Annotated in this window: 36 protein-coding genes (2 of these 36 cut by a window edge); 6 read left to right on the top strand and 30 right to left on the bottom strand. The window is 44.5% G+C overall.

Annotation, left to right across the window (positions count from 1 at the left end; genetic code table 11):
- Positions 1–900 carry the 3' end of a UbiD family decarboxylase gene (locus tag AC58P7_RS00450; protein ID WP_497339408.1) on the top strand. The gene continues 936 nt to the left of window position 1, outside the view, so only the last 900 of its 1,836 coding nucleotides appear in the window; the start codon falls outside the window, past its left edge; its stop codon occupies positions 898–900.
- Between the two features lie 310 nt (positions 901–1,210).
- On the opposite strand, the gene AC58P7_RS00445 is transcribed toward AC58P7_RS00450, so the two are convergent.
- The 6 genes from AC58P7_RS00445 to AC58P7_RS00420 form a co-directional block, all read right to left on the bottom strand.
- Positions 1,211–2,596, bottom strand: a complete 1,386-nt coding sequence (locus tag AC58P7_RS00445; RefSeq protein WP_497339407.1) for an ammonium transporter — start codon at positions 2,594–2,596, stop codon at positions 1,211–1,213.
- Positions 2,597–2,876: 280 nt separating this feature from the next.
- Entirely contained in the window at positions 2,877–3,374 is a 498-nt protein-coding gene (locus tag AC58P7_RS00440; RefSeq protein ID WP_497339406.1) for a DinB family protein, read from the bottom strand.
- Positions 3,375–3,517: 143 nt separating this feature from the next.
- On the bottom strand, positions 3,518–4,378 hold the full coding sequence (locus tag AC58P7_RS00435) for a carbohydrate ABC transporter permease (protein WP_497339405.1): 861 nt from the start codon (positions 4,376–4,378) through the stop codon (positions 3,518–3,520).
- Positions 4,375–5,265, bottom strand: a complete 891-nt coding sequence (locus AC58P7_RS00430; RefSeq protein WP_497339404.1) for a carbohydrate ABC transporter permease — start codon at positions 5,263–5,265, stop codon at positions 4,375–4,377. Before AC58P7_RS00430 ends, AC58P7_RS00435 begins: the two co-directional genes overlap by 4 nt.
- 97 nt (positions 5,266–5,362) lie before the next feature.
- The gene (locus tag AC58P7_RS00425) at positions 5,363–6,676 is read right to left on the bottom strand and encodes an ABC transporter substrate-binding protein (protein ID WP_497339403.1); all 1,314 of its coding nucleotides are present in this window, start codon (positions 6,674–6,676) and stop codon (positions 5,363–5,365) included.
- Between the two features lie 109 nt (positions 6,677–6,785).
- The gene (locus AC58P7_RS00420; protein WP_497339402.1) at positions 6,786–8,351 is read right to left on the bottom strand and encodes a response regulator transcription factor; all 1,566 of its coding nucleotides are present in this window, start codon (positions 8,349–8,351) and stop codon (positions 6,786–6,788) included.
- Positions 8,352–8,432: 81 nt separating this feature from the next.
- On the opposite strand from AC58P7_RS00420, the gene AC58P7_RS00415 reads away from it, so the two are divergent.
- The 3 genes from AC58P7_RS00415 to AC58P7_RS00405 all read left to right on the top strand — a co-directional run bounded on the left by AC58P7_RS00415 (position 8,433) and on the right by AC58P7_RS00405 (position 12,863).
- On the top strand, positions 8,433–10,322 hold the full coding sequence (locus AC58P7_RS00415; protein WP_497339401.1) for a sensor histidine kinase: 1,890 nt from the start codon (positions 8,433–8,435) through the stop codon (positions 10,320–10,322).
- A 255-nt stretch (positions 10,323–10,577) separates the two neighbouring features.
- Complete coding sequence (locus AC58P7_RS00410; protein ID WP_497339400.1) at positions 10,578–11,462, top strand: helix-turn-helix domain-containing protein; 885 nt, start codon at positions 10,578–10,580, stop codon at positions 11,460–11,462.
- A gap of 72 nt (positions 11,463–11,534) precedes the next feature.
- Positions 11,535–12,863 carry a glycoside hydrolase family 27 protein gene (locus AC58P7_RS00405; protein ID WP_497339399.1) on the top strand — a complete coding sequence of 443 codons (1,329 nt, stop codon included), beginning with the start codon at positions 11,535–11,537 and terminating at the stop codon, positions 12,861–12,863.
- A gap of 95 nt (positions 12,864–12,958) precedes the next feature.
- Here the strand turns inward: AC58P7_RS00405 and AC58P7_RS00400 are convergent, their stop codons facing one another.
- The 7 genes from AC58P7_RS00400 to AC58P7_RS00370 form a co-directional block, all read right to left on the bottom strand.
- Complete coding sequence (locus tag AC58P7_RS00400; protein ID WP_497339398.1) at positions 12,959–15,400, bottom strand: glycoside hydrolase family 2 TIM barrel-domain containing protein; 2,442 nt, start codon at positions 15,398–15,400, stop codon at positions 12,959–12,961.
- Between the two features lie 714 nt (positions 15,401–16,114).
- Positions 16,115–18,085 (bottom strand): glycoside hydrolase family 127 protein, encoded by a 1,971-nt coding sequence (locus AC58P7_RS00395; RefSeq protein ID WP_497339397.1) that lies wholly within the window; start codon positions 18,083–18,085, stop codon positions 16,115–16,117.
- Positions 18,086–18,132: 47 nt separating this feature from the next.
- A complete protein-coding gene (locus AC58P7_RS00390; protein ID WP_497339396.1) occupies positions 18,133–18,948 on the bottom strand; it encodes a carbohydrate ABC transporter permease in 816 nt (271 codons plus the stop codon).
- A gap of 14 nt (positions 18,949–18,962) precedes the next feature.
- Positions 18,963–19,937 (bottom strand): carbohydrate ABC transporter permease, encoded by a 975-nt coding sequence (locus tag AC58P7_RS00385; RefSeq protein WP_497339395.1) that lies wholly within the window; start codon positions 19,935–19,937, stop codon positions 18,963–18,965.
- A 71-nt stretch (positions 19,938–20,008) separates the two neighbouring features.
- Positions 20,009–21,442, bottom strand: a complete 1,434-nt coding sequence (locus AC58P7_RS00380; protein ID WP_497339394.1) for an ABC transporter substrate-binding protein — start codon at positions 21,440–21,442, stop codon at positions 20,009–20,011.
- Between the two features lie 122 nt (positions 21,443–21,564).
- Positions 21,565–23,400 carry a sensor histidine kinase gene (locus AC58P7_RS00375; RefSeq protein ID WP_497339393.1) on the bottom strand — a complete coding sequence of 612 codons (1,836 nt, stop codon included), beginning with the start codon at positions 23,398–23,400 and terminating at the stop codon, positions 21,565–21,567.
- Positions 23,401–23,402: 2 nt separating this feature from the next.
- Complete coding sequence (locus AC58P7_RS00370; protein WP_497339392.1) at positions 23,403–25,001, bottom strand: response regulator transcription factor; 1,599 nt, start codon at positions 24,999–25,001, stop codon at positions 23,403–23,405.
- Positions 25,002–25,350: 349 nt separating this feature from the next.
- Between AC58P7_RS00370 and AC58P7_RS00365 the strand changes: the two genes are divergently transcribed.
- A complete protein-coding gene (locus tag AC58P7_RS00365; protein WP_497339391.1) occupies positions 25,351–27,864 on the top strand; it encodes a CBM35 domain-containing protein in 2,514 nt (837 codons plus the stop codon).
- A 299-nt stretch (positions 27,865–28,163) separates the two neighbouring features.
- On the opposite strand, the gene AC58P7_RS00360 is transcribed toward AC58P7_RS00365, so the two are convergent.
- Complete coding sequence (locus AC58P7_RS00360; protein ID WP_497339390.1) at positions 28,164–29,366, bottom strand: helix-turn-helix transcriptional regulator; 1,203 nt, start codon at positions 29,364–29,366, stop codon at positions 28,164–28,166.
- A gap of 187 nt (positions 29,367–29,553) precedes the next feature.
- Between AC58P7_RS00360 and AC58P7_RS00355 the strand changes: the two genes are divergently transcribed.
- On the top strand, positions 29,554–30,459 hold the full coding sequence (locus AC58P7_RS00355) for an alpha/beta hydrolase (RefSeq protein WP_497339389.1): 906 nt from the start codon (positions 29,554–29,556) through the stop codon (positions 30,457–30,459).
- Positions 30,460–30,663: 204 nt separating this feature from the next.
- Here AC58P7_RS00355 and AC58P7_RS00350 read toward each other — a convergent pair whose 3' ends face one another.
- From AC58P7_RS00350 to AC58P7_RS00275, 16 genes are all read right to left on the bottom strand, one after another.
- Entirely contained in the window at positions 30,664–32,523 is a 1,860-nt protein-coding gene (locus tag AC58P7_RS00350; protein WP_497339388.1) for an ABC transporter ATP-binding protein, read from the bottom strand.
- Positions 32,520–34,757 (bottom strand): ABC transporter ATP-binding protein, encoded by a 2,238-nt coding sequence (locus AC58P7_RS00345; RefSeq protein WP_497339387.1) that lies wholly within the window; start codon positions 34,755–34,757, stop codon positions 32,520–32,522. The genes AC58P7_RS00350 and AC58P7_RS00345 overlap by 4 nt, the downstream gene beginning before the upstream one ends.
- A 77-nt stretch (positions 34,758–34,834) precedes the next feature.
- Positions 34,835–35,269 carry a MarR family winged helix-turn-helix transcriptional regulator gene (locus AC58P7_RS00340; protein ID WP_497339386.1) on the bottom strand — a complete coding sequence of 145 codons (435 nt, stop codon included), beginning with the start codon at positions 35,267–35,269 and terminating at the stop codon, positions 34,835–34,837.
- 129 nt (positions 35,270–35,398) lie between these two features.
- On the bottom strand, positions 35,399–37,687 hold the full coding sequence (locus tag AC58P7_RS00335; protein ID WP_497339385.1) for a glycoside hydrolase family 88/105 protein: 2,289 nt from the start codon (positions 37,685–37,687) through the stop codon (positions 35,399–35,401).
- A gap of 40 nt (positions 37,688–37,727) precedes the next feature.
- Entirely contained in the window at positions 37,728–39,386 is a 1,659-nt protein-coding gene (locus AC58P7_RS00330) for a hypothetical protein (protein WP_497339384.1), read from the bottom strand.
- A 260-nt stretch (positions 39,387–39,646) separates the two neighbouring features.
- Positions 39,647–40,519, bottom strand: a complete 873-nt coding sequence (locus tag AC58P7_RS00325; RefSeq protein WP_497339383.1) for a carbohydrate ABC transporter permease — start codon at positions 40,517–40,519, stop codon at positions 39,647–39,649.
- A gap of 27 nt (positions 40,520–40,546) precedes the next feature.
- Positions 40,547–41,494: an ABC transporter permease gene (locus tag AC58P7_RS00320; protein ID WP_497339934.1), complete on the bottom strand. Its 948-nt coding sequence runs from the start codon at positions 41,492–41,494 to the stop codon at positions 40,547–40,549.
- A 41-nt stretch (positions 41,495–41,535) separates the two neighbouring features.
- A complete protein-coding gene (locus AC58P7_RS00315) occupies positions 41,536–43,152 on the bottom strand; it encodes an extracellular solute-binding protein (RefSeq protein ID WP_497339382.1) in 1,617 nt (538 codons plus the stop codon).
- Between the two features lie 242 nt (positions 43,153–43,394).
- Positions 43,395–45,644, bottom strand: coding sequence for a helix-turn-helix domain-containing protein (locus AC58P7_RS00310; protein ID WP_497339381.1), 2,250 nt, complete (start codon positions 45,642–45,644; stop codon positions 43,395–43,397).
- A gap of 252 nt (positions 45,645–45,896) precedes the next feature.
- On the bottom strand, positions 45,897–48,293 hold the full coding sequence (locus AC58P7_RS00305; RefSeq protein WP_497339380.1) for a glycoside hydrolase family 95 protein: 2,397 nt from the start codon (positions 48,291–48,293) through the stop codon (positions 45,897–45,899).
- A 106-nt stretch (positions 48,294–48,399) separates the two neighbouring features.
- Positions 48,400–49,632 carry an alpha-L-fucosidase gene (locus AC58P7_RS00300; protein WP_497339379.1) on the bottom strand — a complete coding sequence of 411 codons (1,233 nt, stop codon included), beginning with the start codon at positions 49,630–49,632 and terminating at the stop codon, positions 48,400–48,402.
- 453 nt (positions 49,633–50,085) lie between these two features.
- On the bottom strand, positions 50,086–50,544 hold the full coding sequence (locus AC58P7_RS00295) for a spore germination protein (RefSeq protein ID WP_497339378.1): 459 nt from the start codon (positions 50,542–50,544) through the stop codon (positions 50,086–50,088).
- A gap of 562 nt (positions 50,545–51,106) precedes the next feature.
- The gene (locus tag AC58P7_RS00290) at positions 51,107–51,388 is read right to left on the bottom strand and encodes a hypothetical protein (protein WP_497339377.1); all 282 of its coding nucleotides are present in this window, start codon (positions 51,386–51,388) and stop codon (positions 51,107–51,109) included.
- Between the two features lie 71 nt (positions 51,389–51,459).
- The gene (locus tag AC58P7_RS00285; protein WP_497339376.1) at positions 51,460–53,778 is read right to left on the bottom strand and encodes a glycoside hydrolase family 95 protein; all 2,319 of its coding nucleotides are present in this window, start codon (positions 53,776–53,778) and stop codon (positions 51,460–51,462) included.
- A 114-nt stretch (positions 53,779–53,892) separates the two neighbouring features.
- On the bottom strand, positions 53,893–57,324 hold the full coding sequence (locus tag AC58P7_RS00280; protein ID WP_497339375.1) for a discoidin domain-containing protein: 3,432 nt from the start codon (positions 57,322–57,324) through the stop codon (positions 53,893–53,895).
- 149 nt (positions 57,325–57,473) lie between these two features.
- Positions 57,474–57,671 carry the 3' portion of an alpha-galactosidase gene (locus tag AC58P7_RS00275; protein WP_497339374.1) on the bottom strand. Its footprint extends 1,866 nt past the window's final position, so only the last 198 of its 2,064 coding nucleotides appear in the window; its start codon lies off the right edge, out of view — the gene reads right to left on this strand; the stop codon is at positions 57,474–57,476.

Genomic DNA, 57,671 nt, shown 5'->3' with positions numbered 1-57,671 from the left:
GTGGGCAGGCCCCCTCAAGAGGATACGGCGTTCGGGGCATTAATTCACGAACTCACAGGCGATGCAATCATGCAAGAAATTCCAGGTGTCAAAGAAGTTCATGCCGTAGATGCTGCGGGCGTACACCCCTTGCTCTTTGCGATTGGCAGCGAACGTTACACGCCCTATCAACAAGTCAAGCAGCCGGCAGAGCTGCTAACGATAGCTAATCGAATTTTAGGTACGGGACAAGTTAGCTTAGCCAAGTACTTATTCATCACAGCAGAAGAGAGCCAGCCTTTGGATTCTCATGATATAGAGCATTTCTTAACTTACATTTTGGCTCGAATAGACCTTCATCGGGACCTTCATTTTTATACCAATACAACTATCGATACCTTAGACTACTCAGGTACAGGTTTGAATAGCGGCAGTAAGGTTGTATTCGCAGCAGTCGGAGATAAAAAAAGGGATTTATGCCTAGAGGTTCCTGGCGTTTTCAATGAAATACCGGGGGTCCAACATGCGCGTTTGGTGATGCCGGGAATCGTCGCGATTCAGCTTTCTGAATTTAAAAGTTACGGCGAGACACAGGTTGAAATGAAAGATTTATGCGAGGCTATTGGAGCAAAGGGCCCACTCCCTGCTTGTCCATTGATCATCGTATGTGATGACAGCCATTTTATGAGTGAGACCATTAACAACTTTGTTTGGGCTACATTCACACGTAGCAATCCTTCCCATGATATATATGGCGTGAACAGTTTTTATGAGAATAAGCATTGGGCTTGCGATAATGTTGTGCTTGATGCGCGAATTAAACCGCACCAAGCACCGCCATTAATACCGGATCCAACGGTTGAAAAAAATATCATGCGATTATTTGCCAAAGGTGCCAGTTTAGGCGGCATTCAAAAGTAGTAAAGAGCAAAAGCAGCATCACACCTTAGGGATTGTGGTGCTGTTTTCTTTTGGAGCCACGGTAGCAAGTCGGCTTGTTGGGGTAGTATCAGCGAAGCTGTTACCACTCGCAAAGCAGATGGAATATAGTGGTATTTCCAAGCCCGAAATCAGATACAGCCGACATACGTGTAAAAACAGATCACTTTAGTTTAATGCCATCAGAGCAAAACGTCTAAAATGACCTGGACATAAGAAAAGCACCGACCACTCGTAGATCACGAATGTCGGTGCTTCAGCTTTGTAATTAAGTGCTCTTCATAGCGGGTTATTATGAATTTCGTGGATTAGTAGGATCAATTTTTTTCATCTGCTCAGGGTAACCATAGCTACCATGTTCACTCAAATCCAACCCAATGATTTCTTCTTCCTCGGTAACACGCAGCCCAATTGTTACTTTCAATATTCCAAGAATGATGAAGGAAAGCACTAATACAAATGCTAATGCTCCGAATACACCTAAAGCTTGGATTCCCAATTGATGTAATCCACCACCATAAAACAGCCCTGCTCCACCTACATTCACTTGTTTCGCCAATTCAGGAGTAGCAAACAATCCTGTAGAAAGTGTACCCCAAATTCCTGCAATTCCATGAGCCGAACATGCGGAGATGGGGTCATCGATCCCTACTTTTTCAATCCATTGTGCGGCGAAGAAGCAAATTATTCCTGCAAGTGCTCCGATGACAATCGCCGCCCAAGGCTCTACAAATGCACACGCCGCAGTTATAGCAACCAACGCGGCAAGCACGCCATTTAACATACTTGGAATATCTGCCTTACCGAAGTACATCCAAGATACTATCAAGGCCGCGACACCACCAGCCGCCGCCGCCATGTTTGTTGTCAGAGCAATATAACCGAAAAATCCGTCACCCATTGCACTCAACGTGCTTCCTGCATTAAATCCGAACCAACCGATCCAGAGAATGATTACACCAAGTACCGTCAATACTTGGTTATGACCTTGGATTGCATTAGGCGTACGATCTTTATTATACTTACCAACTCGTGCCTTTAATAAAATCGTCGCAACAAACGCCGCAGTAGCCCCTTGTAGATGAACGACCGTTGAACCAGCGAAATCCTGCATTCCAAGGGTAGCCAACCAACCGCCGCCCCATACCCAGTGAGCAACAACAGGATAGATGACAATCGTAAATAATATGCCAAAGATGAAGTATGCCGACAACTTTGCTCTTTCTGCAAAACCACCCCAAGCAATTGCTAAAGAGACACCCGCAAACGCCAATTGAAACAAAAATTTAATGCTGATGGGGACGTCAGAAAAAGCTAGTGAACTAAAGGCTACCTTTGCTTGCTCCATTGCTCCATTGAAAAAAAATCCAGTTGTACCAAAGAAGCTGTTTCCGTCCCCGAACGCAAATCCGAAACCAAACGCCCAGAAAGCAATGGCACAAAGACCAAAAGTAAACACCGTTTTCCCTGCTACGTGACCCGCGTTCTTCATTCTTGTCGATCCTGCCTCGAGTAATACGAAGCCAGCTTGCATAAAAATAACCAGTATAGCCGCTAGCATGACCCAAACTGAATCGATTGCTGATTGCAGTTGGCCACTGGTTACTCCGTCATCTGCAAATGCCATTGTAGGGAACAATGAAAGCATCCCCGTAAATGCTAATAACAACTTCCTCATGTATACTGCCTCCTAGATGTCATGTTTCTTAACAATTCTGTGATTTAATGTCCTAATTTTACTTGATAACTCGCAATACAACAAGATACTTCACATTATTAAATATTGGTTATCAGGATAATAGTCAGAAAAACGCCATAATCACTTCGACATATAACGTGGTATGTAATGTATTTGTGAACGAGCGATTCCTGTGCGCATAAAAATCAACCAGATCCATTCATTGCTAGAAACGCTCAAAGTACATAAAAAGCACCATCGAATGATGATGCTTTGTTACCTATGCAGGATAGCCTCCACCAGGAGGTGGCCAAGCGCCGAACAGACGACGCAGCAGGACAATTTCTCCAAGATGATACGAATTATGGGAAGCAATATTGCGCAAAATGCCAGCTTTCGTTTCCGTTGGAAAATGGGTTAAGGTTTCATCAAGCTGCATGCTTTCTGAATAGCTAATGGCCTTATCAATTCCTTGCAGAAATTGCTTGATAACCAACTGCCATTCGTCTTCACTTCCTGGTTCTCCCTCACTCGGCCAGCTTTCCGCGACACTTGAAGGCAATTGAGGCTTGCCTCCATCCAAGTAGGTTAACAAAAAGTTCTGCCAATAGCTCATATGTTTCAATAGCTGGTAGATCGTATAGGGTGCACCCTCCATTCGTTTGCCTGCTAGCTCAACAGTAATATCTGGCAACGCACGAGCAATGGGAAGATGTCCTCGTTCGCCTATTAAAGATTTCACAAGCGTTTGACCAAAAGCTCGATTGGACTCCGACATGGCTATTTTCTCCTATCATCCAACATTTATATTCATTTCCAACATTATTTACACTCCCTACAGAATTAAACAAGTGAGTATAACGATTAGAATAACAAAAGGAAATAGGAAAAGCCAGAAACAGCACTCGAGTTAAGTGCTATTTACGATTTTACTGCGCCTTCTGTGACACCAGCGATAATAAATCGCTGCGAGAAAAGATATATGATCGAGGTTGGAACCATGACGGCCATAATACCTGCCGATAACACATTCCATTGGGATACTCGATCTTGGGTAAAGAACATCAACCCGCTCGTTATCGTCATTAATTTAAGAGAAGGCATATAGAGCACTGGGACGAAAAAGTCATTATATATCGATACAACCTTTAACACGGCGACGGTGGCAATAGCCGGCTGCATCATGGGTAATATAATGGACCAGTATACCTTATAATAAGAAGCGCCATCGATTCTCGCGCTTTCGTCCAGCTCTTTGGGGATTTTATACATGAACTGCATGAAGATATAGATATCCAGAACACCCGCCGCAGAGTACAGCAGACAACCTGCCAAGATCGAATTGTACAGGTGCAACGATTTAATCAGAGTAAAGGTGGCGATAGCTGTTGTCGTCGTCGGTAAAATGGAAGCAAACAGATAAGACATCAGTAAAAATTTCTTTATTCGAAAATTAAATCGCGTGACAACATACGATACCATCGTTCCCATAAATATACTCGTTACCAGCGCAATCGATATCATCGTAAAAACATTTTTGAAGCCAAGAAGCATCTGACCTCTCTGAAAATAAATACGATAATTTTCAAAATTCAAAATATTTTCAGGAAAATCCCATACCTTGGAATAAATATATTCCTGATTCGATTTAAAGGACGTAATCAAGATAATAGCAATTGGCACAAAGACAAGAAGTGTGAAACAAATCAATAACACATAATTAAACATATGTAATAATGGATTTCGCACAACCAGTCCTGATTTAAATCGTTTTTTCTTCATTCCGCATCACCCCCGCTTCGAATCACTAACCTTTGCAGCAAGAGCACGCATATTACAATCAAAAGCAAGAAAACACCGAGTGCCGAAGCTTTCCCAAAGTTATGGAAATTAAAAGCCGTATAATATGCGTTGGATGCAAAGGTTTGTGTGCGATCCCCCGGACCGCCTTGTGTCATAATGAACGGTTGGAAAAACGCCTGTAACGCACCGCTTAAGCTTAGAAACAAATTGATTTCAATCACTAATTTTATATTAGGCAAAGTAACATACCTTATATTCTGAAAGAAATTGCTGCCGTCAATACTTGCCGATTCATACAAGTCCTTCGGAACGGATTGCAGCGCCCCCAGAAAAATAACCATAACCAAGCCTGTATATTGCCACAGTCCCATAAAGGCCAAGGACAAATTACTATACCAGTTATTTCCTAGCCAATGTATGGAGTAATCACCAAGTCCGATCGCATTTAAAACAATATTAAGCGGGCCATCCTCGTAACTGTATAAATAACTGAACATATAAGCTACAGCGACACCATTAAGAATAAACGGCATGAACAGCGCCGATCTGAAAAATTTTTTGCCCCGAATGTTAGAATCCAGAATAATCGCGAAGTACAGCCCTAAAAACGTTTGGATGACTGAAATAATCACATACGCGATATTATTAATGAGCGTTTTTATTGCTGTTTGATCCTGAAACATTTCCTTATAGTTGACAAAACCTCGATAATTAAACTGTTTCGTCAACCCATCCCAGTCTGTAAAGCTTAATTGAATCAGCTTTAATGCAGGATAATAGGAAAAAGCAAGCAGCAGGGTCAATGGTACAAATAAAAACAGGGTAATAATGATCGTGCGCTCACTATTTTTAAAAATCATACGCATTGCCGCATCTCCATTTCCCAAATTATTCCGTAAAGGGAAGCAGGTTATCCTGCTAAGCGATAACCCGCTTCCTGCACGGCTATATTTATTGATGTAATTATTTGCCTAGAGCCTTCTTGGCATCTGCCCATTTCTTGTTGTACTTGTCTATAATCTCCTGCGGATTCTTGCTGATGACATATTCCTGTGCCAACGAGTTTCTATCGATTTGCGCTTTATTGACAACCTCTTGGAATTCCGGAGAATCGTCGACTCCTTCCATAACCGGGATACGAAACGATAATAATTCATTCATAAACCCTGCATCAGGCTTGTAATCCTTATTTGGCGGAATCATTCCGATCTTCTTCGGCATATAACCGTCCTGCCACATGAATTTCAGAAACGCCTTGGAAAGCTCCGGATATTTAGAGTTTTTGGTCACGCCGTACTTTAAATCGCCGCCAGTTACAAGTGCTTTAGCACCAGGCAGCGGGAACATGCCGATATCTTCTACTTTCGCGCCATTTTCCACAATTTGCGGAGGCAGCCATGAACCTAGATACATCATTGCAATTTTGCCCTGAGCCAGATCTCGCTTGGAGCCATCCCAGTTGGAGGACATGAGATCTTTTTCTAAATAGCCTTTATCATTCAATGTTTTTAGAAAATTAAGTCCTTCCAGAATACCGCCTTTATCGTTCTGTAAAAAGTCTTTCGTTAGCAGTGTATTTTTATAATTAGTTAATCCAGTCGTATCATTTTGATAACTTCCATCAACATAACTGCCCAATGGCCACTTATCTTTAAAGTTTGAAGCAATCGGGACAATGCCTTTGGCTTTAAGCTTTTCATTATCTGCCATTAATTCATCCATTGTAACCGGGGGCTTGTCGATTCCTGCCGTTTTAAACGCATTTTTATTGTAGATAATCCCTTGATAGTTCATTCCAATATTAAGGAGGTATAGCTTGTCATCCAAGCCTGTTCCATTTTTAAAATACCAGGTATTATCGTTCGTAAAACCTAGATCGTCGATTGGAATAAAATAGGTTGGATAATCCTTGCGTGTAATCCCCAAACCCGCTGGAACAAACATTATATCAGGCAGTTCATTTGCCGCAATTCGTGTTTTCAACACATCATCGCTCTTGCTGGGTTCAACAACGATCTCGGTGCCTGGATATTTCGCCATGAATTCCTTGGCAATATCCGTCAATACATTGTCCGCTTTATCTGTGCGGTGCGTCAAAAATGTAATTTTTCCTTTTAACGCTGCTTTTGCTGTCGTATCTGCTGCTTTTGGTGTATCTGCGGCATTCGTTGCTACTGGTGCTTTGGTGGAGTCCGTGCTTGTTGTTGACTGGCCACAGCCTGCTGCAAGTGCTGCTGTCATAGAAACGGTGATAAGTAAGCTTAATGCTCTTTTCAAAGTCCATTCCCCCTAGTAATAGTAGAGCTCAAAAGATTGTCTCTGTAATTAGAATATAAGAACGCTTACATTTAAGAAATAACAGAAATCCAGTTTTATTCGCATTTATTCAGGTAACCAATTTTTTGTATGCCGAAGGCGAAATACCCATTACGTTTTTAAAGGCTCGATTAAATGAGGTAACATTGTCATAACCAACCAGATACGCAACATCATAAATTTTAACATCATGTTCAAGCAACAGCTTCTTGGCCACTTGAATCCGGGTTTCAATAAGATAATCCATATAATTTGTGTTTGTTTCCTGCTTAAAATAGTCGGAGAAATAATTGGGATTCAGGTTTACGTAATCCGCAACCGCTTTTAAAGTGATATTTTGTTGATAATGCTTTTGAATATAATCCTTCGCCATGGCAATGATTTTCGTTCCCTTTTTTAACTTCTCCTCGTTAACCCACTCTATTGCCTTATAAAGCGCATGAACCAAAGTTTGCTTCATTTCCTCTGCGGTGTCCGTATATTGAATTAAATGAATTAATATTGTTTTTTGCATTTCAACATCTGTTTCATCCAAATCCATGCAATCCGCAAAGGTTTTCCTAATGAGATCCGTCAAAACTTCACGTACTCGCTCAGGTTGAATTTTATTAGCAATGAAGTGGCCGATGAGCAACTCCACCTCTTGTTTAACTTTAGCCGCATTTCTCAGCTCCATTCCATGATGAAGTTGACTTAAGATAGCCGAGGCTTGATTCTCCTTAAAGGGTTGAAGACCTGCGTGCGTTGAGTTAAAGGTATAAATGAGCCCTTTCCCTTCATAGAACTTATGGTTTAAGACGCTGAGCGCTTGTTGATATGCCTTAGGCAGCTCAGCATGCACGCTGAATGCAGCGCTCAGACCTACGGAAAAAGTAATCTGCGAAGCCATCTGCATATCCAGTTTGATCTCGTGAATCAGATCGATTACATCGCTGGGCGGTTCAGACTCTTCCGGATCCACAAATAACACAATCACATGTTCTTTCAAAGTACAGGCTAGTAAACGTCCCTTCATATCATGTTTATATACACATTGAAGCAGTTTGTTCTGCGAGTCATTCCTTTCTAATGCCAATGCCGAAGTGTTATCTTGACTAATAGCACAAAGAACGAACGACTTAGCATGCTCGATGTGCTTAAATTCGTTGACCTGGCCCTCATTCCCTTGAAGCCAATCCATCAATATTCGCTGCTTCAGCAAATATTCGTTGTCTTGCGCCCTTTTTTTTAAAAATTCATATTCCTTGGATGTTTGCGCTTTCTGTTCGAGCTGAACTTCAATATCGGCAAGTTGCTGCAGCAATTCCTTTTTTTGAATAGGCTTTAGCAGGTAATTGACCGCGCCATATTTCATGCATTCCTTAACATAATGAAAGTCATCAAATCCGCTCAAGGCAACGATGGACAGCGGCAGCTTTAAAGCTGTAACCTCTTGCATCAGCTGAATCCCATCCATCATCGGCATTTTGATATCGGTTAATAATACATCCGGTTTCAGAAGCTTGACCTTCTCCAGGGCCATTAGGCCATCAGATGCTTCATTATCCACCTCGTACTTGCGATTGACGCCGGATAAAATCGCTTTTAATCCCTCCCGAATCGTTTTGTCATCATCCGCAATCACTATTTTCAACATAAGGCACCTCTTCTATTTATCTGTTCACTTCAAAGCTATCATGTTAGAATATTAAGAAAATCGATTCGAGAGTGAAATCATATGAAAAAAAGGATTAAAAAATTAAGCTTCTCGAATAATATAGAGCGCTTCCATTTTCGCAATATTCCCATTTCGTATAAATTACATCTTGGATTTACCTTTATCTTTATTATCATGATCTTATTGTCATGGATCACTTTTAGCAACTACAAAAATGACAAAAATAAAAGTACGCTTGATCTCATCACCCAAATGAACCGTCAAACCATTACCAAGCTTGATGAAAATTTCACTCGCCTCATCAATGCGACTATTCAACCTCTTGTTAGAAACGATGGAATATATAGTAATTTATTCACAATACTAGATTCATCTAATGATACAGGACATTTCGAAAATGGTTTTTCGAAAGCAATTGAAGAAGAAGCCTACCGTGTTACACTTTTTAATCCAAACATGCAGTCCTTTTTAGTCTTTAATTTGATGGGTCAAGGGGACTATTACAGTTCAAACGGCGCTATTATTCCATCCGAGTTGCAACCAACCCAGAAAAAATGGTTTAAGGATAGTATTAATAATTATAAGCAACCCGTCATTATCAGCACTTATCCCATCCAAAACCTATATAGTTCAAAGCCTACTTTCGTATTTGGCGTTTCCCGCGGGATTTACAAACTGGAGGATGCCAAAGTCATCGGCGTCATTCTCATCAACAACAAGCTTGATTTCCTCACACAACTAAGTAAAGACATGGAGATTGTTCCAGAACAAAGGATAATCATAGTTGACAAAGATAATACTATCGTATCAGATAAAGATTTGACCCAAATATCGCAAAAGATACCGCCACAAATTGCGAATCAAATCATAGCGGGTCAATCCAAAATAACCAAAAACATCAAAATTAACGGGCAAAATTACTTATTTAGCTACGATTCTTCTCCATTGACAGGCTGGAAGGTCATTAATATCATCCCTTCACGAGAACTATACAAAAATATCGAGTCTATGGCGATCACGACCACATTGATTACACTTGCCGTTATTCTGATAACTGCTGTGTTTATATTTATCTTTTCTAAGAACATTGTCAGGCCGGTAAAAAAACTTGTGCTATTAATGCAATTAGCTCAAGAAGGCCATTTTGATAAACATATCGTTTTACAGCAGGAGGATGAAATCGGCCAATTAGCCAAATCATTTAATCAGATGTCCAGTAGAATAAAACATTTAATCAATGAGGTCTATGTTGATAAAATTATTCGAAAAGAACTCGAACTCCAAATGCTTAAAAATCAAATAAACCCACATTTTCTTTACAATACACTTGAATCCATTCGGATGGTGGCGGAGGCTAAGCATGTGGAGGAAGTTGCAGATATGGTCTATTCGTTGGGGAAAATTCTAAGTTACGGGATTTCAATGGATCGGGATATCGTACCTATTCATGAAGAAATTGAACATTTAGAGCAATATATTTTGCTTCAAAAGGTGCGCTTCGAGGATATTTTTACTATTTCCCTGCATATTGATCATAGCATCATGCACTTTCTAATTCTTAAAGTCATCCTCCAGCCTATTGTTGAAAACGCGATTAATCATGGATTAACCAATCGGGCTAACGGCGGATTAATAACAGTACGAGGCTGCCGTAAGTTAGATCAAATCATCTTCGAGGTCGAAGATAACGGCTGTGGCATTGCTCCCATGCAAGTGCAGGCGATGAATAAATCTTATGTCAACAAGAACTTCAAGCCCACGGGGATTGGCTTATATAACGTCAATAAACGTATACAGCTGTATTACGGCGAAGAATACGGAATTCAAATCATGAGTACACCTGATGTGGGAACACGAGTTGTTGTTCGCATTCCTGCAACTAACGCGCATACTTCTTTACTGAAGATACCGACAATAACACCACCCAATGCGGAGAGGACAGGCGAATGATTTCATTCGACCTGTCCTTTTCTTGTCATGTGCATGACTTCGACTCCTGCGATTGTTTTCTCAGCAATACTTTATGTTGCAAATTACACAACACTTACAGAGGAATCTCATCGTAATGTCGCTACGTCAACCATCACCAATCTACCGTAATGCTTTCTACAGTTACTGTTTGCTATTCTTATGGTATACTTCCGTTCAACCGACATCTCTAAATGGAGAGTAATCTATAGCAAAACAAGGAGGCGACGATCGTGTATGGTCCAAAAAAAAAGTTACGGGGTATACGGCTTCCGTTTCCAAGAAGGCCCCGTAAAGCCACTTTACCAGTTGTTTGCCGTCGGATTTCAGGATATTCGGCAGCAAGATTATGATTGGGACGGCATGAAGCGGATCGATGGACCTCTGTATTTGTTCCAATATACGCTGTCCGGGCGAGGACGGATCGAACTGGACGGCCAACATCACGATGTGTCGGAGGGAATGTCCTTTTTGGTAGAAATACCGGGCAGGCATCGTTACTATTTACCAGAAGACAGCTCTCACTGGTCGTTCTATTTCGCTCTATTTAGGCAGAGCCATCTGCAGGATCTGTGGAAGGGAATACTCCAGGAGCTGGGATCGTTGCCACGGCTCGACCCCCGCTGCCTGGCGATTCGCCGACTCGAAACCATATACTCAGAAGCGCGAATCGGCGCAATTAAAGACGGCTATTACGCATCCTCCCTCGTGTACAGTTTCATGATGGAGCTTCTTCGGTGCGGCAATGCTCAGCGCCAGGAACGAAGTAACTGGCCGGAGATCGTGCGCCGGGCAGCTGATTATATTGAGACTCACTTCAGAATGCTTGAGGGACTCGACAATATCGCGGAGGCAGCTGGAAGCTCTAAGTACCATCTGGCACGCACTTTCCATCAAGTAACTGGCTTCTCACCGATGGCATACACCTCTAAACTACGTATCGAACTTGCCGTAAAACTGCTTCGGAGCAGCTCTTTGACTGTAGAGGAAATTGCTAGAGAGGTTGGTTACAGAAATGGCAGCTACTTTAGTAAAGTATTCCGCAGTTGGACCGGCTATCCTCCAAGTGGGTTCCGAGAAGGAAAAGAACTACTTCCGATCGATCGGATAATGTTCGATTAGAGAGCTAGCGCAATATTTTACATACAACAGCAAAACATTGCGCTAGCTTCCATTTCGACTTCCCCTTATGATATGGCTATTACTTTAAATCAGAAGGGACGAGTTAATCCGATGACCAATCATCATCAATGGGCTTCCGTACCACCGCTCGGCTGGAATAGCTGGGACTGTTATGGCGCGGCCGTCAGAGAAGAAGAAGTGCGCGGAAACGCAGAATATATGGCCGAATATCTAAAGCCTTATGGCTGGGAGTATGTTGTCGTCGACATACAATGGTACGAGTCGGGAGCCGTTTCTTCGGCTTATCGTCCTTATGTCCCGCTCGAAATGGATGCGTTTTCCCGTCTCATTCCCGCCACGAACCGTTTTCCATCCGCCTCGGACGGACAAGGATTCAAACAACTTGCTGATTACGTGCACAGCCTAGGCTTGAAGTTCGGCATTCACATAATGAGAGGAATTCCGCGTCAGGCAGTTCATGCTGATACACCGATACTTGGGACGAATAAGACTGCACGGTCCATCGCAAAGACGTGGAACGGCGCCATTTGCAAGTGGAATACTGATATGTACGGCGTCGATCCGACAAAGGAAGGCGCACAGGAATATTATGATTCGTTATTCGAGCTTTACGCATCATGGGGCGTAGACTATGTCAAAGTGGACGATATCGCAGATTCGCTACTCTACGGCATTCAACTCGACGAAATTCTACTCATCCGAAGGGCGATCGACAAGTGTTGCCGTCCAATGGTGCTGAGCTTATCCCCAGGTCCTGCGCCGCTCGAGCTCGCGGAAGAGCTCAAGGCGAACGCCAACCTTTGGCGCATGACAGACGACTTTTGGGACATCTGGCGACTACTCTATGGCATGTTCGAGCGCTGTGAGAAATGGGCGCCGCATGTTGGAGCAGGCAATTGGCCGGATTGCGATATGCTGCCACTCGGTCACATCGGCATTCGTTCCGTCGACGGAGGAGCAAGCGACCGCTGGACCCGATTCACAAAGGACGAGCAGAAAACGATGATGACTCTTTGGGCGATCTTCCGCTCGCCGCTTATGTTCGGAGGAGAGCTAAGGGACAATGACGAGTGGACGCTGTCGCTACTCACGAATGAGGAAGTGTTGGATGTACTTCGTAACGGGCGAGATGCCCGTCAATTGTACCGCGAAGATGAGCGTATTGTCTGGACATCGAATGGCTATGACGGCAATCGTTATGTCGCTTTATTCAATACCAGTGAAGAAGTACAGACGGTAAAAGTGACATCTTCCCAACTTGGTTCCCATTCGCTCGGCCGTGTGCGTGATCTATGGAAACGCGAAGAGTTAGGTACGCCGAATGAGCTTTCTTTTACACTCGCCCCGCATGCGTCAATACTGTTGAAGCTTTCTCTGTGAAATAATTTCAAAATGATGAAGAAACCTGATATTTATTGTTCACCTGTCCGAGACATAACCATAGGCTATACCAAATAATAAGTTTAAGGCTAATTTTACTTCTGAATATATGGCAAATCAGTTAATAGATTGATCGTCAGTACAGCCGTGCCGGGCTCATAGCCCGCGCGGATGATCGCAAGTAGCCTGCCCTTATAGGAAGTAAAGTCGCCTTTTGTATAGTTTTCGGTCGTCTGCGGCCTGCCGGTGCCAAATGCTGCAAGCGTAGCTACTCCTTCCACTTTGGCTGTTGCCTTTATTTCGGCAGTCTGAACAAGTCTGCCCTCTGCATCAATGATCTCAACAACCACATAGGCTAGCGACTGTCCGTCTGCCAAGAATTCCTTCTTATCAGGAATAATTCTGATGCCAGCAGGCTTTCCTGCGGACTTCAATATATCGGATGAAATTTTCTTGCCAGCCGTATAACTTACAGCTTCCAAAATTCCCGGCTCAAAGGTCAGATCAAACTGTGCTATGAATCGATTCACTTTTCCGGCTGGCTTTCTCCCGAGGCTCTTTCCGTTCAGAATAAGTTCTACTTCCTCTGCGGCTGAGTACACATCCACCTGCACCGGATTTCCCTCATAACCAGCCCAGCTCCATATGTTTTCGCATTCAGGCCATCCCCATCGGCTTAAGATTTCCTTCTTACCATAGTTTTTAGGATTACGCGAAGCAATATAGGTCTCATCGGAGCCCCACACGATTCTGCGGTAGGCAAGCTGAGGACGTGCAAAGCCGCAAAGGTCAAAGTCAGCGGCATTTGCAAGGCGCCACGGATATTTGGATATATATGAACTCATTAATGTAAATGTTGTAGTAGCCTCATGCGGATCAACATATTCTGCTTTCCCGAGACCTGCTTCACCGATGTAGTCATAACTCGTCCAAGTAAAATCTCCAATCACTTGGGAAAAGCGTTCAACATCATGCCAGTATTTCTCCATTTCCATTGCTCTGCTTTCGGTGCCGCAGATAACCCGGTTGGGATAACTCTTTATAGAATCTTCGTATTGGTAATTAAGATAATTATATCCCACGACATCCAGCGGGGCGCAAAAGGCTTCGGTATAGTCGCCCCAGATCTTTTTACCAAATTCTGAATCAATATTTATCAGGTCCCCTCCTGTTTCCTTCCATTGTTTGTACAAACTCTCCCAAAATTTCCTAGTATTCTCGTCATCAAGTCCGATATAAAGGGAACAAACGGAATTTGTGACCAGGCGTGTAGAATCAAGCTCACGTACCCATGCCGCCAGTTTGGCAGCCCAGTGATATCCATCGGACAAACCGCCTTGCTCTCCCACCTCATTGCCGGTAGACCACATGATAATGCTGGGATGATTCCGGTCACGGAGAATAAAGGCTTCCATATCCATCTTCCAGTTCTCTTCGAAGTACTGGCTATAATCTTGGGTGGTTTTCTCCATCCTCCAAACGTCGAATGCTTCGTTAATGACAAGCAGTCCCAAGCGGTCGCATGCATCCAGCATATCCCTCGACGGCGGATTGTGCGCGCAGCGGATGGCATTATATCCGTTGTCTTTGTGGAGCTTCATCTTGCGGTATTCACTGTCTTTAAAAGACGCAGCGCCAAGGATGCCGTTGTCATGATGCACGCATCCGCCTTTGAGCTTGATGGTGCGCCCGTTCAGCATAAAGCTGTTCTTTACGTCAACGGAAATTGTCCTTATTCCGAACAGGGTGCTGTCACGATCAAGAACCTTCACTTTGTCGGTTAATTGAGCGGTGATCCTGTAAAGATTCGGGGAATTAATGTCCCAAATTTCGGCGTTTTCAACAGCGATCATCACCCGGCCGACGGACTTTTCTCCTGCGGGTATGTGCACTTTGACCCTTCCGGTACCCGCTTCGGTGCCGCAGGACTCCTTCTCGATCTTGATGTCCACCCACAGATTTGTGCGATCGGCTGTATGGTTTTCCACCGTCGTTTCAACAATTACAAACGCAGTACCGCCTACAAAATGCGAAGTGTAGGCGTAAATTCCCCACGGGGCTATATGCAGCTTCGGGGCGCAAAGCAGATCGACGTGGCGATAGAGACCCGAGCCTGAATACCAGCGTGCATTCGGCTGCGCTGCGTTATTGACGGTTACTGCTAGACGATTCGGTTTGCCTGGCTTCATGTAGGGAGTGAGATCGGCATGGAACGGCGTGTAGCCGTAATGGTGTCTTGTCACGGTATTTCCGTTCAATCCTACAGTTGTGTTCATGTAAGCCCCGTCAAACTCCACCAGGACTCGTTTACCGGCATACTCTTCGGGAATGTTCAGTATCTTTGTATATGTCCCAAGTCCTCCGCCGTAATAGCCCGTTAATGACCCGCCTGGTGCCTCTGGAAACGTATCCGTCTCGATTGTAAAGTCATGCGGCAGATTAACTATTTTTGCTGTCTGTGCAGGTCCATAGCCCGGTATCCCGGACGGTTTACCGTTTACAAACTCCCACGCTCGGTCAATGTTTTCTCTGATCATAATAAATCTCCTCTCAATACATGATCGGGAACAAGGTTGGTATAGTGACTGTATCCGCGATTGCAACGGCGGCGACCCGAACATGTGGAATTCTGCAATCGCTTTTCGATGATCGCGGTACTCATGACGACTGACGCCGCGCACAAGCATATGGTCTGTTCAACTCTCAGACCTTCTGTTATATGTAGTACTGGAGAAGATGCATATCAATATCTTCCTAAGGGGTTTACCACGTCCTCAAAGTTGATTTCTTGTTTGGCGCCGCTTCATGAATATTTATATGATATTTGCCTAAGTCAGGTTCATCTTTTTTTCGGGAGTAGGAAGACAGGCACCTTACATTTGTTAATGGAGCTTTGCAATGCTGGGCAACTTGTAGTTTATCGGAGCATCTAAGAGGTACGAATAAAAAGACGACACTCATTCCCCGTTTTTGGGGACGAGAGTCGTCTTTTCATATCTAAACAGGTCTTCAAATTTACGAAGAGCTATCTTAAACTTGGTACCGAGTTCCAAGGCCGTTCTTTTGACATACTGATCAGCCACACAACGATCGTGTTCAGTCGTTATTTGGTAATGGAATATGAGCGTTCTTGGCTGTACGTCTTTAACATCTGTCCTTTGTCGCCATGCCAAACACCCCCTAAAATAGTTTAGATTAACCCAGGGGTTTTTTCTAATGTCTATTTTAGGGGGTGCGGTTCACACTATCGATTATTCCGAATCTCTCACCCAAACTGTCATCTCACCTATACCTCGGTTTGCCCACGCGAAATAGGGAATAAAGGTCAAATTCACGGTTTCATTCCGGATATCACTCGCAGGCTTGTAGAGCTCGTCTGCCCATTCTTTGATATTCATTCGTTTGGCAGCAGTTTTGATCACTTTCACCTCTGCCCCTCCCAAAAGCTCATAATTAGCCTCTACTTCTAACGAGCTCATCTGTGGCAGTACCAATTGATGCATTTGTTTCCCATTGTCCGCCTCTTCTAAGCAATAAACCAAAGGCCCCCTCTGCAAGGCTACCTTGCCTGCTGTTTGCCTAACCAGAGGATGTCCTTTCATGCGATGAACCGGCATAGGAAGTATCAGCTCCACCAGATCACCCCGTTGCCATATTCTGTTCAGCAAGGCATATCCATCTACAACTTGAGCTTCAATCGGGAATGGATCTCCATTTATTTGTACACTTGCCCCATCGCACCAAGCAGGAATACGCAGTGCCAATGTAAATTGGGTGGCTTCATCCATGGTCAATTCGAACCGTACCGCACCATCCCATGGATAATTGGTTCGCTGTTCTAGATGAATAGACTTGCCTCCAAGCTCCAAATCGGCTTGCCCTCCCACATATAAATGTGTATAAACGGTTTGGTCCTGAACGGTGTAAATATATTGTCCAAGAGATGCCAACAGCCTCGCAACATTCGGAGGACAACAAGCACAGCCGTACCATCCTTGACGAACAGGCTTAATGTGATCATAATTCTTATTTTTTCCGCATGCATCGGGATAAACTTCGAGCGGATTCACATAGAAGAAGTGTTTTCCATCACGTGACATACCGCTGATTACTGTATTGTATAAGGCGCGTTCCATGGTGTCCGCATACTCGCTTTTCGGTTCTAATTGCAGCATTCTTTGTGCGAAAAAAATGAGTCCGATAGAAGCACAAGTTTCCGCATATACCGTATCGTTAGGCAGATCGTAATCCAGGGAGAAAGCTTCTCCTCGAGCCATGGAGCCAATCCCGCCTGTTATATACATTCGTCTGGAGACGATATTTTTCCATAATTTTCGGCAAGCTTCTAGCAGCTCGCGATCACCGGTCTCGGCAGCAACATCGGCCATGCCCGCACACATATAAACGAGGCGCACAGCGTGCCCTTCTGCTTTGTCCTGCTCGCGTACTGGCAAGTGAGCTTGACTGTAGTCCTTCTCGTTAATCATCATCGTATCTGGCCAATGATGCGTTTTGCCTCTCTTTTCCCATTCCACATCGTAAAAATGAGGGGGCTGCTGCCCTCTTTCATCCAGGAAATACTTGCTTAGCAGCAAATATTTTTCCTGCCCTGTGACATGATACAGCTTAACAAGCGCAAGCTCAATTTCCTGATGCCCGTCATATCCTCTTAACTTGCCTGCTTCATCCCCGAACACAGCATCGATGTTATCGGCTATTCCACATGCAACTTCCAATATTTTACGCTTTCCTGTTGCCCGGTAATAAGCAACAGCCGCTTCAATCATATGTCCGGCACTGTATAACTCATGGCACTCTGCTAAATTCGTCCATCTCTGGTCGGTTTCTTTCACCGTATAGTACGTATTTAAGTATCCATCCTGCTGCTGTGCCCTTGCTATAAGATCAATCACGTCATCCGCTACCCGTTCCAATTCCGAATCTGCTTCTGTTTCAAGCAAATAACCTACAGCCTCCAACCATTTGGCTACGTCGCTGTCTTGAAAAACCATGCCATAAAACTCACCCTCGGCTTCCCCTGCTGCGATCTTAAAGTTGCGAATGGCATGGCTGGGCTCCGCATCCGGTACCCGGTCGTTTAATGCCTCCCATTGATAAGGCACAACGACTTCTCTCACCAAGCGGATATATTCAGACCAGAATGCATCCTGAATACGTACGTTTTTTAAAGGCAATGACTGTGCAAGTTGTCTACTCTCCATATTCTCTCCTGCTCCTTTATTTCCTATAAGTTAGTTGGGTAAAATGTCTAGCCTTTCACTCCCGTCATGGCAATTCCTTCAATAAAATACCTCTGTGCAAAGAGGAAAATGATTAGAGAAGGCAGCACGACAATGGCTACAGCAGCCATCATAATATTCCATTGAGCTGAATATTGCCCTTGGAACAAGGTTAAACCAAGCATCAACGTATATTTTTTCTCCGAAGAAATGTAAAGGATAGGCGCCAAATAATCGTTCCAACTGCCCAGAAACGTAAAAAGTCCAACCACAATCATCGACTGCTTGCTTAAAGGTACAATAATTCGTGAATAGACCTTCAGATGGTTGGCTCCATCCATATAAGCAGCCTCATCTAATTCCTTGGGAATTGACATGAAAAACTGACGAAGCAGAAAAATATTAAACAAACCTCCGCCGAAAAAAGCAGGCACAATAAGAGGGGCATAGGTATCCGTTAAGCCCAGATAGCTCCAACCAATGAAGTGTGGAATCATAACCACAGCGAATGGAAGCATGAGCGCAGTCATCAAGAAACCGAATAATTTATCCCGCCCAGGCCATTCCAGTCTTGAAAATCCATAGGCGCAAAGAGAACTGGTCAGTAAAACACCGACAATATTCGCGATTGTAATGAAAGCCGTGTTCAGAAAAAACGTGCCGAATGGCTGTGCTGTCAACGCATTCTTATAGTTCTCCCATTTAATAGCGTGTGGAATAATGGACGGCTCGACCTGAAAAATCTCACTGGTATCAACAAGTGATGTTCGTATCATCCAATAGAAGGGGAACAAACATACTAGGGTGCCTAGGATCAGCAAAAGATAAATGATGAATGTACCCATGGTTTTTCTCTTTCTCATTTTCCTTTGCCATCCCCTTCGTAATTAATCCAAGATTTTGAAAATTTAAAAATAAGAAGTGTAAATAGGACAGAGATGATGAAAAGAATGACCGAGGAAGCGCTGGCTGCGCCCATTTTGGAAAACTTAAAACCGTTTTGGAAAATATAAAGCACATACAGCAAGCTGGCGTTATTAGGACCGCCTGCACTGACCCCGCTGCTGCCGGATCCGCCAGTCATCACTTGCGGTTGTACGAAGGTCTGAAGAGCATTAATAAAACCAATGACCGTGTTAAAAAAAATAATAGGTGCGCTAACCGGAATGGTGATATAGATGAGTTTATGCCATGCATTTCCACCATCTACCTCAAGCGCTTCATACAAATGTGATGGAATGGATTGCAATCCTGCCAGAAAAATCACGATCGTACTGCCGCAAGTCCATAAGCTAAACAAAATTAAGGTAGGCATAACCGTTGTATCCGATGCGAGCCAGCTAGATGGCGGCAAACCTGCTGCACGCAGCAAATAGTTTACGACACCGAAATCGGGCTGCAGCATCCACATCCAGATAATGCCGGAAGAAGCAATCGGAATAATGACAGGTAGATAAAACACTCCCCTAAAAAAGCCGCGAGCTTTAATCTTCTGATTCAATAACACGGCTGCAAGAAAGGAAACAATAATCCCCAATGGAACACTGACAAACACATAATACGCAGTCGCTTTCATCGCCGGATAAAAGAAAACATCCTTACCCGTAAACATATCTGTGAAATTTGAGAATCCGATGAACTTCATAGACTGTGCGCCAATTGAGTAATCCGTAAAGCTTAGGATAAAAGTCAACAACAGCGGTACAGCAATAAAAATAGCGTATCCAAGCAGTACGGGCGAAGTGAATAGTAAGCCGATGTAGAGATTATTCCTTCGTTGGCTACGCTTTTTTTTGACTGGCAAATCCGCACTCAAGTTAATTGTAGATTCCATCTACACTTCCTCTTTCCCCATAAATTTGGCAGAAAGCCAAGGATTTAGCCCTGGCTTTCTGCTTTATGGCTTTATTCTTTCACATCGTATCTGCCTTGAATATCTGGTTGAACTTTAGCCGCAACTGCATTCAAAGCATCCGCCGCGTTTTTCTTGCCTAACCAAACCTCATCCAGTGAAGAACTAACTGTAGCCACAATTTTCGCTTGGTTTTTCAAATAATAAGCGACACCTGGAACGCCATTTTTAAGCAAATTATTCATCATGGCATCCTTAAATCCAGGCGGATGAGCGGCTGGATTCGCATCTACCCATTTTGCAACTAATGCTGGATCTGTATACCACTTTTTCATCGTAGGCATCCATAACCCACTACTGTATAGCTCGATAGCGCCCTCAGGATTCGACATCCATTTAAACAGCATCCATGCTTCATCCGGATGTTTGGACTCTTTGAAGAATACGGTAGCGCCGCTTAAAGCAACGACAACATCTTTTTTCAGCTTAGGAAGCACACCAATATCATAATTAACCTTGGCATTTCCCAAATCCAGGTTCATCCATTGGCCGCCGATTGCCATCGCTGCAATCCCCGATTGCAGTGCAACATTCATGGCCGGCATGGATTTAGCTGCTAGCGGAGAAGGTGCAACATGATACACGTTGATGAGATCAGAAAGCTTTTGGATGGCTTCCGCGCTCTCCGGCTGGTTCAGCGTAAAGGTCTTTCCATCTTTGGAAACCCAATCGCCGCCATTGCTGTAGATAAAGTTATTTAACGGCTCGGACCATGTTTCAAACGTTACGCCATACTGCTTAATGCTTTTGGGATCAAAGGCTGGGTCCGCTGCATTTTTGCCATTTTTATCAAGGGTTAATTTTTTAGCATTTTCTACAAATTGATCCCATGTCCATGCATTTTCAGCTTTGGTAGGCGGAGCGCCGACACCGGATTTTTCAAGTAAATCCTTGCGGTAAAACAATCCGAAGGTTTCGCCGGCTGTGCTTATTCCCCATGCATTTTCTGGATTAGACTTGTACCACACGTAATCTAGGAAATCGTCCTTCTTTGTATCTCCGTCCTTGGCAAGCATATCGAACAGATTGACGAATCTTCCTTCTTTCGACCAAGTATCACCCAGATCTGGCGTCATGTAGCCCGTATCCGGCATATCGTTACTAGCTGCCATTGCGGTAAGCTTCGTATTGTAGTCCGCATTAGGGATTTGAATCGTATCTACAGTAATCCACGGGTACTTCTCCGTAAATTTCTTCGTTGCATTTTCGATTGCCTTCTTCTCATCGGGGCTGCCCCAATAGGTAAACTTCAATTTCACCGGATCTTTTTTAGCCGCAGCCGTTGTAGCCGACGCTTTCGCGGCTTCGGGGCTTGCGCTTGTGGTTGGCGCGGATTTATCTCCGCCACTGCTGCAAGCCGCTAAAAGCAAACTTGAAATCATCATCGTACTCACGATTACGGGGAATTTCCCGAAATTTTTTCTCATTTTTTCTGACCTCCTCATATTTATAAAGCGTTATCATTCCTTGCAATTTGAATTATAAGGGATCAGATCACTCGAAAAATTACATTATTATTGGTTTTTTGCACTATTATTCGTACTTAACGCTAATCCTGAGGAAGCCTGATGGTGACCTTGGTTCCTTTCCCTTCTTCGGATTCCATATGAAGGCCATAGTTTTCTCCATAGGTGATGCGAATCCTTTTGTTCACATTTTGAATGCCAATCGAATCATTTTTCTCATCCAACAGGCGTTCCAGCATGTCTTTCGGTATGCCTTTGCCATTATCTTCAATTCGAAAATATCTGCTTCCTTCCTCGATCCAACAAGAAATCTTGATGTTGCCTTCCATCTGCTTCGAATCAAATGCATGCACAAGCGCATTTTCTACGAAGGGCTGCAAAAAGAATTTGGGAACTCCATAAACGAACAATCTTGGATCCATCTCATATTCGAAATGAAACTTCCCTTCAAATCTCTTCGTCATAATGTAAATATAACTTTTGAGGTACTCCCAATCATCCTTAAAGGGAACCAGCGGTTTTTGAGATTTTACCGTATATTTCAGCATCGTAGATAAACTGACAATCATTTCACTAACCTCATCTTGTCCGTTTTCTACAGAAATTAAATTAATTAAATTGAGTGTATTGTACATAAAATGAGGATCCAGTTGAAGATTTAACGCTGTTATTTCCGCTTCTTTTTCTTTAATTTTGCTTTCATAATTTTCTTCAATTAACTTCTGAATCTTTCCGTTCATTTCATTAAATTTTTTACTTAATACGGTAAGTTCCCTGCTTCCTTCTTCCTTAATGCTAGCGTCAAAGTTGCCTTCCCCTGTCTTCCTAATCGCTTTGAGCATGTTCCGAATAGGTTTGGTAATACGGTCTGTAATAAAATAAGAAGTGAAGAAGGAAATGATCAATAGAATAAAGACCGAATACATAATATAAGACTTCATTGTATCCAAGATTTTACCCAATAACTGATCAGATGGGATAACCACAGCGGAAGTCCACCCCGTTACTTTGGAGGTGTCAAAGCAAATAATCCTATTTTTACCGTCAATCTGAATGTTTGCTGTACCGCTGCCTTTATCTACAATTTCATGAAGCCAAGGCCAATCCGCTTTCTTGCTAATTAGATTTGCATCTTGATGGGATACGATGTTACCTTCCTTCGTCACAACAAAAAAGTAACTTCCATCAACAGGGTTAATCCCATTAAAGGCTTTTTGAAAAAAATCTGCTTTGTAATTAACAATTAATACAGGTTTTTCCATATTCGGAGGAAAAGTATGATAATTTAAACCATCAAAATAAGACCCATTGATCAACTCGACAGCGGAAAACATGTGACGGTATTCGACATTCGCATCTTTCATATAATCCAGGTGAAACATACTAGAGAATTCATAAGTCGGAACCCATTCGATTTTACCGTCTCTCTTAACAGCAGTCTGATAAAGCTGCGTATTTTTCAATACGCCTGGAGGAATAAAGTTTTTGTAGCCGCCATTATTTGGGGCCATGGATGGACCGAATGTATAATAGCTGGTAGCTAATTGTGAGGAATAAATGTCCGGTGAATGTGAGAAATATTTATCCATTATGACCGATATTTTTTTATCCAATAAATTGATCTGGTAGTCTTCCTCCGGCTTGATCTCGGAAAAAGCACTGTAAAGATCCTTATCCACCATAAATGACACAATATTATCCGTCACCTGCGACAGTTTGGTGTCCATAATTTCATTGTTTTTTTTGACAATTTCATACACATTTTTCTGCACGATGTCCGATACGACATTTTTACTTACCGAATAATATTTGTAGCCAAAAAAACTTAGAGGGATCATAATCAGCAACAAATAAGTAACCACAAGCTGCGTTTTAAGCCCAAACTTTTGCGGGAATGCGAGATTAGCTTTTGCTCTCATAACTAGGATTCCTTCCTTTTCAAATGCCTGAATTTATTAGGTGAGACCCCTAGTTCCCTTTTGAACAGCCGAATGAAATAAGCCGAATCCTTGTATCCGATTTTAACGGCAATATCAGAAATTTTATCATCCGAATTGCTTAGTAATCGTTTCGCATTATCCATCCTGACTTTGATCACATAATCCGATAAACTCGTACCGGTGTGGTTTTTAAATAAACTGCTAAAGTAAGAGGTGTTAAAATGATACATTTGCGCTATGAACTCCAAAGACAGTTCTTCCGCGAAATGTTCTTGAATATAGGTCATACATTTTTCAATAATGATGCGGTTTTTATCTTTACCTGCCGTTTGATAAAGATCGATCATCTTCAGCAGCATCTTTTTCGTCCAATAACGCAGCTCCTTATAGTCCTCACAGGAAGCCAGTTGACTTCTCATTTCCCTCAGTCTCATGTGATACTCTTCTTCGCTTATGAGATGGTTGGCCGCTTTTAATTGAAACACAATTAAACGACTGATATCTTCTTTTATTTCCGCCGGATTCAAGTGGGTTAAAGAAGGAATGTGTTCAAAAAGAGTATTAATTCTGCCATTCATCGCATCCTCATCACCCTTTTTCATCGCAGCCAACAGTTCTTCCTCTTGTCCGATCAGAGGATTAAGTTTCGATGTGTCCGTCGTCATTTCCTCAAAAAAAATCACTTGACCCGAACCAAGAAAAAACTTGCGCTGCAGCGCGGAAAGAGCGTGTTCATAACAACGCTTACCGCTCACCATCATTTCAGTCCATGCCGACCCTACCCCGACCGTTATTTTCATGCCATACTCCGCTTTGCAATTGCCTATCCAGTTTTCCAAAATGACCAACAACTCTTTGGGACGAAATAGTCGCGGCTCCTTACTTGAAACAACAAAAGCCACTGTACTCTCTTGCCCATCCAGAATGAATGAAATCACATGTCCACGACTCTTTAATAGCGATTTTAGCTCCATATTCATTTGATGCATGATTCGCTCTTTAGACGCTTCCATAGGTTTGCTTTTTCCCAATTCCGTAATCAACAGAATACCACTTTCCTCAGTTCCAACCGCTTTTTCCAATTCAACCGACTCAGCTTCGTTTAACTGACCATGAATCCATTTATTTAAGAGATGGGTTTGATATACCGGCAGAGATTCGTCTAACTTCCGCGCCATTTCTTCCTTTCTTTTATTCTCTGCATAATCATCTTCAAGAGCGTGATCGATTTTCAAAAGCAGCTGTTCAAGACCCGATTTTCCAAAGGGTTTCACAATATAATCAAAAATACCGAGGCGTATCGCTTTTTGGGCATAATCAAATTCTCCATAGCCGGTAAGCAAAATCACTTTGGCACGATTTTTTTTCTCATATAGAGCCTCGACTAGCTGTAAGCCGTCCATTTCGGGCATTCTAATATCCGTAATAATGACATCCATAGGGTTATCCTGAATAAAATCGAGCGCCAATCTACCATTAAGAGCCTCATGCACCTCATATTCGGGACGCAAGGCTCTGACAATATTGGCCAATGCCTTTAATTGTCTGGATTCATCGTCTACCAAGAGCATTTTATACATAAACAGAAGCCACCTCTCTCTTAGATGCATATAAACCAAACTTACTCGATATATGCGATACATAAATGGCACTTTCATTGAAAAATAGGAGTATTATTGGTTTTCACTCCAAATTTTATTCACTATTCTACAATATCCGCATACATTTACAAGCGCTTTCAAAAAAGTACAAATAAATCTAAAGTTAGTACAATAATCAAACAACTATTATATTTTCAACTCGATGATCTATGTTAATTTTAATAGGAAAGATACCATGTTCTAGGGGGCGAGTAAATATGTAAGCGCTTTTTGTTATACCTTTGGTAATGGCTTTTAACCAAGATCCCAATATTAGGAGGAAGAATTGATGAAAAAATCTGCAAGTATGGTGATGAGTTCTATATTGGCTCTCAGTGTGTTCTCCGGAATCTCCAGTTACCCAAAAAATGTAGAAGCAGCTGTAGCTCCCCAGTTTACAGTGGATTTGTCCAACCAATATCGAACTGCAACGCATGTCGCTTCAGGATCGCTCTATGGACTTGCTGAGGATGGAAGACCCACGGATGCCTTGATTGGACCCACAAAGCCTAAAATGTTTACACAAATGGCGCCCAATGGCGGGCAATTGCCGAATGGTGAAACGACACCCATTGGTGATGCACTCAAAGTAGCTCCAATTGCAGCAAGAAACGGTGCGCAGGTCATGATTCGCATGCCGGATATTTTTCCTAACTTCCCTTACCAATGGGTGAGTTGGGCTGACTGGTACAGCAAGGTTGATACAATGGTGAATGCTAGAATTGCATCCGGTGCAACCAATATCTACGGCTATGAGATTTGGAATGAGCCTAACTGGACTTGGGATACCACACATGCCGGCGCCTTTAATGACGGTTGGAAGAATACGTATTTGAGAATCAAAACCCTTGATACGACTACAAAAATTGTTGGACCTAGCATCGAACATTATGATGGTGCGTGGATGAGCAACTTCCTAACGTATGCCAAGAATAATAACGTACTGCCTGATATTATCAGCTGGCATGAATTAGGGGATCCGGAAGGAAACTATATCAACGACCCTAAACCATGGAATATTTCATCTCACATTGCTGCTTATAGAGCATTGGAAAGCAGTCTTGGGATCTCTCCTATACCGATTAGCATAAATGAATACAGTGTTATACAGGAAGAAGGAGTTCCCGGCAGCAACGTACGCTATTTCGCACAGTTTGAACGTAACGGTGTAGATACTGCCAGCGATGCGTTCTGGTTTAGACCTGGTAGACTCAGCAATACGATTACAGATACAGCTAAAGCGAATGGCGGATGGTGGTTATTCAAATGGTATGGGGACATGGCTGGTAATATGGCGATGACGACCCCTTCCGTTACGAATGCTTTAGGTCTCGATGGAATTGCAAGCATTGATTCTGCCAATCAGGTATCTCATGTCTTGTTCGGTGGAGCAGATGGTGATAGTAATGTTGTTGTAAAAGGGTTTGGATCCGCAAATTTCTTTAGCACCAACGCCCACGTTAAGGTGGAATCTACCCCTTGGTATGGCGTAGATACAGCTGTTTCCTCACCGACGCCAGTTTTTGAAGGGGATTTCACCATTACCAATGGACAGATTTCTGTACCCGTAACCGGCATGAACAAATCGTGGGGTTACCATATGATTATTACCCCTACAGGAACAAACAACAATAGATACGAAGCTGAGAGCGCGACAATCAATCATTCAACTATCTACAGTAATATTAGCGCATCCAACGGTAAATATATCGGGGGTATCGACTTTAGTGACAGCTACGTACAATATACGGTAAATGCACCAACAGCTGGCACATACAACATGGATATTCACTACGCAAACGGTACAACAGCGAACTCAACCCATAATTTGTCCATTAACGGAGGTGCTTCGTTGGCGGTAACCTATCCTGTTACCGGAGGTTGGTTATCTTCGGGCAACAGTGGCACTTTAACGGTTAGTGTTAACCTGAACGCAGGCAGTAATACGATTCGATTAACCAAGGGCGCAACCGGTTTTGCTGAGCTTGACTATGTGCAATTAGCTAAACCGACTCCATTCAACCTTCGAGTTGAAGCTGAAAAAGCGAGCGTTAATCACTCAGTCATTGGTACAAGTGGGTATGCATCTAGTGATATGTTTGTAGGCAACATCGATTTCTCCGATAGTTATGTACAATATAATGTCAATGTACCTTCAACAGGAACTTATTCGATGGACATCGGATATGCAAATGGGACAGCGGCAAACTCAACTCATAGTTTGTCAGTTAACGGAGGAGCAGCAACAACAGTAACTTACCCTAGCACGGGGGGCTGGACTGCAGCCTACAACCCTAATAATGGAAGTCGTAAAGTCCTTACTCAGAATATCAATCTAAATGCAGGCGACAATACGATTCGATTTACGAAAGGTACGAGTTACGCCGAGTTGGACTACATCCAATTGAAAAATAATACTACCTATGAAGCTGAGAGCGCGACTGTCAACCACTCGAATATCTTAAGCAATCTTAATATTTCCAACGGCAGCTATGTCGGGAATATTGACTTTAGTGACAGCTATGTTGAATTTAGTGTAAGTGTAGCATCAGCTGGCACATATAACTTGGATATTGGCTATGCAAACGGCGGAACAGCAACCTCTACCCATAATTTGTCTTTAAATGGAGGCGCCTCTTCAACAGTAAACTATCCTGTTACTGGCGGATGGCTATCTTCAGGCAATGGGGTTAATCTCGGCGTTGTAACGGTCAATGTCAGCCTTAATGCAGGTACGAATACGATTAGATTAACTAAGGGTGCAACCGGGAATGCTGAACTCGATCGTGTTACCGTGTACTAAAGGAAATTAATATTGCCTGATTATGAGGGGCAGCGAGCTAGATTACATCCAGTTTCAATAGCCTCTCCAAGCTTACCAAGCCTCCGACCTCTTACAGATACTATTGCTAATTTTCTATCCTTGTTTCCAGGTTAATAGCTCTAGGCACAATCAAATTGGTTGTGCTTTTTTTATGTTCTATACGATAACACTGACATTCTTGCGACTTCTTTCGCTCCTTTGGGTACAAAAAAAGCCCCTCGCTTGGGATTAGCGAATGGGCTTAGCCGATTCTAGTTTTAGTCGGTTCAACTAACTCCTCATAAACCCGGGAGTCCAATTTCCCGGAATTTGCCCGGTGACATGCCCACGGTTTTCTGGAAGGTATCGGCGAAATAGCTCCTTGTACCGAAATTTATGATATCCACAATATCTTGTATGCTCAGATCCGTCGTTTTCAAGAGCAGCTTAGCACGATCGATTTTCGCATCGTTGATATAGCTATTCAGGTTTACACCCACTTCGCTTTTGAATTTCCGGGTCAGATAGTATTTGGAGTATCCGAACCGCGAAGCGAGCAGCTCGACCGATAATTTCTCTTCAATGTGCATATGGATAAAATCGCAGCAGCTTTGGATATGCGGCGACAGCGTCGGGCTGATAAGAATTGCATGCACCCTCTGGATAAAATCTTCGTACATCCTTTTGTTAATAGCGGCGAGCTCCGTCAAAATTTTGCATGCTTCGATCGACTGGATATAGTGGTCCCCGACCGCATAGGCGGTATCCGGAGAAAGACCTCCTTCGATGGCGGCTCGGGCACAAAGAGAGGTAAAAACGATGCAGGTGTCTTTCGCCTGGCGAATAGGGTCGCCGACATCCATGCGAATTCCGCTGCTGATGGCGATTCCTTTGGCAAGCACACGCTTGTAATTCAAGTTGCCCTCGCGGACCATTCCTAAAATTTCTTGTTCAAACATATAGGCTATTTGCCCGTTGCTTTGCCCATCTTTGATCGGGCGGGCTCTATTAGGTTCGCCGCTGTCTTGATAGCTGATATCGCTTGGTTTCAGCTTGATTCCTGTCATACAGTAATGCAGCATAAGCGCATATTGTTGAAAGAGTATGGCCGGTACGATGGGAAGGGATTCCAGTACTCCGAACAGTTCGTTTTGCATGGCGATCGACAGATCCAGTGTACGCAATGATTTTTTAAAGCTATCCGGTGACATATCCATGCTGAAGATGGGACCGATCACATGAAATACCGCTTGTTGTTTATCATACACCGAAATCCAACCCAACCCGATCGGCGCGCTTAAAATCATCGGAGCTTCCTGTTTTTGGCCTTGCGCCAGCATGTAATCTTTGCATTTAGAGACGGTAAAAAGCGTATTCAAGGCCAACTCATCAGCACTGTTGCTGTACATGATTTTGCCGTCCGAGCCGAAAACCCAGCTGGATAAGTCCTGATCGCATCGGATTAATTCGCGAAACAGCTTCATATTTTGTTCAACACTCATCTATTCCAATCCCTCTCTTCCATCCGTCAAACGTTCAATAATTAGTTATAATGTTATCATATTAGTGATGTATTCCATAATTATCGAAATATTGAACATAAAGGCGATATTACGAACACTTCTAATCCCGATTCCATCGTAAAGTTATAGCAAGGAAGACAACATTATGAAAAGGAAGGGATTGGACATGAGCAATCAACAATACGGCGAGTTTGAAAACATGAATATTCTTAAAGAAATGAACAATTCCAGCAAATTAGAACAGAAGCTAATGACGGACGGTCTTGAAATCCCAGTTGGGGACATCAAGAGCATTGAAGTTTCAGAGACCGGCCACAATACGCAGGTCAATATTTACTACCCGGAAGGCGAAGGTCCGTTTCCTGTCATGGTGTACATTCACGGAGGCGGAATGGTTACCGGTTTCAACAAGATGGATGAACCCGTGATCCGTCAGATCTGCCGCGATGCCGAATGCGCCGTCATCAGCCCGAACTATGTGCTGGCTCCCAAATATCAATGGCCGGTTGCATTGGATGAACTTTACGAACTGATCCGCTACTTCTTTCAGAATGCCGAGCAATACAATTTCGACAAAACCCGGATTGCTATAGGCGGCAACAGCGCGGGAGGAAATTTGGCCGCAGCCCTTGTCGTCAAAGCACATCAGGAAAAAGAATTTTCGTTCGACTATGCGGCACTGGTCTATCCCGCAATGGACTTTTCGGCGGAGGCAATAGCCGAAGGGGTCAATGAACTGACGAATTTGGAGGCCATGTCACCGGAAGGAGCAGCTCAATTACTTAAGTTATATATTCCTGAGGGAGAAGACCAAAAAAATCCCCTCATTTCGCCATTTTATGCCGATCCGACGATCTTCCCTCCTACAAGCATCTTTGCGGGGCGCAGAGATCTGTTGATGCATCAAAATAAATTGTTTGCTAATAAGTTGACGGATGCCGGGGTAGAAGTTTTATTCAAGTGTTATGATAATGCCGATCATGGATTCCTGGAAATCGCGGGGAATGAATCCATCGCACGAAACTGCAAAACGATTATGGCAACGGAATTAAAACGCATTTTCACAAAATAAAGCATAAACCGAACCCAAGCAGCAAGTAAAGCTGCTTGGGTTTTAATTTCAACTATCATAGATATTCTTTTCCGACTTGATCATCTCGTCTAGAACGGCCTCGAAGTCTTTTCCCACCAAACAAGTAAATTTTGAGAACACCCACGCCCAACGAAAAAGCATGGACCCGGTACAGTACCGAATCCATGCTTTGTGTCGACTTACTTACCCTGCAACCATCTCAGGATGCTCGAATTGGCTGTTATACAAGTTCGCATAGACCCCGCCTTTACGCATCAAATCCTCATGTGTGCCTTGTTCGACGATGTCGCCTTCGTTCATGCACAAAATTAAGTCGGCACCTCGAATCGTCGACAGCCGATGCGCGATAATAAAACTGGTCCGCCCCAGCATCAACCGATCCATAGCCTTCTGGATCAAGATTTCCGTCCGGGTATCTACGGAGCTTGTCGCCTCGTCCAGGATGAGTACCCGTGGATCAGCGAGAATCGCCCTTGCAATGGTAAGCAGTTGCTTCTGTCCTTGCGAAACATTACTCGTTTCCTCGTTTAATTCCATATGATAACCGTCTGGCAACGTACGGACGAAGTGGTCGACCTGCGCTTCCTTCGCAGCAATGATCACTTCCTCGTCGGACGCGCTTAGGCGGCCGTAGCGAATATTCTCCATAATCGTGCCGTTAAACAGCCATGTGTCTTGAAGCACCATACCGAATTTACTCCTTATATCCTGCCGCTTGAACGTCGTCAGGTCATGTCCGTCAATAAGGATCGAACCCCCGTCGAGCTCATGAAACCGCATCAGCAGCTTGACAATCGTCGTCTTCCCCGCCCCAGTCGGCCCGACGATCGCGACACGTTGACCGGCACTCACATGTAAGGAAAAGTCTTTAATAACCGGCTTCCCCTTCTCGTAACCGAACCTCACGTGCTCGAATCGAATTTGGCCTTGAATCGCAGCTTGATCCACGGGCAGGTCGGATTCACACTGCTCCTCCTCGTTCTCGTTCAGAAATTCGAATAAGCGCTCCGATACAGCGACCATGCGCTGCAGTTGGCTCGATAAGTTCGCGATTTGCGTGATCGGCTGGGTGAAATTCCGTACATATTGAATAAAAGCCTGAATATTGCCGATGCTGATATTGCCGTTCGCCGCCATATAAGCCCCTGCAATGCAGATTACGACATACCCGATATTGCCAACAAACATCATGACCGGCATCATTAATCCTGAGAAGAACTCGGCTTTCCTCGCGCTTGCTGCCAACTTACCGTTCTCCGCATCGAACTGCTCGAGGGCCTTCTTCTCGCCGTTAAATGCTTTCATGACGATGTGACCGCCATATATCTCCTCCACCAGTCCGTTCACGCGCCCGAGATATTGTTGTTGATTGCGAAAATGTTTCTGCGATACACGCACCAACGCGATGACTAGGAAAAGCGAGACGGGTATCATGACGACGGCGATCAAGGTCAGCTGCCAGCTGATCGTCAGCATCATCGCGACGACGCCGATGACCATTGCCAAGGAAGACAGCAGTTGGGTTATGCTTTGACTGAGCGATTGCTCCATCGTATCAACATCGTTTGTAATTCTTGATAGCACGTCGCCTTGACTGTTGCGATGGAAATAGCCGAGCGGCATGCGGTTAACCTTGCTGATGATCTCGTTCCGGAGTCGGTAAGAAATCTTCGTGGCTATGCTTGCCATAGCATGCCCCTGCATATAACTGAACATGGCGCCGACCAAATATAACCCCACTAATGAAAGAACGATCGTTCCAATAAAGTTGAAATCGATGTCGCTTGGATCCCCCCGCATTACACGAGCGATTCCCGTTGCCAACTCATCTGTTGCCATGGCCATTATTTTGGGGCCTGCGATTGTAAATATAGCAGCTCCTACGGATAGGAACGCCACAGCAGCAAGCTGCCAGCGAAAGGGAGATAGATAAGACATCAGCTTCTTCAATCCGCCCTTGAGATCTTTCGATTTCTCGACCTTGCCCATGCCTCCTGATTGACCAGCGGATTTCGGTTTTTGATTGTTACTGGATTCGCTCATGCCAGTTCCTCCTTCGTAAGCTGCGACTCCGCAATGTCCCGATACGTCGAGCAACTATTAAGTAACTCTAGATGTGTACCTTTGCCGACGATGCGCCCTTTGTCGAGCACGATGATCTGTTCCGCATTCTTGATCGTGCTCACCCGCTGCGCCACGACCAGGACGATTGCGTTCGCTGTGTATTGTTTCAACGCCCTTCTGAGCATAGCATCCGTCTTCAAATCAAGCGCCGAGAAACTATCGTCAAAGATGTACAAAGACGCCTTCTTGATCAGCGCTCGGGCGATGGCAAGTCGCTGACGCTGGCCTCCACTGAGATTCGTTCCACCCTGCGCGATTGGCGATGCAATCCCTTCCTCCCATTTATCGACGAATGCCTTTGCTTGCGCTACTTCCAGCGCTTCTCTGATTTCAACCTCATTTACTGTCTCTTTCCCGTACCGAATGTTGGAAGCGATATCGCCAGAGAAAAGAACTCCTTTTTGTGGTACATACCCAATATGATTGCGCAGCGCCTCTTGCGACAACTCCCGGATGTCAATGCCACTCAGGGTGATCCTCCCCGCCGTCACGTCGTAGAAACGAGGAATGAGATTCACGAGCGACGACTTACCCGAACCGGTTGTTCCGATGAACGCCGTTGTCTGGCCTGCTTTTGCCGTAAAACTAATGTCTTCTAGAACATTCTCTTCGGCATTCCGATAACCGAAATACACGTGTTCAAACTCGACCGAAATGCCTTCGTCTAGCTCTAACTCTTTCACCTTAGGTTGATCGCGAACGCTCATTTCTGTATTCAATACTTCCTTAATCCGCTCTGCGGAAGCGATTGCCCGAGGGATGGATACAAACATGATTGACATGAACAGGAACGACATAATAATGAGCATGATATACTGCATGAACGCAATCAAATTGCCAATCTGCATTTCGGATTCCGCGATCGCACTAGCCCCCACCCAAATGATCAGCAGCGTAACAAGATTCATCACGAGCGTCATAGCCGGAATCATAAATGCCATTGTTCGTTGGACGAAGCTATTCGTCCTTCGAAGTTTATCATTTGCCTGTTCGAACCGAATTTCCTCAGATGCCTCGTTCCCGAATGCACGAATGACCATCATACCTGTCAAGTTTTCTCGACTAACAAGATTTAATTTATCAATCAGCTTCGGAAGCACCTTGAATTTCGGCATGGCCAAGGAGTAAAGTACGAGAATGATACCGACAATAGAGATAACGGCGACCGCGATAATCCAGCTCATCGACAGGCTGCTGCGAATGGCGAGAATAATGCCGCCAATGCCCATTATTGGGGCGAAAAGCATTAATCGAATCCCCATAAGAATCAACTGTTGGATTTGTTGAACATCATTCGTTGTTCGGGTAATCAATGTAGCTGTCGAGAACCTGTCGTACTCCGAATTCGAGAATTGTCCAACCTTTTCGAAGACGTCAAATCGGATCCTCATGGCTATGGTCGTGGCGATCTTGGAGGAAAACCATCCGACAAGAACCGCGGCGAGGCCTCCCAGCAACGCAACCCCTAACATCTTAAGTCCGGTGCCGATAATGTATTCACGCTGGAAATGGTGAAGGTCGACACCCAGCTCTCGGTAGAATGAACCGGTATATGTAACTGCAATCTGAGAACCAGTCATCGATTTATCTTCTGCAGCTGCCTGAATATAGGCATTCAGTTCACCCGAAGCCTTCAGGCTTGTAAACAGAGGCACCATCTCATAGAGGTTTGACGCCTCTATCCTCCCTCCATCCTGTCCATTCGCCCTTAAGGCACCGTCTGCAGACTCTACTCCTTGCAAGTCCTGCAAAGAAAGGGCCATTGCATGGACTGCGCGGTTATAGACGTTGTCGACAGATTCCGTTCCAGGTTCTTTCCGCTCCGTCAACATATAAATGTCCTGCGTGGTAGCGGCCGGGAAACGTTCCGCAGCGTTCATCGACTTTTCGGTACCAGTCGCGACAAGATCGTAATTATTCATTAATGTCGCTGCGTCTTGCTCGCTCAGAAAGACTTTCAGGAGATCGACTCCGTCTTTACTGATTGCAGAGGGAGCGCCTTGCTCGATGCCTCCAGCCTGAATACCGGTATCGACCATATCGCTCATTAAATTCGGTAATCCTAAATCGCATAACACTTGAACGAATAAGAAAGCGATGCTCATCGTTAGCGTTAGTGTGAATGGTTTTAAATAGCGCAGGATAAGTTTCATGATTTACTCCTTTACCTCTCATTATTTTGTTCGTACACTTACTGTTAGTGCACTAACTAATTGGTTATGAAAACCTCTTACTCGAGGTTTCTCCTTAGTTTCTCTGCGATCTCGTAGAACGAAGCGATTTCCTCCTCGCTTAATCCCCGACACAGCTTTTTTTCGAAATCCACCATTTGTTGAACAGCACGTTCGTGAAATGCTAGCGCTTTAGGCGTCAAAGAAAGCATCTTCAGCCTAGCATCATACTCCACTGGTTTCCGAATAATTAGTCCGTTTCGTTCCATCAGCTGCAAGACGCCAGTGACTGTTGCGCGACGGATGTTAAAGTCCCTTTCGATGTCTCTTTGAAACACCGCCCGGTCCTCACTCGCCAAGATGTAGCTAATAACCCAGATTTGCATACTCGTCAATTTGTCTTCTCCATTTTCTAAAATGCCATCATCTAGACTCCTCTTGATTAAGTTCGACAGTATCTTAATCTCAAAGCCGATCGTCTTTGGCAGTCTCATCGTACCACCTCATCTTGTTAGGGTACTAACATTATCCGTTACATGAATTTCATTGTCAATCCCTAGAATAGAGGTTCAACCACTTTCAAGACAAAAAACCTCTTACGAGGCTTATAAGGTTTAACGATACTATGTTTTCGATTTTCGCTGCCACTCCATGAGCTTGAGCACTTCTGTCCCCGCCAGCATCATGATTCCAATACCGTGATTATCATTCACGACGGTTAACAAATCCTCTTTATAATATTCTGCGGTAAAAGAATACCGAGAGCCGCTGCATACGCCATGCACGTTACCGTGACGGTCAATCGCATGCTGCGTCAAGCCTTCCCAAGCGCGAATTGCGGCGCGAATGTAACGATCTGGTTCGTCCAGCCAGCCGAAGCGAACGCCTCTGGAGAAGGCAAAGGCAAACATCGCTGTGCAGGAGGCTTCCTGGTAAGCATCTGGATGAGTTAGCACCTGATGCCACAAGCCGTTCTCGCCCTGAAGTGCGGCATAACCCTCAGACAGCTGGTTGAAGAATGAAATTAGCTCCGGTCGTTCTGGATGCTCCAGCGGCAATACCTCCAGAAGCTCCGATAAGGAGAAGATGCTCCAGCCGTTTCCGCGCCCCCATGGAATCTGAGTCGCTTGACCGTATTTAAAATCAAATACATGCGACATGATTTTCTGTTCCGGCATGTACAAATATTTCTTGAACAAAAGGAACTGCTTAGCCGCTTCGTCCAAGTATTCGCCGTTTCCAGTGATCCTGGAATATCTTCGCAAGAAAGGCGTGCTCATGTAGAGGTCATCTGCCCACATGGTGTTCTCCGAATAATCTCCGAAGCATTCTCGGTAGAAAGCTCCATCTTCCTTGCGCTCTAGCCTGTTCATCATAAAATCGGCAATATGCTCTGCAATCGCGAGGAAGCTCATCTCCTCGCCTTCCATGTAAGCTTCAAGCATCGCTGAGCCGAAGGAACCGCAATTGTCAAGCATGCGCATCATTACCAACTGCTGATTGATGGCGGGAAAGCCGTATTCTTGTCGATCCCACAGTGAGTATTCGTACATATCGGTGCATGCCTTAATATGTGCAACGGCATAGTTGACCATATCCGGACGTTCTAATTGTCTGCCTGCTTGCAAGAGACCGTACATGGTTACACCAAGTGGATAATCCCATCGCCCAAAATTTGTTACTCCGCTTGTAGTCCATTTGTTGCTGAGCATGGCATTCTCGTAATAAGGACGCACCCACGCGTCTGGAGCATCCACTCGCCAATATCGTTTCTTCGGTCCATCTTCGAACAAACGGGACATCGACTTCACATCTGAAGGATTACTTACGGCCGCTGCATCCAGGGGTCCCAAATAAAGCCATGGCTCTAAGTAGCCATGCACGCTATAAGGCTGAAGGAATCGGCACAACGTTCCTTTAGCTCCAGTCAATTCTCCACCTCTACCTGCAAGTACACCTACATTTTCACCTAAATCTGGGACTGCGGTGGCTATCCTCAACTCAAAGCCCCAATTCTCGGCTCCACTCTCGCTCTTGACCAGCAAATCCTGCTCACCCGAAGGCAGGTCCAGCTTCGCTTGGAACTCCCCTGCTTGATCAACGGTAAGCACCTGCTGATCATTGATCCACACGGTTATTGGCCCTGCAGACGTGCCCTCCAAACGGCATAACTGCTCAGCCACTCCAGGAATAACAACCTTACACCAAGCGTAAGCCACTTTCCCTGGCTGAACGCCAAACAAGCGCTCACAAGCCAGCATACCTCGCTCCTCTTGGCTCCACTCTGTACGCGGTAACCACTTCACTCTGCACAGCGTTTCAGACTTATGCGGATCGGGGAACACCCCTCCCGCATACACATCCTCGTCTACAGCCTCGGAGAAGACCCAGCCCGCTTGCCCTTTTCTCTCTTGAAAAGGAGCAAGCACGTTCAAGATCCGAACCTTAGCTTCCTCGGCACCGATCAAACAGCCGAAACCAGCCGGAGTTTTCCTCATCTGGATGAAGAGCGTATTCCAGCCTTTGCGAAAATCCAAATTGAGCTTCACCTTTGAATCCGGCTTAATTTCATCAATCACATTAGAGCGGTACGTTTGCTCGCTGTTAAAATAAAAGCGCAACGGACCCAGACAGCTAATCCCTATCTCCAGATTTCTTTCGCTATCGCTCCATACTAAACCGTATGCATAGGCATATTGGCCGACCTCAGCATGGGGAAGCTTTTCATCCAAGTTGATCCTGTACATACCTTCAGAATTCTGAACAATTCCGGATTGATGGAAAGCCCTATAGGTAAAAGGAGCAGCAGGGTTGGCACCGATATATCGATCAGCAAGCAGGGTCAAAATCCCTCGATCATCACTCCCAAACCGGTACCGGGAGCTGTCCATTTCTTCCATATAACTAGTCAAACCCTCTCATCCTCCCTATTTCAAAATTACGGTTCAATCACTAAGTATGGGGAATTCCGCTGCCTGCGGCGTGAGTTCCGAGCATTCGTATCGTTAATGTCTTATTAAACGGTGTTAGTAAGTTTACATGCACATATTTACAGCCGCTCGGATGCTGGTCTTCCCTGACCATTGGAAGCCAGTGATCATAAGCGCCTCCATCGATTTCAATAGCATCATCACCAACTGTGTAGCGGAAAGCTCCATTTTTCAAGATATATTTATCTCCGCCTGCATCGTGCACATCATTTCCGCTGATCGAGCCCTCTTCCCCTAATATAAAAGTTAGCTGCGTGTACACATCTTCGCGATCATCCGAATTCAGTTGAATCGTCCAGGCGGCATCGCTTTGCTTAAGTTCCACTTCAAGCCTATGCTTCTGAAGATGCGTCATCGGGCGGTGTTGATGTGGCAGCAAGTACCAGGGACTAGCCCCAGCTCCCTTTGCCGAATCCGGTAACAGATGACTAGGAATCGGTCCGTTGTAGCCTTTCTCTAATGTAGTGGCAAGCTTGTAACCGCCATCAATGATTGAGAATTCATTGAAAGCGACAATGCCAGGTGAAAAAGAGGTAGACAGCTTAACCCCGAGCAAACGCACCTTACCATGCCGCATCGAGAAGAAAGACGGCGTTCTCGTCATTATGGTTACACTGTTTTCCCGATCACGAATTCGCACAATTCTCGTTCCAAATGCAAAGTGCATGTTGCTGTGCTGAATTCGCGAATGATGGCCGACCGATTCCACTTGCTTCAAATGCTCATGGATCGGATGATTCTTGTTGAGAATTTTGACATAGTTGTCAGGCAATGGCGCCCTTTCCAAATCGGTAATATGGATCTCAGGGAATAACAAATAACCCATCATGGCACTATTGCCTCTGCTATTCGCGGTGATAAAGCTTCCTGCATAGTCAGACATCGCAGCAAAATATGGATCGCCATCCAGCGCCGCCATTAAACGATACACCAAAAAATAACCCGACAGGTCAGCATTCTGACCGAAATCTTGACGACCCGAGTAATCGGTGACTACTTCTCCCGAAGGATGCACCAAGTACATCATCATGCGCAAATTGCGCCGTACATATTGAAGCAGCCCCGGACGATGAAGCAACATGGCCGCATGGTATAAAGCAATATCACTAACGCAATTATAAATGCCGTTGCTGCGCTCAGTCCATTCGCCATCCTCCGTGATGTCCATGCCTTCAGCCAGCCACGCATCTGCCCTCTCAACAAGCTCCTGCAGCCCAAAAATCTCATACAGAAACGCAAGCGCTGCGGTTATCACCCAACGATGATTAGGGGTATGGCAGCCCCCTGTGAGCATTGGTGGAAGGGTACGTTCTAGAAATAGCTTCAGCTTGGCAGCTACTGGCTTCGTTTCCTGCCAGTCATGGCGCTGCAGCAGCTTATACACCGGTGCAATGACGCCTACAACAAATGCCGTATCCGGGGGAGAATTGAAATTGGTCGAACCGAGTGATATGGTACCATCAGCATGCTGGCGATTGAGCATGAAATCGGAAGCACGATCTATGGCCGCAAGAAGCATCACATCGTGATAATACTCGGAATCCGGATTGATCAGCGCAGGGATCCAATACGTGAGCACAGCCGCAGAGCCGACATGGTTAGGTCTCGCTACACCGCTCATAGCATCAATGATCCCTCCTAGGAATCTGCTCTTGGGATCCGTTACTTGTCTCTCCAATGCAGATTTTGTCCATGTATCATTGCATTTCACTAAATGAGTATACATACGATTTACCTCTCGTTTCCTTGGAGTGCTGCTATCTTCTTCATGATTAAAGAGTGACTTTCATCTATTTCAGCAGACTGGCAAGCCGCTTTCAATTCGTAGACTTTGAGCGGAGCCTTATCGACGATTTCATTTCATCCATTCCCGGAATAACCCTACCCTTTGACAGATCCCAGCATAATGCCAGAAACGAAATATTTTTGCAGCCATGGATACACGATCAGAATCGGTACCGTAGCAAACATAATGCTCGCAGCTTTCAAGCTTTCCGGCAAAAATTGCGCAATTTGAGTTCCTTCCATTTGCATTTGATCGGTCATCATACTATTCACGATTAGCTGATACAACTTTAATTGCAGCGGATAGAGTTCCGGGTTCGTAATATAAAACAACGTATCCTGAAAACCATTCCAACGATTAACCGCATAAAATAAGCTTAAAGTAGCCAGAATAGGCGTCGATAAAGGCAGAACAATGCGAAACAACGTTCCAAAGAAGCTGCTTCCGTCAATTTCAGCGGATTCCTCTAAGCTCGGGGGAAGCGAATTGAAAAATGAAATCAAAATAATTAAATAAAACGGGTTAATCAGCCCCGGCAAAACCAAGGACCAAATGCTATTCAACAAATGTAATTGCTTGACCAGAATATATTCTGGAATGATGCCTCCGCTAAAGAACATCGTAAAAACAATCATATACATGATTATTTTTCTGCCTTTAAGTTTTGTCTTTGTTAAGGGAAAGGCTGCCATAACGGTCATCAGCATACAGAACGCCGTGAATAGCACCGTCAAACTAATTGTAAATCCAAGAGATTTAATCATGGCTGCATCTTTAAAAACTCTCAAATAGGCTTCATAGCTCACATTAATTGGGAAAATAGTGACAGCTCCAGTCAGAATCGGCGCATTAGAGCTTAATGAAATGGCGATAATATGAAAAAATGGAATTAAACTTAACCCGAGAAATAGGAGAAGAACTACAAGATTCGTGTAATCAAAAAATTGATATTTAGCTTTTGCGTTCACAAGATGGCTCCTTTCATGGAACATCGATTAGATAATACCTTGGTCCGTCGTTTTTTTGGAAATGTAGTTGGAAGTCAAGATGAAAACCAGGCCGACAACTGCTTGAAAGAAACCAACCGCAGTCGCAACAGAATAATCTCCGTTTTGCAATCCCATTCGATATACGAACGTACTTAATACATCTGCAAATTCACGTACCTGAATATTTCCAATAACGAAAGGACGATCAAACCCGATTGACACCATTTCGCCTAATTTAAGAACTAACAAAATAATAATGGTCGGTTTAATCCCCGGAAGCGTAATATGCCAGATTTTCTTGAATCGGTCCGCGCCGTCAACCTCTGCAGCTTCGTAAAGGTCTTTATTAATTCCTGTTAGCGCTGCGAGATAAATAATCGTTCCCCAGCCTGCGCTTTGCCATACCCCTGTGAATAAATAAGTGACCAGCCAATAGTATTTATTAGATAAAAAAGGAATTTCGTGTATGCCAAAATGGCCAAGAAACTCATTGGCTAGACCGGTTTTCGTTGCAAAAACTTGCGTAACAATCCCGCCAATAATAATCCAGGATATAAAATGCGGCAAATAGAGAATCGTTTGCGATAATTTCTTAAACCAAACGGTCTTCAGCTCATTCAGCATGACTGCCAAAAGAATAGGTGCCGGAAATGAAAAGATCAAATCCAGAAAGTTAAGCATAAATGTATTTCGAAGCGACGTATAAAAATCGTGCATTTTAAAAATCTCTTTAAAGGTTTGAAATCCAACCCAAGGACTGTGATTGATCCCTTTAAAGAAATTAAAATCTTTAAAAGCAATCGTTACGCCATACATCGGTCCATATTTAAAAATAATAAAGAATGATACAGGTAGTACCAGCATGATGTAGAGCTGCCAATATCTATTCAAATACCGCAAAGAACCTTTCAATGGTTTCACCTTCCTCGCATCCAATGTAAAAGTTTCATGCATGAAAGCCATGGCCTTCATGCATGAAATCTACCTATGCTCGATTATTTCTTCATTGCTTTAAAGGCAGCTGTTCTTTCTTTCAAGACTTCGTCTCCGCCGTTAGCCATGTAGTCTTTCACCATATCATCGTAAACCTTGCTGAAATCTGCAGGCTTAGCAAGGATGGATTTCACCAGAATTTCATCATATTTATCAGCTAACGCCTTCCCGTATTTCACTTCGGCTGCAATCGGATGATCGAAGCGAAGCGGCGGCAAGCCATCCTGTAAACCATACTTCCTGGATAGGGTTGCATCTGCTCTTAGCGCTTCTGGGACCCCTGTTGCCATCCCTTTCATGGTTTTGTCCGGGTCGCCAAGGTCAAAGCCATTCGAAATAATCATCATATCACCTGCGTTGTAAAAGCTCTTTTTCGTATCATCGTTAATTTCAACAAAAGGCACACCATCGATCATCTTATAGTTTTTGCCTTCAACGCCGTAAACCATTTGCATCATCGAATCTTTCTGAGCCATCCAATTCAAATACTGTACGGCTTCTGCAGCATGCTTGCTTGCTTTCGGAACCATAATATACATCCCTGACGGTATATAGGAAGGTTTCGCATGCTTGCCTTCTTCATTCGTATAAGGATCAACCGGTGTAATTTTGGCTGTAGGGATCGTTTGATGTAAAACACCAATCACATCTGGTGCCGTACCATAAGTTCTTGCAGCATCTTCACTGTACATGCCAACTTTACCTGTCATAATATCCTGCTGCATTTTCTTCCAATCCTTATCCAATGCGAAGTCAGGGCTCATCAAACCTTCATTATAAAGCTTATTCAAGAATTGAACGCCTTCTTTGTGCCCAGGCAGCAGAAGCATATTATCGCGTGCTAATGATTGAGCTAATGTATATCTTTGCTCATCCGTTGCTTTCTTCAAGAAGGAATAAAGGATCGGCTCGTAAGAAGCCGGTGTCAAGGAAAATCCGAGTGGAATCGTTTTTCCGCCAGTTGCACCCGGATCCTTTTCTTTAAACGCTTTCAACGCGTTGTAAACTTCATCCGTTGTTTTCGGCATTGGAAGACCTAATTTTTCTAACCAATCCTGGCGAATCATAGAGGAATATTTGCCTAAATAAACCCTTCTAGCTGGAATAGCATATTGCCCGTTATCAAATACACCAGCAGCCAGCGTATCCTTGCCCAAGAAGTTTTTGAGGTCAGTACCGTTTGCATCGATCACTTTAGCAAGATCCATTAATCCGCCTTGCTGCACATACTTATAGACGGTATTGACATCATAAGTAAAGACGATATCCGGAGAATCACCGCTCGCCATCAAAATATTTAACTTCTCTACCTCTTGCGAACGGGGTACTGGCACATACTCAACACTAATGTTTGTTTTTGTCGTAAAATTGTCCTTGACCAAATTGGTTAAGTAGTTATTTGTTACCGACGTGCCTGCAGGAGAATTGCCTCGATCAAATACCTCGACTTTAATAGTTACTGGATCTTTCGCTTTTGTCGCACTTGGCGCCGCTGTTGCTTTTGCTGTCTCTGTTGCTGTTGATTGCCCTGCTTTACTCGTACATCCGGCCAACACGCTGATTGCCATCGTTGTTGCCAAAACTGAAAATGCTGCTTTTTTAAGCGCTTTCTTTTTCAACAATACCAACTCCCTCTACTTGTAAGTTACTGTCCGCCAGCAGCATTTCATTATCACCGCCACCGGCTGTAACCTAGTTATACAGTGGCAGTGACTGTAGGAGCAATCTACAAAATTCAGCGGCTTATACAATACTCAGAAAAGCCAAAAATGGGGCAACCAACAATATTCAGATCATAAACATTTTATCTTTAACCACTTAAATTACACCGAAAAAGGCTTGATTTCAAAGGGATTTATCACTAAGTACTCATATATTTGCGAAAGTCACCGGGCGTAACTCCGACCACCTTCTTAAAGGTCCTGCCAAAGGAAATGGCATGAATATACCCTACGCTCATGGCAATATCATTGATCGATTCATCGGTTTGCAGCAGCAAGGCCTTGGCATGCTCCATACGCAAGTTCACCAAGAAATCCACAAACTTCATCCCGAATTCTTCCTTGAACAATTGGCTCGCATATTTACCGTTAACCGCAAACGTATCGCTAATGTGATTTAGTGACAAATCCGGATTAGCATAGTTATTCTCGATATATTTGCGAATCTTATTGACCAAGATATGATGGGTGCTGGATTCACGGGTCGCTAAATAATTTTGAAACGATTCCTTAAGCTCACGAATAAAGTTTGGTCTGATTTCCTCGATGGTTTCGGATAATTCCAACGTGCTCAGTAGAGCCGGATGCGCTTGTTCCGTCCATACATGGGCAGCCTCCATTGGCAGTTCCCCCATTTCTTTATTGAAGATCCGCAACATGTAAGTCAATACAAACTGGATATCAGCTTCTTTGAGCACTTCCTGCTCCAATTGATCGAATATTTGTTCTAGCACCGTTTCCCAAGATGGGTTTGTGATGCGGAAATCTTGAACCATCGCATTGATCATCTGCACATATTTAGAAGTATCGTTTGAAGTTCTCCCTAACACTTCCTCGTAGCTGATCACTTGATTGATCCCTAACGACATTTTATACTGCAATGCAGTGATAGCCGATTCAAATAGACTGGGAACCTTGCTTAATTGGTTAACAGAACCACCCAAACCGATTGTAAGGGAGTGCTTCAGATTCACCGCAATCCAAGTTCGGAATTTATCGAGGATGGTAACGGTCTTTTCATTGAATTTTTCGCTATCTTCATCGGAGATAAAAAGCACAGCCAGCCTCTGTCCAGAAATCCATTCCAACCAAAGGGGCTGTTCCGCATTGAAGCTAAACTCGTTCAAAACATTGGTCATGCCAAATTTCAGTAGGTTTTGGTCGGTTGAATTATAGGCCTGTTGGAAGAAAGCATATTGATCAATTTCTATAACGGCAAGCGACAGATGACTAAACTCTCTTTGAAGGTTGAACCGGCTCATATACTTCCGCCAATCCTCCACGGAAATTGCATGTCCCCCTTCAATAAGCTCCAGAAAGAACTGTTTTTTTCTAATCAAAAGATCTTCCTGGTATTGCTTCTCATACACTTGGGTTTGGTCAATTAAATTCCCTAGTACCTTCCCGATAAAGGAAAATTCATCATTCCCTTTGCCTTTGGCTTCGTTTCGATGCTGATATGACTTAATTTGTTCCATTAAGATTTCAATCGGCTTATAGTTTCTTCTCGTGATATAAACGATATAAGCAATACTAAATAGAATGGTCGCAATACCGATACCAAGCCATATACGTGATAAGAAAGAAACCCAACTGAAATATTTTCCTGCATTCAGGCCACTAATGAAATTCCAACCGATATAGGAGGAATAGAACTCCGTACCCACCTTGCCTTGCGAGGTCTTAGCTTGAGCGTTGCCTTCAGGTAAGCTTTGAGGTTTCGGATAAACCTGCTCTTCTTTGCCGCTCCATATCTGCATAAATGTAATGTCTTTGTTGATCATTTCATCGACGACGTTTAAGAGCGAGTCCACTTTGACATTCACAACGACTAAGCCTTGGTTACCGAACGGCAGTGGCGCTTTCTTGCTCATGGATATGACTTTATAGGTGGAATCCCACCTCGGGAATTGGGCATAGCTTCTTACTGGGGACCACTGAACGCTTGTAGGCTGTTGGTAGGCTTGGAGAATGAAATTCTTGTCTTCAAAATTATCGATTTTTTCAATTAGATTATTGGAGATCACCGTTTGATCAACATTTCTATACATATAAATGGAATCAATCATCAAATTATCGCCCATGATCTTACTGAGTTCCTGCGATACCTCATAATTGAAAATTCTTTGATCTTCATAATTAGCCGTCTTAAAGAAATCATTTATTTTGCTATTGTTGCCCATATTTTCTAACATCAATCGTTCTATGCCGCGCAATGACCTGTCCATCGAATCCGTTACATAATTGGTAAAAATGCGATTGGCTTTTTCCGTTTCTTTAATGGAAATTTCGCTGATGATCGAAACGGATATAAAGATGATCACCGTAATCGTAATGAAAAATATCGGAACATAGGAGATCAATAACCGATTAAACCACGTTTTTTTCAATGGAATCACTACCTTTTTGCGATTGGTATGTTATCTACTCTCATCAGAGCAAGCATCTTCTCTGGCTGAGAACTGTTATTTCGAGTTTATCATAGATCTTCAACAAAAATGAGCTCTATAAAACAGAATTTAAACTGCGCTTCGGCTAAGGTGACAAAAAAGGCGAACTCCCCCCATTCCTCTCAGGGGAGTTCGCCTTTGCCTCAAGCACGTAAACCTCAGACAAACTGCTTCAGTGACAGTAACTATTTGTCAATCAGTGGATCGCGATTTCGGTACGATCTTGTACCTGGATCCCACAAAAGTTGCGAACGTAATGCAACCTGAGCGTTCCGCTGAAGTAAATGTAACTTCGCGGCCGTCCTCATCTAACACATGCACCGGCATTTGAGAATAAACCGTACACAGTTCGCCGTTCAAAGAAACGATCCCCGCTTCGCTCAGACAGCCTCTGTCCCACTGCAGACTGACCGTGAACCCTCCGCGCGCCCGCAACCCGTTTACATTACCGGAAGTCCACGTTTCGGGAAGCGCTGGCAACAAGTGCAGAAACCCTTTATGCGACTGCAGCAGCAATTCCGAAATGCCGGCTGTAGCGGCAAAATTGCCGTCAATTTGGAAAGGCGGGTGCGCACCAAACAAATTGGCATAAACGCCGCCTTTCTGCGGTTTCCAGTCGTCTGACTTCACGAGTTGCAACATGTTGGAGATAAGCAGCAGCGCGCGATCGCCGTCTTGGAAACGGGCCCATAAGCCGATTTTCCAACCGAGACTCCAGCCTGTCCCCTCGTCCCCGCGCCGCTCTAAAGACGTTCGCGCCGCCGTGAACAAATCGGGCGTGACCTCCTCATTCATTTGGCTGCCCGGATACACCCCGAACAAATGAGAGACGTGACGGTGATTCAAGTCCTCTTCCTCGAAGTCCCGATACCATTCCTGAAGCTGGCCGTGCCGTCCAATTTTCAGCGGGAGCAGCCTACTTCTCGCCAACTTGAGCTCGGACCTGAAAGCCTCATCAACACTTAGAACTTCAGCCGCTTCGAGGCAATTCGTAAACAATTCCCAGATCAATGATAAGTCCATCGTCGATGCTGTGCTTACAGAAGCGTTCTTACCGTCGCTAGCGACAAATTTATGTTCCGGCGACGTGGATGGGGCTGTGACAAGATATCCATCCTGATCCAGAATCAGCCAATCCAAACAAAACAGAGCGGCCTCCTTCATAATCGGATACGCCTTCTCGCTTAGATACGCCTTATCTCTGCCAAACGCGTAATGCTCCCACAGATGCTGGCAAAGCCAGACGCCGCCCATTGGCCAGTACGCCCAAACCGGGTCGCCGTGTCCATAATCGCCTACGGGTGCGCTCTGAGCCCAAATGTCCGAGTTGTGATGCGCCGTCCATCCGCGAGCGCCGTAATTGATCTCCGCGGTAGTCTTTCCGTTAACCGACAAATTTCCGATAAATTCGAGCAGTGGCTGATGGCATTCAGGTAGATTGCAGGTTTCTGCAGGCCAATAGTTCATCTCGGTATTGATGTTCAATGTATAATTGCTGCTCCACGGTGGCCGTGTCTCTTTATTCCAAATACCCTGCAGGTTAGTTGGCTGCGTGCCCACGCGCGAGCTGGCGATCATCAAATAGCGACCATACTGAAATAATAGCTCTACTAAGCCCGGATCCTGAGCCCCAAACTCTGAAATCCGTTTGTCTGTCGGCTGGTCTGCAGGGCTGATCGTCTGCCCCAGATGAATGCTGACTCGATCGAACAAGCTGCGATAGTCGTTGACATGACTGTCGCGAAGCTCACGATAAGAATGTTGCATTGCCTCTGACAGATATGCTTCCGTGATCATTCCCGGATTCTTGCCCTCTTTGCCAGGCGAACGATTAAAGCCGTTAAAGCTCGTGGCCGCACTGAAGTAAAGCGTCACACTTGTGGCTCCGCGAACATGCAAACCGGCTTGGTCTGCATGCACGTATCCGTCGTCCGTAACAACCGCGAGCCGACCTTCGAAAGACATCGCCTCTCCATCCTCTTGATCTTCGTATACGATCGGTTGGTCAACACGATAATAGCTTGGGGCCACCTGCAACGGTGCCTTGCCACGCATGATCCAATGACCGTTCTCTTGAAGCATACTAACACGCAGCAGGCTATCCAGACGCGCGGTAAAATTTAGCGATCCGACTTGGCTGGACTGCAGACGCACAGCAATAACCTGACTGGGATAGGAAGCGAACATCTCTCGCGTATACAGAACGTTACCAACCTTGTACTCGACGCGGGATACGCCTTCCTGCAAATCCAGCTCTCGGTGATAGGAATGCGCGATGTCCCCATGCTCAAATACAATGGAGATATCGCCTAACGGCAAATATGATTGCGTGTACGGCCCCAACATCTCCTTACACAATTGGTCGGCCTCCAAATACTTGCCTTCTGCCAAGAGACGACGCACCTCCGGCAGCACTTCTTTGGCACGAGGGTTATTCCAATTCTTCGGTCCCCCCGACCAGAGCGTATCTTCGTTTAATTGAATTTTTTCAACTTCGATTCCGCCGAAAATCATGGCGCCCATTCGACCGTTGCCAATTGGCAGCGCGTCAGTCCATTCCTTTGCCGGACTTTGATAAAACAATCTCATTTCGCCTCATCCCTTCGATTACTTTTTATGAGAATTCATTGTAAACTTACTAAGCAGGCAGCTATCCAATAATTAAAATTTTACCAAGGTTTTCTCTGACACATGATCAACAATAATAAGCTGCAAAACTACGTATCAAAGCTTTCTCTATGCTAGCCTCCACGCGAAGCCGCAGTTGCTTGGTGCGGATGGTTTCGAATCGGTCAATCTTTTTGTGGCCTATAGCGCTTCCTTTAACCAGTTCTATCCATTGCCCTTGCTGCTCTGCCTCGAGCACGTAAGCGCGAACGCGTTCGCCGTCGGCATTTGCTTCCATTAAAATCACATGATTGACATCGGTTTCTGCTTCAAACGAAAGGTATATTGTATCTCCCTCTCCATCCGTTCTAGCAATCGGGTTCGAGAATCTTCTCTTGATTTCGTCAGTGAATTCAATCAAACGGTTAACGTCCACCTCAGGCAAGAGGCCCCTGTTATCGGGAGCCAGATTTAGCAAAAGTGTGCAGCCATGTCCAACAGAACGATAATAAATATCGAGTAAGTTGTCCAGCGACCGAAGTGTGTGTTCGTCATTCGGATGCCAGAACCAGCGATCTTTTCGGATAGGCACATCGCACTCGGCAGGCACCCATGCCGGAGTCTCCGGCAACCATGTCGCCATATCGTTCGTGTACATGCTAAGCTTGGCCGATTCAGCCGTGTTCCAACACGGATACGGCGCGACGCCATCCTCATTGCCTACCCACCGAATCGTTGGCGCTCCCATATTGAAAATCATGGCATCCGGCTGATATTGATTTACGAGTCCGATGATGCGTCTCCAATCGTATTCCCTGCCATGCGAACCGGCTCCATCGAACCAAACTTCCATAAGCGGGCCGTACTGCGTAAGCAGTTCAGTAAGCTGTGCGGCGTAAAAATCGTCATAAGCCTCCTTGTCTTGGTAACAAGGCTCATGTCGGTCCCACGGCGATACATATAATCCGAAACGGATGCCCTCCTGTTCGCACGCATCAACAACCTCACGAACCACATCGCCTTCTCCATTTCTCCAAGGGCTCGATTTTACGGAATAGTCGGTCGTTTTCGTCGGCCATAAGCAGAAGCCATCATGGTGCTTGGCGGTTAAAATGAAATAAGCAAACCCTGCTTGTTTTGCGGCGCGGACCCACTGCAGAGCATCAAACTGAGTTGGGTTGAACAACTCCGGCGAATCGGTTCCTTCCCCCCACTCCTGATCACAAAATGTATTGATGCCAAAATGACAAAACATCCCTAATTCCATATCTTGCCATTTATGCTGTTGCCCTGTCGGTTTGGCTAGTACAGTGTGATTCATCGTTATAATCCCCTCTCAAAATATGTGATTTACCTTCATTGTAAGATGTGGAAACCGGAATATGAATGTATAATAATATGAAGTATTTGCACAAAAGTAAGCTATTTTCATGAGAGAGGTAAGTGGCAGGATGAATTTGGCTCGTACATACTTGTCGAACAATGTCATTTTAGCGCAACCGTGGGGGAAATTAATTTATTTGATTTACTGATCACGCCGCATTGCATCGCTCTGAGAAATGACGAAACTATAAAACACCACGAATAATTAAACAATTAAGGACTCGAAGGTCAAAGTGAAATAGGATAATTGTTCGAGTTTTGTTTCAACGTAGATGAGTGGCTATAAATACGAAGCCACTCCTGATCATGGAGTGGCTTCTTTAATAGAACTTTCTCTTCTATCAACTAGCTTTTTCATTCGTAATTGCGGCGGGCGCTAAGAAATATCCCTCTAAGTTAATCGGCATCCGAGTTCAAGATCTGTACGTCGAAATGCGGTACGATTGACAATCGCGGAAAGTCTTTGCACCACGCGTTCGTTCACCGGAATGTTGACCGAGCGTTCTTTTTTCAACTCTGTTCCAAGCAAATAGAGCTTCGCTTCGCCATCGATTTGGAGCACCGTCTTCCCTTTAACCAGCGCTTTCACTCCAGTCGAAAGAATATCAGTCTCGCTGTAATCCAGAATGGACACGGATTCGCGGATGCTGGCGTCGTCCGTGTGATGAAGCAAAGGGCGAATAATATGGTCTTGCACCACGGCAAAATTGATCATTGTATCTAAATAAAAAAGTCGGTAATGGCGGTCACCGACAGTGAAATCACTCGATTTGAAGTCGGAGCTTTGTGATAGCATTTCCTTCAGCGTCTTTTCGTTATTTTCTAGTTTGGGGACATTATTGCTGGGCATTATCAATAATCCCTTATTTTATTCCGACAGACGCGAAAGTGGAGATTTTTTCGTAAGAGAAAGAAGCCGGCAGAGTCACCTTGTTCAGGTCTTCTCCCGGCTTCTTAAATAAGAATGGAAATTTGTTCAGTAAAGCGAAGGAATCGGAGGACACGCAACGGCATCAATGAATCTCGAATCGATACCGTAAAAATACCAAAATGCTCCGAAAAAAAATGTGTGGCGTCATAAATAGTGAGAAATAATCGACGGAATATGTAGATTTATCAAGGGTCGTTTTCATAATTGGTGAGAATCAAACCATTTGCGACTTCTCAAAGATGCCGTAATTGTCATAGTTGTTGAGATTATCCGCAAATTCAACTTTGTATAATTATTCATCATAATGCATAATCAAAATAAATCCCGCTTTTGGTTAAGATTGCCTCATTGTATCCCTATCAGATCAATCTGCCGATGCTTTTCTCGATTTCAGATACGACTTATATGGGTATTTTACCAAAGGTGTAGATTATGCCGGATTTCTCGTATCCTATGGGATATTTCCATTATTCAATGCAATCTATCTAAACATGTTTCCCTTTAAACGATCTATTGTACGAAAAACGGTATACACCAGCGCAAGCGATGTGATGCCATCGCCACACCGATGCAGTTGCCTGTTGAGATCCTGCCAGATTTCCTCGTACCGGGACGGGTCTCTTCCAATCAAAGAGTTGATGACGTAATCGTCGATAAGCGATTTGATCGCCGTTCCGCCAACGCCTACCGTGTAGCTGATTCCGATGCTTTCTAGGCCATTGTCAGTCTTGATCCTAATTTCAATAAATTCAATTCCTGACACGACATGCGTCGAGTCAATTCACGGCATGCTTGGCGGCACACGGTAGAGGAATGATTCAGCATGAATGATTCTCATTGAAGTCCTCCCTGTATCTGCAGCTCTTCATTGATGTGATAGATATGGCCGGCTTTATACTCAAAGCTGACCGTTCGGTCGCGATAACGCAATATTGTGCGTCCAGTGGTAAAGGCTTTTACGGTTGCTTCTGTAATATGACCATCCAACCAAATAACATCGACTTCCAAAGCTCCTCTTGCTCTCAAACCGGCAAACTTTCCGGAAGCCCAATTTGATGGAAGCGCAGGCAGCAGATGGAGCACTCCTGCATGGCTTTGAAGAAGCATGTCTGCGATGACTGCGGTTCCTCCGTAATTACCGTCCGCGACATAGATTTTGGTCTCAGCCCCTGCGATTCCCGGTTTCGAGTAGGTAAGAAGATTGGGATAGCAAAGCTCTCCAATCAAATGAGAGATTTGCTCGTAAGCACGGTCTCCGTCGTGCAGCCTAGAAAAGCATCCTGCAAAAGCCGCTGCCGTAAATTCGATATCCTCATGATTGTCGCTGGACTTCCGTGCCTCCAGCGTAATCCGAGCTGCTTTGCTTAACGCCGGTGTATCCTGTGGGGTGATTCGGTAACCCGGAAACAGGCTGTGCAAGTGAGACAAGTGGCGGTGCTCCGGCTGAGCTTCTTCGTAATCCTCCAACCACTCCTGCAGCTGTCCTTTTTTGCCAATTTGGAGCGGAGGCAACAGTTCAATCGCCTTCTTAAGTTTAATTTGCAGCTCTTCATCTCTTTGCAGCCTCTCTGCCGCTGCCAAACAGAATTCGAACAAATCGCTTACGAGCACCTGATCCAAAGTCGTTCCCATAGACAAAGTGCGGTGCACCTTCGTCCCCTCGTTCGCAAAAAAGGTATTCTCAGGAGAAATTGACGGACCGGTAACCAGCCAACCATAACTCGGATGAATTGTCATATAATCCAGGAAAAAAAGCGCTGCTTCCTTTAATATCGGATAGCCCATTTCTTTAAGAAACTCATCATCTAACGAGAATTCGTAATGGTCGCGAAGCTGACCGGCTATCCAGAGTCCACCAGTCACATTCAGTCCCCAAGATGTCTGCCACGCCGGCGCTGAGAACTCCCATGCATTGGAGACAGTATGCGCGACCCAGCCTTCACAACCATAAAAATCTATTGCCGCCGACCTCCCCCCCTGCGATAAACGCTCGATATACCTCATCAACGGAAGATGGCTTTCCGACAAATTCGTAATCTCCGTCGGGTAATAATTCATCTCGGTATTAATATCAAGGTGATAGTCACACGTCCAGCCCATCCGGCAAGCTTGGTTATCATTCCAAATTCCCTGCAAGTTCAATGGAAGCGGAGAATCTTCCCGTGCACCGCAGATGGTCAAATACCGGCCATATTGGAAAAAAAGCGAATACAGATGAGGGTCTTCGTCGTACCCTTCCGCTAATAGCTTAATTCTGGCATCCGTCGGTAGCTCACTGTGACTGGAGTCACCGAAATCCATTCTGACACGTTCGTACAATTTGCGGTAATCCGCGATATGATCTGCTTTGAGCTGCGGATATCCTTTGGCTTCTGCTTTCTCCAGCTGTCTGTAGCTTTCGCTCAGCCAACTATCGTCAGATTGGCCGTAATCCGTAGAAACACTGAAGTATATAATGGCATCATTCGCCTTTTCAATGACAAGGCTGCCTGATTCGCCCGTTATTTGCCCGCCCTTAACCCGTACGCCGACATTCCCTTGGCAACGTACACCGCATTCGCCGTCGCTGTGAACACTCTCTGCGGCTTGTCCCCGGAATGCCAACGTGACAGTTGTCTCATTCCAGCTTTCGAAGCGTTCCGTTTTCCCTTCTAAACGGAGGGAGAAAGATACACCATCCTGAAGCTCGCTCCATATCCGGCAGGCGATGATACCATCTTCGTGAGAAGCGAACATTTCGCGATGCAGATTGGCTCCGTTAACTTTATAGGATGTCGTCACGATCGCATTATCAATGCTCAACTGGCGGGCAATATTCTCTTCCAGATGCCCGAAGTGCAGCAGTACATCGCACATCGGTAGATTCGTGCCGAAGTTTCCTTTGACCGGCTCGAGGAGTTCACCAGCCAACCGTTCACCCGCTTCGTAATCCCCTTCGAAAAAATGCTGCCTGAGCCTTGCTAAATCTTCTTTTCCGGAAGAGATACTGGTGACAGCTTCCCTTTTCCCAGACCAGTAAGTCAGTTCCGTTATGTTCCATGTCTCATCCTCCGCTCCACCATAGACCATTGCGGCCAGTCTTCCGTTGCCGATCGGCAGCCCTTCCGACCATTCCTTCGCGCCTTTGGTGTACCATAGTTTCATTTCATTCATTCCGAACTACCTCCGTTATCCCATATTTAATAAAAAATGAACTATCTCTAAAACAAAGTAACTTGTCTTCGAGATAGCTCTCACTTCTTTATATAACGTGATCCAAATCAAATTTTACTGCCCTACCCCAACATTAATTTCTGCTGCCGAAGCATACCCATTCACCCCAGCCAAAGCTTCAAGCTTAACACATTGCGCTGTTACAGGTGTAAAAGTAGCTGTCTTAAGTAACGCATTATTATCCCAATTGCCATGAGCAACCAACGTGAAGTTTAAACCATCATTGCTTACATAGATATTGTAATCAGTAATAATCCCGTTCGGGCCATCACTTCTTGGAAGGTACTTTAAGCTGCTGATATTGTAGGAACCTCCAAGCTTTAGCGTTATAGACTGTGGCAGATTATCATATGGACTCCATGATGTATGCCACAGCGTTCCCGGATCGCCGTCAATAGCGTTTGAAGCCGGTGTCCAAGTCTCTTGCGCGCTTGTTGCAGTGGCAGTCATCTGGGATTGCGGTATATTTTGACTAACGGTGAAATGGATTGTATAAGTCTTTGTTGTAACGCCATCTAATGCGGTAACCACGACTGATGTTGTACCTGGCAAGCTTACAGCTGGTGTCACCACTGCTTTAGCTTGATTCTCAGCTTTTACTGTTGCGGCCACTTTTGGAACGATAGTCGTTCCAAAAGGTAATTCTATGTCGTAGTTTTCTATAGCTCCAGAGAATCCGGTTATCGTCTCTCCATTTACTGTTAAATCAGCTAATGATGCCTCTGTCCTAGCTTCCGGCACAACAGCAAAATGGATTGAATAGGTTTTTGTAGTCTTTCCGCTTTCTGAGGTTACGTCTATTGTTGCTGTTCCTGGCAAGCTTTTTGCTTTCTTTTCTTTAGCTTTAGCTCGGTTGTTTACAGTTGTTGCTTTAATCTTTGGTTCTTTCGTTGTACCGTAAGGGAGCACAATCGTATAGTTTGTCGCATCAACCGCAAATCCCTTAAGTGCCGCACCATCCATTGTTATACCGCTTAATGTTGTATTCTCGCTTGTCTCATCCAGCTTGACGATTGTCGATTCTCCCGGATTAAGCGTTAAGCTAAGTGATCCAGTCGCACTTGTTGTGGCGTTGGTCCATAAATCCGTTACGGTATAATTCGTATTACCTTTTAAACCGGCCCTTGATAAATCTACGGTTTTTGCGGCGCTTGAATTTGTATCATAATTAAAGACGGCGATATAATGCTCTCCGCTGTCATCAAGCGTAAACGTATCTGCTGCCCCAACCCCTGTATTGCCCTCAACAGGTCTGAACGACTTCCCTCTTTTTGCCAGATTATTAATGTTTGGATTTGTCAGGTATGCCGATGCCCTGTTTTGCGCATTTACATCACTTAAATCATCGTTGTTCAAGAAAATAGTTCCGGTAATGGCAGCGCCGTTGACTCTCGTTTTGTTGTCGGTATCGCTGTATATTGCCCCGGAATAACTCTTGTAGAGCACCATACCATCTGGATCATTATAATTGTATAATTTTTCATTCATCCACCACCCATAGGATACGGAGTTCAAGGTATATTGCGTCTCGCTCACTTTCCCATAGGTATCCGTAGCAATCCTTCTCGCCTGGCCATATTGGTACGGGAACAAAGGTGCAATAGATAGGCTTATGAACATTGACCCGTTAATTTGGTCTTTAATCGTTTGCATGGCTTTATTGTATGCCTGAATACCCGTTTGAACAGATGGATCGTAATGTACGCCATCGTTCGAACCGCCCTCAAGTGAACCATGGGTTAGAAAATCCAATTTGATATATTCAAAACCTTTACTTTTGAAGTATGCAAATTTGAGATTATTCATTTTGATCGTTCCAGGATGTGTCGGGTCGAGGGCAAAGGCCCCGCCAAGCGATATAGGTGTTCCGTCGCTCTTTCGCATAACAATATCACTATACTTATAATTCGTTCCCTCAACCTGCGAATTTAGGTCCGAACCCCAATACACAAAAGGTCCCCAGTAAATTCCAGCCTTCTGGCCATTATTATGGACGGTAGATACAAAATTGCTCAATTGCGCATCAGTAAAGTTAGTCCAATACGAATCAAGATTTATGTAAGCAGTGTCGTTATTGCTAAAGTTGTCATTCATTAGCCCTTTCTTAATAAAGTTTGATGCAGCCGTGGCCTTCGTATAACTTAACTTCGTCCCGAGCCCTCCCCAGCTATTCCATCCAAAAGGTACGCCTCCGTTCCAAGTGAACTTTGGAGCATGAGCTGTATTTTCATTGGCATAGGTTTCCATTCCATTCCGCCAATCCATGAAATACCCGACAAATACCTTTGGAGACTTTATCGCGTTCCCGGTAACCTTGCCATGAGGCATGACATCGCGGGTCGCATCTATATTCGTATTTCCGCCAAACACATTAAGATTGATTAGCTTATTGCCAACACCATTATAGGTAATGCCGGTTTTCCATGTATCGTGCACAACCGACCCAATAACCAATCCATTCCTGCTGGTATTGTCGTAGAAGGCAGTTACTTCGTTGCTTGTTGCCGTGTTATTGATCGACATTGCGTTGTAGCTGACCCAAGCATCGTTATCGTATGGAACCCATAACGCCCTGACATTTGAATATTGACCTATATCTACATTTCCTGTAGGATCCACTACGATCGGCGCAATCCTGTTCGTACTTAAGTTAGCGCCACTCACCTCTACAAGCGTATCGAAGTAATCCGCGTTAACCATATAAAAGTGCTGCTTCATTGTAGGCAGCCCGCTGCCTTCAAGTGTAATTGTCGTTTCATTACCAGAAGTTGAAACTGTTCTAGTCGTATAATCCTTGCTTGTTATATCGTTATCCAACTGGACGCTTGCATAAAAGTTAGCTATTTTTTTAACGCCGTTTGCATAATAATTGGCTACTCCGTTGTTAAGATCATATTCTATTTTCACATTTCCATTGATGATATTAACAAAATGACTATTGGGGTATACAACAGGTTCACTTGGATTCCCTCCCGGATCCGACACCGGTTCGATGGAAATCGTTATTCGATCCAAATCCGGCGCATATCCCCCCGCCTTATCAAACTTGATCGTGTTATCTCCTGCTGCGAGGGCCACATTCGTTGTAACCGATCCTACCGTACTCCATGAACCTGTAGAGGGTGTTGTCAGATTTACGACATCTCCATTATTATTGACCGTATAATAAAACGAGCGGGCGTTATCCCCAACAATATAATAAACGTTCATTTTATAAGTGCCGCTGGTGGGAACATTAACATGGTTAATGATTACAGCGCCGTTCCCAAGGTTATTTACCTTTTTCCCGCCCGAACAACTCGCGCAATCTCCTATTCCGGCCCCATTCTGCAACGTATTTCCCGGTGCTTCCGCTTCATAGGCATTGTTTATCTCCGAAGCCTGAGTATTGGCCGGATTAACCGTAATTCCTATCAATAGATTAGGTAATAGAAATACTAACATTAATAAATAAAAACCTGTATTCTTTAATATTCTTTTAGACATAATTAACCTCCGCATCATTTTTTATGACATATCCAGCCAATCAATAACGCCTGCCACATAATCGTTCTCCTCGGAGAACTTCAGCAGAAATTCGGTCTCTTCTTCAAAAGAAAGAATATTTTTTGCGGAGTGAATTACAGCATCCCATCTTATTCACTTTTTTTGTTCAGCTTAAAAATTTTGGATTCAGCCGGCACTAAATGTACCGTGAGCTTTTCCTGAACTTCGCTTTCCGTGCCTTCCCACAGGTCAGAAACGATGTATCGCTGACTGGGATCAAGCCCCGCCCGTTCCAGTGCTACTGATTTTGCGACAGATTGCACCGCATCAAAATTAAACACAGCAAG

This window comes from Paenibacillus sp. J22FR5 (assembly GCF_059691975.1).
The sequence above is the reverse complement of the archived record's forward strand: the minus strand, read 5'-3'. Positions and strand labels throughout refer to the sequence as shown.

Excerpts from the sequence above, each read along its gene's own strand:
- AC58P7_RS00440 (WP_497339406.1), bottom strand. The coding sequence starts at position 3,374 with ATGTCGGAGTCCAATCGAGCTTTTGGTCAAACGCTTGTGAAATCTTTA.
- AC58P7_RS00305 (WP_497339380.1), bottom strand. The coding sequence starts at position 48,293 with ATGAGATTGTTTTATCAAAGTCCGGCAAAGGAATGGACTGACGCGCTG.
- AC58P7_RS00300 (WP_497339379.1), bottom strand. The coding sequence starts at position 49,632 with ATGAATCACACTGTACTAGCCAAACCGACAGGGCAACAGCATAAATGG.
- AC58P7_RS00280 (WP_497339375.1), bottom strand. The coding sequence starts at position 57,324 with ATGTCTAAAAGAATATTAAAGAATACAGGTTTTTATTTATTAATGTTA.
- AC58P7_RS00415 (WP_497339401.1), top strand. The coding sequence starts at position 8,433 with ATGAAAAAAAGGATTAAAAAATTAAGCTTCTCGAATAATATAGAGCGC.
- AC58P7_RS00420 (WP_497339402.1), bottom strand. The coding sequence starts at position 8,351 with ATGTTGAAAATAGTGATTGCGGATGATGACAAAACGATTCGGGAGGGA.
- AC58P7_RS00375 (WP_497339393.1), bottom strand. The coding sequence starts at position 23,400 with ATGAGAGCAAAAGCTAATCTCGCATTCCCGCAAAAGTTTGGGCTTAAA.
- AC58P7_RS00360 (WP_497339390.1), bottom strand. The coding sequence starts at position 29,366 with ATGAGTGTTGAACAAAATATGAAGCTGTTTCGCGAATTAATCCGATGC.
- AC58P7_RS00295 (WP_497339378.1), bottom strand. The coding sequence starts at position 50,544 with ATGCCCAGCAATAATGTCCCCAAACTAGAAAATAACGAAAAGACGCTG.
- AC58P7_RS00410 (WP_497339400.1), top strand. The coding sequence starts at position 10,578 with ATGGTCCAAAAAAAAAGTTACGGGGTATACGGCTTCCGTTTCCAAGAA.
- AC58P7_RS00355 (WP_497339389.1), top strand. The coding sequence starts at position 29,554 with ATGAGCAATCAACAATACGGCGAGTTTGAAAACATGAATATTCTTAAA.
- AC58P7_RS00330 (WP_497339384.1), bottom strand. The coding sequence starts at position 39,386 with ATGAGCGGTGTAGCGAGACCTAACCATGTCGGCTCTGCGGCTGTGCTC.
- AC58P7_RS00385 (WP_497339395.1), bottom strand. The coding sequence starts at position 19,937 with ATGGAATCTACAATTAACTTGAGTGCGGATTTGCCAGTCAAAAAAAAG.
- AC58P7_RS00365 (WP_497339391.1), top strand. The coding sequence starts at position 25,351 with ATGAAAAAATCTGCAAGTATGGTGATGAGTTCTATATTGGCTCTCAGT.
- AC58P7_RS00285 (WP_497339376.1), bottom strand. The coding sequence starts at position 53,778 with ATGAATGAAATGAAACTATGGTACACCAAAGGCGCGAAGGAATGGTCG.
- AC58P7_RS00370 (WP_497339392.1), bottom strand. The coding sequence starts at position 25,001 with ATGTATAAAATGCTCTTGGTAGACGATGAATCCAGACAATTAAAGGCA.
- AC58P7_RS00320 (WP_497339934.1), bottom strand. The coding sequence starts at position 41,494 with ATGCATGAAACTTTTACATTGGATGCGAGGAAGGTGAAACCATTGAAA.
- AC58P7_RS00380 (WP_497339394.1), bottom strand. The coding sequence starts at position 21,442 with ATGAGAAAAAATTTCGGGAAATTCCCCGTAATCGTGAGTACGATGATG.
- AC58P7_RS00345 (WP_497339387.1), bottom strand. The coding sequence starts at position 34,757 with ATGAAACTTATCCTGCGCTATTTAAAACCATTCACACTAACGCTAACG.
- AC58P7_RS00390 (WP_497339396.1), bottom strand. The coding sequence starts at position 18,948 with ATGGGTACATTCATCATTTATCTTTTGCTGATCCTAGGCACCCTAGTA.
- AC58P7_RS00445 (WP_497339407.1), bottom strand. The coding sequence starts at position 2,596 with ATGAGGAAGTTGTTATTAGCATTTACGGGGATGCTTTCATTGTTCCCT.
- AC58P7_RS00430 (WP_497339404.1), bottom strand. The coding sequence starts at position 5,265 with ATGCGTATGATTTTTAAAAATAGTGAGCGCACGATCATTATTACCCTG.
- AC58P7_RS00405 (WP_497339399.1), top strand. The coding sequence starts at position 11,535 with ATGGCTATTACTTTAAATCAGAAGGGACGAGTTAATCCGATGACCAAT.
- AC58P7_RS00395 (WP_497339397.1), bottom strand. The coding sequence starts at position 18,085 with ATGGAGAGTAGACAACTTGCACAGTCATTGCCTTTAAAAAACGTACGT.
- AC58P7_RS00350 (WP_497339388.1), bottom strand. The coding sequence starts at position 32,523 with ATGAGCGAATCCAGTAACAATCAAAAACCGAAATCCGCTGGTCAATCA.
- AC58P7_RS00435 (WP_497339405.1), bottom strand. The coding sequence starts at position 4,378 with ATGAAGAAAAAACGATTTAAATCAGGACTGGTTGTGCGAAATCCATTA.
- AC58P7_RS00340 (WP_497339386.1), bottom strand. The coding sequence starts at position 35,269 with ATGAGACTGCCAAAGACGATCGGCTTTGAGATTAAGATACTGTCGAAC.
- AC58P7_RS00400 (WP_497339398.1), bottom strand. The coding sequence starts at position 15,400 with ATGATCAGAGAAAACATTGACCGAGCGTGGGAGTTTGTAAACGGTAAA.